The 57,047-nt window shown below is 54.0% G+C and carries 51 protein-coding genes, 1 tRNA gene, 1 other RNA gene and 2 pseudogenes; 16 read left to right on the top strand and 39 right to left on the bottom strand.

Annotation, left to right across the window (positions count from 1 at the left end; genetic code table 11):
* Positions 1 to 47: 47 nt before the first annotated feature.
* The 8 genes from nifJ to ICT70_RS11400 form a co-directional block, all read right to left on the bottom strand.
* The gene (gene nifJ, locus ICT70_RS11435; protein WP_191156739.1) at positions 48 to 3,629 is read right to left on the bottom strand and encodes a pyruvate:ferredoxin (flavodoxin) oxidoreductase; all 3,582 of its coding nucleotides are present in this window, start codon (positions 3,627 to 3,629) and stop codon (positions 48 to 50) included.
* Positions 3,630 to 3,716: 87 nt separating this feature from the next.
* Positions 3,717 to 4,316, bottom strand: coding sequence for a recombination mediator RecR (recR, locus tag ICT70_RS11430; RefSeq protein WP_191156737.1), 600 nt, complete (start codon positions 4,314 to 4,316; stop codon positions 3,717 to 3,719).
* A gap of 160 nt (positions 4,317 to 4,476) precedes the next feature.
* Positions 4,477 to 4,791: a YbaB/EbfC family nucleoid-associated protein gene (locus ICT70_RS11425; RefSeq protein WP_191156718.1), complete on the bottom strand. Its 315-nt coding sequence runs from the start codon at positions 4,789 to 4,791 to the stop codon at positions 4,477 to 4,479.
* Between the two features lie 28 nt (positions 4,792 to 4,819).
* On the bottom strand, positions 4,820 to 6,544 hold the full coding sequence (gene dnaX, locus ICT70_RS11420; protein WP_191156716.1) for a DNA polymerase III subunit gamma/tau: 1,725 nt from the start codon (positions 6,542 to 6,544) through the stop codon (positions 4,820 to 4,822).
* Between the two features lie 47 nt (positions 6,545 to 6,591).
* Positions 6,592 to 6,689, bottom strand: an RNA gene (gene ffs, locus ICT70_RS11415) — signal recognition particle sRNA small type.
* A gap of 90 nt (positions 6,690 to 6,779) precedes the next feature.
* Positions 6,780 to 6,867 (bottom strand) — tRNA-Ser (locus ICT70_RS11410).
* A gap of 49 nt (positions 6,868 to 6,916) precedes the next feature.
* The gene (locus tag ICT70_RS11405; protein WP_191156714.1) at positions 6,917 to 7,204 is read right to left on the bottom strand and encodes an EscU/YscU/HrcU family type III secretion system export apparatus switch protein; all 288 of its coding nucleotides are present in this window, start codon (positions 7,202 to 7,204) and stop codon (positions 6,917 to 6,919) included.
* Entirely contained in the window at positions 7,204 to 9,033 is a 1,830-nt protein-coding gene (locus ICT70_RS11400; RefSeq protein ID WP_191156712.1) for a hypothetical protein, read from the bottom strand. The genes ICT70_RS11405 and ICT70_RS11400 overlap by 1 nt, the downstream gene beginning before the upstream one ends.
* A 390-nt stretch (positions 9,034 to 9,423) precedes the next feature.
* On the opposite strand from ICT70_RS11400, the gene ICT70_RS11395 reads away from it, so the two are divergent.
* From ICT70_RS11395 to ICT70_RS11385, 3 genes are all read left to right on the top strand, one after another.
* Positions 9,424 to 10,443 carry a GGDEF domain-containing protein gene (locus ICT70_RS11395; RefSeq protein WP_191156710.1) on the top strand — a complete coding sequence of 340 codons (1,020 nt, stop codon included), beginning with the start codon at positions 9,424 to 9,426 and terminating at the stop codon, positions 10,441 to 10,443.
* 93 nt (positions 10,444 to 10,536) lie between these two features.
* Positions 10,537 to 10,824, top strand: coding sequence for a nucleotidyltransferase family protein (locus ICT70_RS11390; protein ID WP_191156708.1), 288 nt, complete (start codon positions 10,537 to 10,539; stop codon positions 10,822 to 10,824).
* The gene (locus tag ICT70_RS11385) at positions 10,821 to 11,159 is read left to right on the top strand and encodes a HepT-like ribonuclease domain-containing protein (RefSeq protein ID WP_191156706.1); all 339 of its coding nucleotides are present in this window, start codon (positions 10,821 to 10,823) and stop codon (positions 11,157 to 11,159) included. The genes ICT70_RS11390 and ICT70_RS11385 overlap by 4 nt, the downstream gene beginning before the upstream one ends.
* 49 nt (positions 11,160 to 11,208) lie before the next feature.
* Here ICT70_RS11385 and ICT70_RS11380 read toward each other — a convergent pair whose 3' ends face one another.
* The 5 genes from ICT70_RS11380 to fliD form a co-directional block, all read right to left on the bottom strand.
* Entirely contained in the window at positions 11,209 to 11,865 is a 657-nt protein-coding gene (locus ICT70_RS11380) for a PilZ domain-containing protein (RefSeq protein WP_191156704.1), read from the bottom strand.
* Between the two features lie 9 nt (positions 11,866 to 11,874).
* Positions 11,875 to 12,540: a flagellar brake protein gene (locus ICT70_RS11375; RefSeq protein ID WP_191156702.1), complete on the bottom strand. Its 666-nt coding sequence runs from the start codon at positions 12,538 to 12,540 to the stop codon at positions 11,875 to 11,877.
* Between the two features lie 173 nt (positions 12,541 to 12,713).
* On the bottom strand, positions 12,714 to 13,112 hold the full coding sequence (locus ICT70_RS11370; RefSeq protein WP_191156700.1) for a hypothetical protein: 399 nt from the start codon (positions 13,110 to 13,112) through the stop codon (positions 12,714 to 12,716).
* 51 nt (positions 13,113 to 13,163) lie between these two features.
* Positions 13,164 to 13,625, bottom strand: coding sequence for a flagellar export chaperone FliS (fliS, locus tag ICT70_RS11365; RefSeq protein ID WP_191156698.1), 462 nt, complete (start codon positions 13,623 to 13,625; stop codon positions 13,164 to 13,166).
* Positions 13,622 to 15,091: a flagellar filament capping protein FliD gene (gene fliD / locus ICT70_RS11360; RefSeq protein WP_191156696.1), complete on the bottom strand. Its 1,470-nt coding sequence runs from the start codon at positions 15,089 to 15,091 to the stop codon at positions 13,622 to 13,624. Before fliD ends, fliS begins: the two co-directional genes overlap by 4 nt.
* Positions 15,092 to 15,277: 186 nt before the next feature.
* Here fliD and ICT70_RS15335 point away from each other — a divergent pair, with 186 nt between their 5' ends.
* The gene (locus ICT70_RS15335; protein ID WP_237684535.1) at positions 15,278 to 15,835 is read left to right on the top strand and encodes an apolipoprotein A1/A4/E family protein; all 558 of its coding nucleotides are present in this window, start codon (positions 15,278 to 15,280) and stop codon (positions 15,833 to 15,835) included.
* Between the two features lie 71 nt (positions 15,836 to 15,906).
* Here the strand turns inward: ICT70_RS15335 and ICT70_RS11350 are convergent, their stop codons facing one another.
* Positions 15,907 to 16,197, bottom strand: coding sequence for a type II toxin-antitoxin system RelE/ParE family toxin (locus ICT70_RS11350; protein WP_191156694.1), 291 nt, complete (start codon positions 16,195 to 16,197; stop codon positions 15,907 to 15,909).
* A gap of 2 nt (positions 16,198 to 16,199) precedes the next feature.
* Entirely contained in the window at positions 16,200 to 16,484 is a 285-nt protein-coding gene (locus ICT70_RS11345; protein ID WP_191156692.1) for a CopG family ribbon-helix-helix protein, read from the bottom strand.
* Positions 16,485 to 16,710: 226 nt separating this feature from the next.
* Between ICT70_RS11345 and ICT70_RS11340 the strand changes: the two genes are divergently transcribed.
* Both ICT70_RS11340 and ICT70_RS11335 read left to right on the top strand, forming a co-directional pair.
* Positions 16,711 to 16,914 (top strand): hypothetical protein, encoded by a 204-nt coding sequence (locus tag ICT70_RS11340; protein ID WP_191156690.1) that lies wholly within the window; start codon positions 16,711 to 16,713, stop codon positions 16,912 to 16,914.
* Positions 16,874 to 17,185, top strand: a complete 312-nt coding sequence (locus tag ICT70_RS11335; protein ID WP_224747003.1) for a type II toxin-antitoxin system RelE family toxin — start codon at positions 16,874 to 16,876, stop codon at positions 17,183 to 17,185. The genes ICT70_RS11340 and ICT70_RS11335 overlap by 41 nt, the downstream gene beginning before the upstream one ends.
* A gap of 410 nt (positions 17,186 to 17,595) precedes the next feature.
* Here the strand turns inward: ICT70_RS11335 and ICT70_RS11330 are convergent, their stop codons facing one another.
* The 3 genes and pseudogenes from ICT70_RS11330 to ICT70_RS15275 form a co-directional block, all read right to left on the bottom strand.
* Positions 17,596 to 17,952: a flagellar protein FlaG gene (locus ICT70_RS11330; RefSeq protein WP_191156688.1), complete on the bottom strand. Its 357-nt coding sequence runs from the start codon at positions 17,950 to 17,952 to the stop codon at positions 17,596 to 17,598.
* A gap of 205 nt (positions 17,953 to 18,157) precedes the next feature.
* Positions 18,158 to 19,534 carry a flagellin gene (locus tag ICT70_RS15280; RefSeq protein WP_191156830.1) on the bottom strand — a complete coding sequence of 459 codons (1,377 nt, stop codon included), beginning with the start codon at positions 19,532 to 19,534 and terminating at the stop codon, positions 18,158 to 18,160.
* Positions 19,535 to 21,046: 1,512 nt separating this feature from the next.
* Positions 21,047 to 21,457 (bottom strand): annotated as a pseudogene (locus tag ICT70_RS15275) (flagellin N-terminal helical domain-containing protein); the annotation flags it as partial.
* 3,584 nt (positions 21,458 to 25,041) lie between these two features.
* On the opposite strand from ICT70_RS15275, the gene ICT70_RS11315 reads away from it, so the two are divergent.
* Both ICT70_RS11315 and ICT70_RS11310 read left to right on the top strand, forming a co-directional pair.
* Positions 25,042 to 25,374: a type II toxin-antitoxin system RelE/ParE family toxin gene (locus tag ICT70_RS11315; protein ID WP_191156686.1), complete on the top strand. Its 333-nt coding sequence runs from the start codon at positions 25,042 to 25,044 to the stop codon at positions 25,372 to 25,374.
* A 1-nt stretch (position 25,375) separates the two neighbouring features.
* Entirely contained in the window at positions 25,376 to 25,690 is a 315-nt protein-coding gene (locus ICT70_RS11310; protein ID WP_191156684.1) for a transcriptional regulator, read from the top strand.
* 276 nt (positions 25,691 to 25,966) lie between these two features.
* On the opposite strand, the gene ICT70_RS11305 is transcribed toward ICT70_RS11310, so the two are convergent.
* Together ICT70_RS11305 and ICT70_RS11300 are read right to left on the bottom strand one after the other, a co-directional pair.
* On the bottom strand, positions 25,967 to 26,395 hold the full coding sequence (locus tag ICT70_RS11305) for a hypothetical protein (RefSeq protein ID WP_191156682.1): 429 nt from the start codon (positions 26,393 to 26,395) through the stop codon (positions 25,967 to 25,969).
* Positions 26,385 to 26,963: an ArsR family transcriptional regulator gene (locus tag ICT70_RS11300; protein ID WP_224747002.1), complete on the bottom strand. Its 579-nt coding sequence runs from the start codon at positions 26,961 to 26,963 to the stop codon at positions 26,385 to 26,387. The genes ICT70_RS11305 and ICT70_RS11300 overlap by 11 nt, the downstream gene beginning before the upstream one ends.
* Before the next feature lie 241 nt (positions 26,964 to 27,204).
* Between ICT70_RS11300 and ICT70_RS11295 the strand changes: the two genes are divergently transcribed.
* Entirely contained in the window at positions 27,205 to 27,486 is a 282-nt protein-coding gene (locus ICT70_RS11295; RefSeq protein WP_191156680.1) for a nucleotidyltransferase family protein, read from the top strand.
* Positions 27,487 to 27,587: 101 nt separating this feature from the next.
* Here ICT70_RS11295 and ICT70_RS15270 read toward each other — a convergent pair.
* The 3 genes and pseudogenes from ICT70_RS15270 to ICT70_RS15120 all read right to left on the bottom strand — a co-directional run.
* Positions 27,588 to 27,887, bottom strand: a pseudogene (locus ICT70_RS15270) (HipA N-terminal domain-containing protein); the annotation flags it as partial.
* A 3-nt stretch (positions 27,888 to 27,890) separates the two neighbouring features.
* Positions 27,891 to 28,145: a helix-turn-helix domain-containing protein gene (locus tag ICT70_RS11290; RefSeq protein ID WP_191156678.1), complete on the bottom strand. Its 255-nt coding sequence runs from the start codon at positions 28,143 to 28,145 to the stop codon at positions 27,891 to 27,893.
* A gap of 71 nt (positions 28,146 to 28,216) precedes the next feature.
* Positions 28,217 to 28,342: a hypothetical protein gene (locus ICT70_RS15120; RefSeq protein ID WP_272977241.1), complete on the bottom strand. Its 126-nt coding sequence runs from the start codon at positions 28,340 to 28,342 to the stop codon at positions 28,217 to 28,219.
* 34 nt (positions 28,343 to 28,376) lie between these two features.
* Here ICT70_RS15120 and ICT70_RS11285 point away from each other — a divergent pair, with 34 nt between their 5' ends.
* The 4 genes from ICT70_RS11285 (at position 28,377) to ICT70_RS11270 (ending at position 30,805) form a co-directional block, all read left to right on the top strand.
* The gene (locus ICT70_RS11285; RefSeq protein ID WP_191156672.1) at positions 28,377 to 28,667 is read left to right on the top strand and encodes a nucleotidyltransferase family protein; all 291 of its coding nucleotides are present in this window, start codon (positions 28,377 to 28,379) and stop codon (positions 28,665 to 28,667) included.
* Positions 28,660 to 28,938, top strand: a complete 279-nt coding sequence (locus ICT70_RS11280; RefSeq protein ID WP_191156670.1) for a HepT-like ribonuclease domain-containing protein — start codon at positions 28,660 to 28,662, stop codon at positions 28,936 to 28,938. Before ICT70_RS11285 ends, ICT70_RS11280 begins: the two co-directional genes overlap by 8 nt.
* A 138-nt stretch (positions 28,939 to 29,076) precedes the next feature.
* The gene (locus ICT70_RS11275; protein ID WP_191156669.1) at positions 29,077 to 29,253 is read left to right on the top strand and encodes a hypothetical protein; all 177 of its coding nucleotides are present in this window, start codon (positions 29,077 to 29,079) and stop codon (positions 29,251 to 29,253) included.
* A gap of 1,183 nt (positions 29,254 to 30,436) precedes the next feature.
* Positions 30,437 to 30,805 carry a hypothetical protein gene (locus ICT70_RS11270; protein ID WP_224747001.1) on the top strand — a complete coding sequence of 123 codons (369 nt, stop codon included), beginning with the start codon at positions 30,437 to 30,439 and terminating at the stop codon, positions 30,803 to 30,805.
* A 354-nt stretch (positions 30,806 to 31,159) separates the two neighbouring features.
* Here ICT70_RS11270 and ICT70_RS11265 read toward each other — a convergent pair whose 3' ends face one another.
* From ICT70_RS11265 to ICT70_RS11235, 7 genes are all read right to left on the bottom strand, one after another.
* Positions 31,160 to 31,597: a flagellar assembly protein FliW gene (locus ICT70_RS11265; RefSeq protein WP_191156667.1), complete on the bottom strand. Its 438-nt coding sequence runs from the start codon at positions 31,595 to 31,597 to the stop codon at positions 31,160 to 31,162.
* On the bottom strand, positions 31,594 to 31,836 hold the full coding sequence (gene csrA / locus ICT70_RS11260; RefSeq protein ID WP_191156665.1) for a carbon storage regulator CsrA: 243 nt from the start codon (positions 31,834 to 31,836) through the stop codon (positions 31,594 to 31,596). The genes ICT70_RS11265 and csrA overlap by 4 nt, the downstream gene beginning before the upstream one ends.
* A 177-nt stretch (positions 31,837 to 32,013) precedes the next feature.
* Positions 32,014 to 33,171 (bottom strand): flagellar hook-associated protein FlgL, encoded by a 1,158-nt coding sequence (gene flgL / locus ICT70_RS11255; RefSeq protein WP_191156663.1) that lies wholly within the window; start codon positions 33,169 to 33,171, stop codon positions 32,014 to 32,016.
* A gap of 8 nt (positions 33,172 to 33,179) precedes the next feature.
* The gene (gene flgK / locus ICT70_RS11250; RefSeq protein ID WP_191156661.1) at positions 33,180 to 34,832 is read right to left on the bottom strand and encodes a flagellar hook-associated protein FlgK; all 1,653 of its coding nucleotides are present in this window, start codon (positions 34,830 to 34,832) and stop codon (positions 33,180 to 33,182) included.
* A 3-nt stretch (positions 34,833 to 34,835) separates the two neighbouring features.
* Positions 34,836 to 35,189, bottom strand: coding sequence for a hypothetical protein (locus ICT70_RS11245; protein ID WP_191156659.1), 354 nt, complete (start codon positions 35,187 to 35,189; stop codon positions 34,836 to 34,838).
* 2 nt (positions 35,190 to 35,191) lie between these two features.
* The gene (gene flgM / locus ICT70_RS11240; protein ID WP_191156657.1) at positions 35,192 to 35,482 is read right to left on the bottom strand and encodes a flagellar biosynthesis anti-sigma factor FlgM; all 291 of its coding nucleotides are present in this window, start codon (positions 35,480 to 35,482) and stop codon (positions 35,192 to 35,194) included.
* Positions 35,483 to 35,491: 9 nt separating this feature from the next.
* Positions 35,492 to 36,034 carry a hypothetical protein gene (locus ICT70_RS11235; protein WP_191156655.1) on the bottom strand — a complete coding sequence of 181 codons (543 nt, stop codon included), beginning with the start codon at positions 36,032 to 36,034 and terminating at the stop codon, positions 35,492 to 35,494.
* Positions 36,035 to 36,252: 218 nt separating this feature from the next.
* Here ICT70_RS11235 and ICT70_RS11230 point away from each other — a divergent pair, with 218 nt between their 5' ends.
* Positions 36,253 to 36,723 carry a response regulator gene (locus ICT70_RS11230; protein ID WP_191156653.1) on the top strand — a complete coding sequence of 157 codons (471 nt, stop codon included), beginning with the start codon at positions 36,253 to 36,255 and terminating at the stop codon, positions 36,721 to 36,723.
* A 32-nt stretch (positions 36,724 to 36,755) separates the two neighbouring features.
* On the opposite strand, the gene ppk1 is transcribed toward ICT70_RS11230, so the two are convergent.
* Positions 36,756 to 38,942, bottom strand: a complete 2,187-nt coding sequence (gene ppk1 / locus ICT70_RS11225) for a polyphosphate kinase 1 (protein ID WP_191156650.1) — start codon at positions 38,940 to 38,942, stop codon at positions 36,756 to 36,758.
* Positions 38,943 to 39,156: 214 nt separating this feature from the next.
* Between ppk1 and ICT70_RS11220 the strand changes: the two genes are divergently transcribed.
* Positions 39,157 to 40,719, top strand: a complete 1,563-nt coding sequence (locus tag ICT70_RS11220; RefSeq protein WP_191156648.1) for a Ppx/GppA phosphatase family protein — start codon at positions 39,157 to 39,159, stop codon at positions 40,717 to 40,719.
* A gap of 14 nt (positions 40,720 to 40,733) precedes the next feature.
* On the opposite strand, the gene ICT70_RS11215 is transcribed toward ICT70_RS11220, so the two are convergent.
* From ICT70_RS11215 to ICT70_RS14910, 8 genes are all read right to left on the bottom strand, one after another.
* Positions 40,734 to 41,366, bottom strand: a complete 633-nt coding sequence (locus tag ICT70_RS11215; RefSeq protein ID WP_191156646.1) for a LysE family translocator — start codon at positions 41,364 to 41,366, stop codon at positions 40,734 to 40,736.
* A gap of 145 nt (positions 41,367 to 41,511) precedes the next feature.
* Positions 41,512 to 43,731 (bottom strand): GAF domain-containing sensor histidine kinase, encoded by a 2,220-nt coding sequence (locus tag ICT70_RS11210; RefSeq protein ID WP_191156644.1) that lies wholly within the window; start codon positions 43,729 to 43,731, stop codon positions 41,512 to 41,514.
* Positions 43,728 to 47,495: a chemotaxis protein CheB gene (locus tag ICT70_RS15040; RefSeq protein ID WP_191156642.1), complete on the bottom strand. Its 3,768-nt coding sequence runs from the start codon at positions 47,493 to 47,495 to the stop codon at positions 43,728 to 43,730. Before ICT70_RS15040 ends, ICT70_RS11210 begins: the two co-directional genes overlap by 4 nt.
* Before the next feature lie 545 nt (positions 47,496 to 48,040).
* Positions 48,041 to 51,409, bottom strand: a complete 3,369-nt coding sequence (locus tag ICT70_RS11200; protein ID WP_191156640.1) for an EAL domain-containing protein — start codon at positions 51,407 to 51,409, stop codon at positions 48,041 to 48,043.
* Positions 51,410 to 51,418: 9 nt separating this feature from the next.
* The gene (locus ICT70_RS11195; RefSeq protein ID WP_337906853.1) at positions 51,419 to 51,802 is read right to left on the bottom strand and encodes an ATP-binding protein; all 384 of its coding nucleotides are present in this window, start codon (positions 51,800 to 51,802) and stop codon (positions 51,419 to 51,421) included.
* A gap of 156 nt (positions 51,803 to 51,958) precedes the next feature.
* A complete protein-coding gene (locus ICT70_RS11190; protein ID WP_191156636.1) occupies positions 51,959 to 52,357 on the bottom strand; it encodes a hypothetical protein in 399 nt (132 codons plus the stop codon).
* Between the two features lie 87 nt (positions 52,358 to 52,444).
* Complete coding sequence (locus ICT70_RS11185; protein WP_224747000.1) at positions 52,445 to 54,637, bottom strand: methyl-accepting chemotaxis protein; 2,193 nt, start codon at positions 54,635 to 54,637, stop codon at positions 52,445 to 52,447.
* A 228-nt stretch (positions 54,638 to 54,865) separates the two neighbouring features.
* On the bottom strand, positions 54,866 to 55,741 hold the full coding sequence (locus tag ICT70_RS14910) for a chemotaxis protein CheW (RefSeq protein WP_224746999.1): 876 nt from the start codon (positions 55,739 to 55,741) through the stop codon (positions 54,866 to 54,868).
* A gap of 823 nt (positions 55,742 to 56,564) precedes the next feature.
* Between ICT70_RS14910 and ICT70_RS11175 the strand changes: the two genes are divergently transcribed.
* On the top strand, positions 56,565 to 56,834 hold the full coding sequence (locus tag ICT70_RS11175; protein ID WP_191156633.1) for a type II toxin-antitoxin system TacA family antitoxin: 270 nt from the start codon (positions 56,565 to 56,567) through the stop codon (positions 56,832 to 56,834).
* The last annotated feature ends 213 nt before the right edge of the window (positions 56,835 to 57,047 follow it).

Below are 57,047 nucleotides of genomic sequence, written 5' to 3'. Positions count from 1 at the left end.
ATCAACGACCAGGGGCCTGTTTGTTCATGATCTAACGTCAACCAGGACTATTTTTCTTCATTGCCGCCGTAGCTCATTTCCGCCATCTGCTGGTAAAGGCGATAGCGATTGGAAGTGATCTTGTTGGCATCTTCTATGAGCCCCTGAGCCGCTTCCGGGGCAACTTTCTTGAGTACCCGGTACCGGTTCTGTTTGAGAGCATAGTCCTCGAAAGAGATCGTCGGCTCTTTGCTGTCCAACTGGAGTGGATTTTTGCCCTGATCGGCCAGACGCGGATCAAAACGGAAGAGCGGCCAGTGACCGGAAGCCACTGCTTCCTTGCAGCCTTCGATCGCACTGTCCATGGCAATACCATGAGCAATACAGTGGCTGTATGCAATGATCAGTGAAGGGCCGTCATAGGAATCGGCCTCAAGGAACGCCTTGACCACCTGAGCCGGATTGGAAAGAGCGACCTTGGCGACATAGATATTGCCATAAGACATAGCTATCATCCCCAGATCCTTTTTCGGCTGGCGCTTGCCACCGGCGGCAAACTGAGCCACGGCACCCAGCGGTGTCGATTTAGATGCCTGACCGCCGGTGTTGGAATAAACTTCTGTATCCAGGACCAGAACATTGACATTTTCACCGGAGGCGAGAACGTGATCCAGACCACCGTAACCGATATCATAGGCCCAACCGTCGCCACCGTGAATCCAGACCGACTTGACCACCAGATAATCAATATTCACCAGCAGCGGCTTGGCGGTTTCATGGGTACATTTCTCCAGGATCGCCCGCAATTTGGCAACCCGGTCGCGCTGCAGTTCAATCTCTTCCTGGGTATCCTGGGCACTGTCAAGAATCTTGCGCTTGAGATCAGCCGTTCCCTTACAGGCAGCACAGCCACAGGAGATGTTACTCTCAAGCAGTTCGCGCGCATATTCCGTACTTTTATCAACCGCCAGTCGCATGCCGTAGCCGAACTCGGCGTTATCTTCAAACAGCGAGTTGCTCCATGCTGGTCCAAGGCCATCCTTGCGGGTGGTCCAGGGGGTGGTCGGCAGGTTGCCACCATAGATCGAGGAACATCCTGTGGCATTGGCCACCAACATCCGATCACCAAACAACTGGGAGCAAAGCTTGACAAAGGGGGTCTCGCCGCAACCAGCGCAGGCGCCGGAGAATTCAAACATGGGCGGCAGCAGTTGACTCCCTTTGAGGGTGCTGCGATTGACCAGAGCAGGATCGGTCTCCGGCAACGCCAGGAAAAATTTGAAGTTGGCAGCTTCCGATACCCGCAGTGGAGCCTGGAAGGTCATGTTGATCGCCTTGTGCTTTTCATCTTCCTTACTCTTGACCGGGCAGTTGTAAACACAGGCGCCACAGCCGGTACAATCCTCCGGAGCAACCTGAAGCGTATAGCGCTTGCCTTCCATGTCCTTGCCTTTGGGAGTGACCGACTTGAACGTTGCGGGCGCATCGGCAAGAACACTTTCGTCGTAAATCTTCATACGAATAGCCGCATGGGGACAAATAAAAGAGCAGATGCCACACTGAATACAGAGGCTCTCATCCCAGACCGGAATATTGACGGCAATATTCCGCTTCTCAATAGCGGCGGTACCGGTGGGGAAAGTCCCGTCATCCGGCATAGCTGACAGGGGCAGCTCGTGGCCGACGCCGTCGATAATTGGCCCGAGGGTGGTTTTCACTATGTCAGAGTAGTCGCCCCATTGACCAATGTGCATCTTAATAGAACTTTCAGCAGTAGCCGGCACCTGAACTTCAAAAATATGTTCGAGTGCGGCATCAACGCCGCGTTTGTTCATCGCCACAACTTTTTCACCGGCCTTACCGTAAGTCTTGTCAATAGCAGCCTTGATCTGACTGATCGCCTGATTGACCGGAATGATCTCGGATATCTTGAAGAAGGCGGTTTGCATAATCACGTTGATTCGGGCACCGAGGCCGATCTCTTCACCCAGATGAATGCCGTCGATGACATAAAATTTCAGTTTCTTGTCGATAATCCGCTGTTGTACCAGTTGCGGCAAATTGTTCCAGATTTCATCCTTGCCGAAAGGCGCATTGAGCAGGAAGGTTGCCCCCTGCTTGGCACTCTTGAGCATGTCGTACTTCTCCAGGAAGGAAAAGTTGTGACAAGCAATAAAGTCTGCCTGGGAGATCAGATAAGTGCTCTTGATTTCGTTTTTGCCGAAACGCAAGTGTGAGGTGGTCAGGCTGCCGGCTTTTTTGGAATCGTAAACAAAATAAGCCTGAACCTTATTGTCGGTACATTCACCGATGATTTTGATCGAGTTTTTGTTGGCGCCAACCGTGCCGTCTGATCCCAGACCAAAGAACATGGCCGCATAACCATCAAAAGGTACGAGGAAGTCCTTGTCAAAATCAAGACTGCTGCCAAGCACGTCATCTTTAAAGCCAACGATGAAATGGTTCTTCGGTTTGTCAGCAAGTAAATTGTCAAGAACCGCCTTGCACATACCGGCATTAAATTCAAAAGAACCCAACCCATAACGGCCACCAACAATCGGTGGGTAACCGGAGAAGCTGGTCATCTTTTCTACCATGCCTTCGCCGATGGCCGTCCGAACCGCCTGATACAGCGGCTCGCCAATGGAACCCGGCTCTTTGGTGCGATCAAGTACGGCAATCTTCTTGGTGGTCGCCGGAATCGCTTTACAGAAATCCTCAATCGGGAACGGCAGGAACAGTCGGATCTTGATCAGACCGACCTTTTCCCCTTTAGAGACCAGGTAATTGATGGTTTCTTCCATCGCCTCACAGCCGGAACCCATCATCACCACGATCCGCTCGGCATCGGGCGACCCGACATAATCAACCAGATTGTACTGACGGCCGGTCAAGGCAGCAAACTTATCCATCTGGGCCTTGAGGATGGCGGGAACTTTTTCGTAATAGGGATTGACGGTCTCACGTCCCTGGAAATAAACATCCGGGTTCTGTGCGGTTCCGCGCAATTTCGGATGCTCCGGTGACAGAGCACGCTGACGATGAGCCGTGACAAGATCGTCGTTAATCATGTGGCGCATGTCATTCAGCGTCAGCTCTTCGATTTTTTGTACTTCGTGAGAGGTACGGAAGCCATCAAAGAAATGCAGGAAAGGCACCCGTGACTCAAGGGTCGCTGCCTGGGAGATCAGGGCAAAATCCATGACTTCCTGAGGGTTATTGGAACAGAACTGAACCCAACCAGTGGAACGACAAGCCATCACATCGGAGTGATCGCCAAAAATCGACAACGCCTGGGCGGCAATAGCGCGCGCCGACACGTGAAAGACGGTCGGGGTCAATTCACCGGCAATCTTGAACATGTTGGGAATCATCAACAGCAGTCCCTGGGAGGCAGTAAAGGTCGTCGTCAACGCACCGGCCTGCAACGCACCATGGACAGCACCCGCGGCACCGCCTTCTGACTGCAGCTCAACCACCTTGGGAACGGAGCCCCAGATGTTCTTCTCACCGACCGCACTTTTGGCGTCGGAGATCTCACCCATGACCGATGACGGGGTAATGGGGTAGATGGCAATCACCTCATTGGTCGCATGAGCAACATGCGCCGCTGCGGCATTACCGTCGATATTGACCATTTTCCGAGACATGCATACCTCCTGTGTAAGTTAGGTAAATGGTGTTCTTTTCAATTAAAAGAACAAAGGGACGTCACTGATGACACAAATCAAGCTGGTTCATAATGTGCGACGACCGGAGACCGCATGCTGCACCGTACCGGCATCGATATATTCCAAACCACTGCCCGAAGGAATACCATGGGCCAGACGGCTGGCCGGCACCCCACGTTGCTGACACAGGCGTGCCAGATACAGGGCGGTTGCCTCACCCTCAACACTAAAGTTGGTGGCAATAATCACCTCGTCGAAGGGCTCCACTGCGAGGCGTTGTTCAAGCTGGGGAATCTTCAAATCCTCCGGGTCAATCCCGTCCAGCGGCGACAAGACCCCGTGCAGCACATGATACAGGCCAGGATACGAATGGCTGCGTTCAATCGCCAGCAGATCCTGAGGCTGTTCAACCACACACAGCAGGCGCTGATCACGTTGCTCCGCTGCGCAGATCCCGCACAAACGATCTTCTGCAACATGAAAGCATTTTTCACACAAGCGAACGTTGCGTTTCATCTCCAGCAGAGCATCAGCTAATGCTGCGACTTCAGACTCCGATGTGCGCAACAGATGAAAAGCCAAACGTGTCGCTGTCTTGCCACCGATTCCCGGCAACTTCCCCAGTTCAGCTTCTAAACGAGCGAATGACGGGAGGGAGCCTAGCATAGTTTTATCTCCGAAATCTAACGCTTTGTGCTTTTCATAACGTCGTTTTCAGGGACGCTAAAAAACGACAATGAGACCAAAAAGATTGGTGGCGCATTGGTCTGACCAAAAAGAACTCTACCACGCAAAAAGGGATCAACTCAATCTTTTTTTATTGAGGCTAAAACATCCCGGGGATATTCATCCCTCCGGTAATCTTGCTCATCTCCTCCTGTACCATCTCCTGACTCTTCTTCATCCCCTCATTAACCGCCGCGATCACCAGGTCCTCGAGCATTTCAACATCCTCAGGATCAACCACCGCTTTTTCAATTTTCAGCTCGAGCAACTGCTGCTTGCCATTAACCCGCGCAGTCACCATGCCTCCACCGGCGGTCGCTTCAACCTCTTTGGTGGCCAGCTCTTCCTGCATCCGGGCCATTTTTGCCTGCATCTGCTGAGCCTGCTTCATGATGTTACCAAGTCCCTTAGCCATAACAATCTCCTTATGAATAATGAGTAAATTAGACAAAACCCTTATCGATGGGTGTCACCTTCTCAACCGTGCCGCCAAAGATCTCCAGCGCCGATTTCACCAGTGGATGTTCGAGGGCGTTCTCGCGCAGCTTGCGTTGGCGATCCGTCTCCTGACGCTCACGTTCCTCATGCAGTGATGGGGGCTGGGCTTCTCCATGAGCTCCCTTGATCATCTCGATTGTTACCGGCACAGAAAAATATTCCGCCGCCAACCCCTGCAGATTCTGCTGCATCTCACTATCGGCCAGCCCAAAAAACTTGGCCGGCATGGCGATGCGCAACAGTGGCAATTCCAGGGTCAACAGGCTGGCCTGTTCCAACAACGATGAGATGCGCGGGCGCTGCCGATTTCTAACAAAGGCTACCAGTCCTGCCCAGCTCCCTGCGGATTGCTCCTCAGCCGGCTGAGCATCAGGCTTTTTTTCCTCCGGCTCCTCCGGTAGCGGCGGTGGCTCGGGAGGAAGATCAGCACCGTGGCTCGTGCTCACAGCAGCAGGCGCCGCGCCGTGACCCTCGCTGACCACTGGTGGGGCAACCGCTGCGGGGGCAGAATAATCAACCCGCGCCAGCAATTTTTTCTCCAGACGTTCCAGGCGCTGGATCAAGGTCGCGACATCAATTCCGGTGGGCAGCGTTGCCAGCTTGACCAACGCCACTTCCATGGTCAGCCGGGAGAAAGAGGACGTCGCCAACTCGGCTTCAGTCTTAAGCAAAAACGCCAGTATCCGCTGAAATTCATCGAGGGGGCGGGGCTCGGCCAGGCGCCGCAACTCGGCCAGTTCCCCTTCACTGACATCGAGCAGTTCACCCGGCTGGGCGATCACTTTGAGAATCACCAGACCGCGTACCAGCGCCACCAGCTGGTGACAGAACTGACGGAACGAGTGGCCCAGATCATCGATCTGCGCCACCAGCCTCAACAGTTTGGGGGGATCGCGTTCGACAATGGCGGCCAGGGTATCGAGCAACAGCTGGCTGCTGACCTGGCCGAGAATCTGCTGCACCGGCTCGTCCGCCACCTCATTGCCACAGCAGGCAATCACCTGATCAAAAGCCGACAGGGCATCGCGCATACTGCCGCCACCGTGACGGGCAATAGCGGCCAGACCGATGTCACTAATGGTGATTTCCTCTTCGCCGGCGATGTAGCGCAAGCGTGCCTGTACCGCCGCGATGCCGATTTTCCTGAAATCAAACCGCTGGCAGCGTGACAGAATGGTGACGGGAATTTTATGAGGTTCGGTGGTGGCAAAAATAAACTTGACGTGGGCAGGTGGTTCTTCGAGGGTCTTCAACAAGGCATTAAATGCACTGTTGGAGAGCATATGCACTTCATCGATAATAATAATCTTATAGCGACCCTGGGACGGCAGGTAGCGCACCGCATCGCGCAGCTCGCGGATATCATCGACGCCATTGTGGGAGGCGCCATCGATTTCGAGGACATCAATCCCTTGTCCGGAGGTGATTTCAACACAGGACGAACAGGTGCCGCACGGGGTGGTGGTTACTCCCTGTTGACAATTCAGGGCCTTGGCGAAGATCCGCGCTGCCGAGGTTTTACCAACCCCGCGCGCACCGGTAAAGAGGAAGGCGTGATGCACCCGATCGGTGGTGATGGCGTTTTTCAGGGTTTGGCTGACGTGCTCCTGCCCGACCAGATCGTCGAACAGCTGTGGACGCCACTTGCGCGCCAGAACCAGGTACGACATGAAATACCCTATTTCAGAGGAAGGAGAAAAAAATTGCCGATACAAGAGACAGCCGGGCACCCCCGCGGCACACATTCAAACCGCTACCGCTGCTCCCTTCCGGGCCTGACGGGGTTTACGGCCGCCTGTTGCGCAGGACCCGGCTGTCACTTCTACCGGCAACACATCCAAACTCGTATCGATAATGTCAAACAACAAAACGCAGCAGATGAGGATTTTTCAGCCGTTTGAAATCTGGCGGAGAGGGGGGGATTCGAACCCCCGGTAGCTTTCACTACACCCGCTTTCCAGGCGAGCACCATCGGCCTCTCGGTCACCTCTCCGCGAAACAGGGAAGATACACCAACCAAATTGAGCCTGTAAAGTTATTTTTCAATCCCCCTCTTCGACCCCGAAGCGGCCATTGACCCGGTACAAAAAGGCGAGAATCTCAGCCACCGCCTGAAACAACTCAGGCGGAATATCCTCCCCCACCGGCACCCGGCCCAGCACCTCCAGCAGATCGGGATCTTCAACAATATCGACCCCGGCTGCCCTGGCAGCGGCAACAATGCGTTGGGCAAAGTCCCCCTGCCCGGCCGCCACCACCCTGGGAGCGGCGAGGGGTTTCTGGTCGTACTGCAGGGCAACAGCCCGCAGTGGTTGCGTGTTTCTGGTCATCAGGCCCTCGTATCGAGCAAGGTGGTCTGGTGTGGCAATAGCGCTTGCTGCAGTTGGTTCAGTGGGTGGCGGACATCAGCACTATAGTGAATCTGCCTGAGCTTCATCTGGGTCAGGGCACCGGTGAGTTCTTCTTCGCACCCCTTGAGGTAGTCCATCTTGTGGCGATCCTCACACGCCAGACGCACCACCAACCCCTGGTCGGGCAGCACGGTCAGATCAACCCGCATACTACCAAGGCTGGAGAGACGTAACGACAGAGAAATCTGTACTTCCTTCTGTTGATGTTGGGAAGAATGTTCTTGCTCTTCGGTCTCGCGGCGGCCGGCAACCAGGTACCCATCACTCAAACCCACCAGCGGCAAAGGGAGAAATTGTAATTGCGACTCACTCAAGCGGGCTTTACACAGCTGAAATAACTCAATGCGTTGGAGCGGCTCACGCAGATCCTCACCACTTTTCTGCTGCAGGGTCAACAAGGTCTGCTTGAGGTTCGCCAGCGCCTGTTTTTGTTTGCCCAGCAGCAGCTCGCGCTCAAGGTGCAGACCGAAAAACTGGGACAACAGCCCCAACGCCTCACCCTGGGCCGGAACCGGGGGGGCTGCCGTTAGTTGCTGCAACTGGATCGCCACCAATTGCAGCCCCTGCTGTAACAGGGGCGCAACCCCTTCGCGGGTCAGCAGTTGATGGATCTGGGTAGTCAGTCCGTCAATTTTCCCGAGCAGATCAGGCGTCAGGGGGGCATTCAGCGCCGGGGTCAGGCGTGGGGCATCGCTACCGACCCCCAGCAGGGTTTTGAGTTCCTGCAATAAGGGTTGCAACGCCCGATAAACATCCTGCTGTGGCGGCGGGAGTGACAGGGGCATAGGGGAATTGGGCGCAACCAGCTGGGCAGTGGAGGTTTGGGGAGCAGAGGGCACCAGGGTTGGCGCTACTAGTGTTGTCCCCGTTGGTTGCTTGAGTTGTTCCAGTAGTTTTGTTGCCTGCTCGGCAATCTGTTCGGTTACTCCCGGATGGTGACGGAGCAATTGGAGTGCCTGCGTCCATTCCGGGGTCCGCAGTGCCGGCAGGGAGCGGATGTCAGCATATTGACGCAACTGGACAAAAACCTCGGTGGTGGCTCTCTGCCAATCTTTTGACATCCTCTCGCCGCCCAGCTCGACCAAAGGCACCAATTGTGCCTGCAAGCGCCCCAACAGCTGAACCAGTAGTCGTGACTGTTCTGTGGTGGCCACCAGCGCGGCAGAGTTTGGTGCCGGCAGAGCGACAGGGCCAGGTGGCGCAGCAGCAGATTGTAGCGCTGCAGGACGACCAAAAAATTCACCGTCCTGCCGCAACCCACGCAGTTGCGCGACCAACTGATCGACTCGCTCTTGCAACGGAGCAACAGCTCCCGGTGCGGGGCCGAGCAACTGGCGCAGCTGATGGATCAGGGTCTGTTCTGCCGGCCGTAAGTGCTGGAACGTTGCCGGGTGCTGCAAGCGCGCCAGCAGACCGGACCAGTCAAACGGCTGCGATAAGACCGGCAAGCGCACCGCTAACTGCTCCTGCAGACGATTAGTCACTACCAGCGCCTCCAGCCGCGGTGCGGTCTGGACAATGCGTAAATCCAGCACCTGACCGGGCTGCAACGGGCGGGCACCTACCGGACGGAAGCGCTCCTTGCCAATTTCAAGCAGCACCTCATCCCGCGCCTCGGTCGCAACGACCAGAGCACGCACCAGCTGTTCCGGGCGCAAACCGGCGGCAACACCAGAGGCCGTACTGACGGTTGGCAGCGCAGGAAACAGAAACAGATTAGCTGGAGAAGGGATCGAGGTGATGACCATCCGGTTATTATCGGTCTTTTACCCTCAGCATCAAAGGAAAAATCGCTGTTTAGCCATCAAGGCACAAAGTCCACCGAGAAAAACAATAAAAACTGATCTCAGGCTCGCTCTTCTTGGTGCTCTTTGAGTCTTGGCGGCTAAAGATTGAACAAAGACCCGAATCGACTTGTCAAATCAGTGACATTGACCCTGTCGAGGTGTTCCAACGTCAACAGACCGTCAAAAAAACATCAAGCGCCGACAGAACATCCCGAAATAACAGCATAATAAAAACTGGCATAAGGTTCGCATAAGGATGAAAAAAGCTAAAGACTTTTTCAGCACTACCCGAAAAGCCTGACATACACTGATATTGATATTGTAATGAACGCATCGAATAAAGGCCGCCCTATGAAGAACGCAACTGCCCTGGTCATGGCTCACGACACGAATCAGCAAACGCAAATCGTCAAGCAGCTGACAGCAACCGGCCTGTTCAGCAAGATCACCCCCATTGCTACCATTGCCGATCTGTTTCGGCGCCTGAAAAGCGCGCCGGCCGATATGATCTGCTGGACGGTTAATCGCTTGCACCCGGAAAATAGTTGGATCAACCGGCTGCAGGCCCAAAAAAAGTGGCATGATCTGCCGCTGATTGCCTTCGCTGACGACCAGCAGAGCGTACTTACCGGCTTTGAACTCGGCGCCAGCGACGCCGTGCAACTGCAGATCGATCAGCAGGAACTCAGTGCCCGCATCAAGCGCCACCTGCAGCGCTGGGAACGGCTGCGCGAACTGCACGATGCCCAGGAAGAACTGCAGCGCATGGCTCTGACCGATCCCTTGACCCGGATTGGCAACCGCGCCACCTTTGATTTGAGCATGACCCAGGCCATGGCCCGCAGTCGCCGCACGCAAAGCCCCTATTCGCTGCTGCTCATCGATCTGGATCACTTCAAGCAAGTGAACGACATCCACGGCCATCAGGCCGGCGACCATATCCTCCAGCAGGTCGCAGCTGCGATTAAAAAATCATCGCGCGATGCCGATATCTGCTGTCGCTATGGCGGCGAAGAGTTTGCCGTGATTCTACCCGACACCGCCGCGCGCGAAGCCGAGATCCTCGCCCGACGCATCCATCGTACTATTGCCGGTATGTCACGCCAACTGCCGCAAGAGCACCAGCCGGTGACGGTCAGTATCGGCATCGGCAGCTCGTCCGACATGAATCGCGGCAAGGTTGAGCTGATGATTGAACAGGCCGACCAGGCCCTCTACCGCGCCAAGCGTAACGGGCGCAACCGCACGGAAATCTGGCACGGCACGGAATCACTGCCTGCTGATGTGACAGGGGATTTTTGTTCGCGGTTTAACTCAGGCAATCTGGTGGGAAACGTGACCGGCAACCTGGCAATGGCAGGACGGATTTAGTTTAACGCTGTACTCTGTTGATAGTGGTTGCTATACTTGGCAAACGCTAAGTAACGTATGGGAATCACTCACATCATATTAAGCGGCGCAGCTATGAAAACCAATCCAGAGATGGAACAACAACTCATCAGCATTCTCCGGCAATACGGGGCCACACAAGTGGGGATTTTTGGATCCTACGCCCGGAACGAAGCCACACCTGCCAGCGATCTTGATCTGTTGGTGAATTTTTCAGAAAGAAAAAGCCTGATGACCCTGGCACGCATCCGCCGCGAACTAACAGAAGCTTTGGGTCTTGAGGTGGATTTGCTGACAGAGGCAGCTATCAGCCCCTATCTGATTGACAGCATCAAGTCCCAGCAACGGATTATCTACCAATGAGCCGGGACGATCACGCCTATCTGTTACATATTATTGATGCCATTAACCAGATTGAGACCTACCTGGCTGGCATTGCTTATGATGATTTTCTTACATCACGCATGCATCAGGATGCAGTTATCCGTCAATTAGAAATTTTAGGTGAGGCTACCAAAAATATCTCCATGGACACCCGGGACCGGAACCCAGACATCCCCTGGAAGGATATGGCCGGAATGCGAGACATCCTTATCCATCAATATTTCGGGGTTGATATGGGATCTGTCTGGGACTCAGCAAACACGGACATACCCACCATCAAACCGCTGCTGAAAGAACTGGTACAAACTTACTGACTGGCGCCGGCCAGACGGGCCCAGAACTGTACTCTCTATATTCTGGAAGTTACAAACTATCCAGCACCTGAACTTTGAGGCGCAGTTGGCGACGTTGTTCGGCCAGACAAAAGGCAACAATCTCATCGCGGTCATCATGTTCAATGGCAATAAACTTCAGTGCCAGGGAATGGTCACGGCCAAGGAGATAACTTCCGACCACTTCACCAACACACTCAATCACCGGCTTATCGACATGGAGCAGAATGTTCATTCCGATCCGCTCGCCGCGCTCGACTTTTTCAGCAACCGGAAAACGGACTCCGCCACCACTGATATTAGCCATGCTCTGCACCGTGTTGAGGGCAGCATCCTCATCCTCCACCCGCCACCAGCTGATTACCAGCTCGGCATCGACCCGGAAATACTCACGCTTCTGCAGATAGGAAAAAGACTCCACCAGCTCCAGCACCAGCTTGTCAGCGGCCGGTTGATGATCAATACGGGCCTGGATCGATTTGATGGCACCGGCAACGTCAAAGGCGAGGCGGCATAACACGGTGGGGTCAAGGGCCTGTTCCTTGAGCTGCCCTTTTAAAAAAATGACTTCAAATTGTGGCGCGTTGGTCACCCGCGCCACGGCATCGAGTTGAGCGACAGCACCCCCCTCAATGGGCAGGGTAATTTTTACCACACGGTAATCGTCAAGATGGTCAAGAATCGACATGCGATCGCACTATTCCTGTAAAGGGGGGCCAATCACCTTGACCTTGAGACGCAACTGCTTACGCTGTTCAGCGAGGCAAAAGGAGACAATAGCGTCCTGATCCTCTTCTTCCAACCCGATAAATTTAAAGGCCGCCGTCGGCCCATCTCCGTTGTCGTAATACGCTACGACTTCACCGACACATGCGATCACTGCCGCCGGCTCATCAATGACGATTTCAAAGCCAACGCGCGCCCCCTCGAGCAATTTCTGCGTCACCGGCAGGCGAATACCGCCTCCGCTGATATTCACCGAAGAGGCCACCGAACTGGCCACCGGATTGGCCTCATCGATCACCCAATAGCTCACCGACAGATCGGCATCAATCCGGAAGTACTCACGCTTCTGCTTATGAACAAAGCTCTCAACCTGCTCCAGCAGCAACCGCTCAGGTGTCGGCTGATCAACAATCCGCGCAGTAATCGACTGATGTTCACCGGCGACATCAAGCCTGATCAGACAGGTTGTTTCCTTATCGAGGGCAAGTTGTTCCAGTTGATCGGGCAGAAAAGTGATTTCAAACTGCAGCCCAGAGGTTAACCGGGCGACCCCGTCCCGATGGACATGCTTTCCCCCCTCAAGGGGCAGAGTGGCCTTGACGACGCGGTAATCCCGGAGATGATCGAGTACAGACATGGCGTGGCACTTTTCTCTAAATTCAGAATTTAGAATATATAATATAGAAGTAAGAAAGAATACAGAATTCAGGAGTCAGGAGCCAACAAAAAATCCAGTTAGTTCAATCTCTCAACAAGAATAACTACTGGATTTTCGGTGTTCATCACGCGGCTATCAGGTTTCCGACGACATTACCCGACCCCTCGTGCGGCGACGGGGAGTTTGCTGACAGGCCGATGATAACCGGCAACGGCAGTACGGCCGCTCTTGATTTGCGCCAACTCGCTGGCAATGACCGCCATGATCCCACGAATTCTTGGCAATAGCAAATGATTCAACTCAGCAATCTGCTCCAGCAGTTCGTTGCGCTCGATAAACAGGGGGTGCTGCTGCCAGTATTCACTATCAGCAGCATACAGCTCAAACACGCGCTCATCGTTGACCCCGGCAGCGTCCTGCAACTGCTGCAAGCGCTCAGTATAGGTCTGCAGGTCTTCCGGATCGGCCTTCTGCAACAAGCGTTCAAGATGGCGCGCGTGCGCTATGATCACCCGGTATTGCTCGATGGATTGTTTCAGTATCACTTCCATGTGGACATTCCTGTCATCCCCCAGCAGACGCTTAACCAGTTTAGTGTGCCCCTACATGGATACCACAAAACGTGGGCGGTTTTCATCATTGTCAGCAGGTGGCGGTGGCGTCGCCGCTACCGGATGACTGGCTTTGCGGTTAAGGTCAATGGCCTCGGCCCAGGTTTCGCGCAAATCGCTGAGGAGCACTTCCACGGTTTTCACCCCCCCCGCATCCTTCTCCAGATTCGCCCGCACCAGCTCGCGGTTCATAAAAGCGTACAGGGCATCGAGGTTTTCAGCAATCTCACCGCCGACCTCACGATTCAAGGTGTTGGAGAACTCCGTGACAATCGCCATGGCGCGACTGATTTTATCCGCCTGGGTGCGCAGATCCTTGGCCGCCATGGCCACTTGCGCCTCACGGCAAAAACGGATGGCCCCGTCGTAGAGCATCATCAGGATCTGCTCAGGAGAGGCGTTGAGAATCTGGGCGTTCTTGTAGAGGTTCATCTGATTGGCGTAAGCATTCATCGTCTTCTCCCGGTCATCATATTGTTCATCAGATCCATTTGTTGGGTAATAAAGTTGCTTTGCGAGTTCATACTGCTCACCAGCAGCTCCATGGCGCCAAAGCGCGCCCGTAAACTCTCTTCTTTTTTATCCATCAACATTTCCATGCGCGCAATATCCCCATCGATGCGCCGCACCGTGGTATCGTAACGGCTCTGATTAGCGGCATAAATACCGTCGCGGGCGCCGGTCAATTTAAGCAGGGCAAAGTTAAACTTTTTCATCACCCCGTCAACGTTATTGTCCCCAGCGAGCAAGGCCGTGAAGGCCGAAAAATTATTCTCCAGTTGCTCATCAAGCCTGCTGTTGTTCAAATTCAGGGTGCCATCGCGGTTGGTGGCCATTCCCAGTTGCGACAACGCCTGCAGTGGGCCGCCACTATTCACCGGGCTGCCCAGAAGGGCCTGCAACTGACGCTTGACGGCATTGACCGTCGCGTCCCCCCGCAGCACATCGCTCAAATTTTCCGGTGGCTTCTCATCGCCTTCAGCGCTGGCGCTTTCAGGAGCAGCAAAACGCTCATAGCCCGCCGCGATCCACTTCATCACCCCGTTGTAAGCATCAACAAAATTGGTGATCTTTTCTTTCAAGGCCGAGGTGTCGGCAGTCACCGCCATCACATTGCTCTGAAACTGGGGCGGATCAGCCCACTGATGCGCCGGCACCCCCTCTTCCGGTGTGCCATTGGCAAGCTGGTCACTGACCTGATGAAGATTGATGGTCACGCCGCTGACAACACCGCTCAAGGTATTACTATCGCTCACCACCTTGATGCCGTCCACATAAGCCACCGCCTGCTGAGCAGAGCGCACCTGATCGAGGGAAAAATCGATGGCCTGCCCGTCACCATCCTGCAGAGCAAACACCGGGTCAAAATTAACGCCGGCGTTATCCCCGGTCAGCACCATGCGGTAGGGCGACTCACCACTGCCATCGTTGATGATGCCAGCACGCACGCCGCTATCGCCGGCCTGCTTATTGATGGCATCGACCAGCCCACTTAAAGAATTGTTACTGTCATCGATGGTGATGACCGTATCCCCCAGGGTCAGGGTACCGGTACCGAAGATCTTATCTGTGGTTGAAGCCACCCCGGCGCTGACGCTTTTTTGCACCTGGGCGAGCTGGGCCACCGCGACATCATAACTGCCGGTCTGGGCGCCGTTGCTGGTGGCGGTAAAGGGCGCATTGGCGGGTACCTCGACCTTGCTGGTACGCACATCACTGGTGAGATTGAGATTCGCCACCGCCCCACGCAGCCCATCGAGCAGATCACGCAGCTGGGCGTAGGCCTTCAGCCGTGTGGCCTCGTACTCTTTTTGCGCTTCAAGGCGCTCCAGTGGGCGGCGCTCAAGGCGCATCAACCCGGCAACGATATCCTCGGTGGGTAACCCCGTCGCCAGACCGCCAAAGGATATTTCTGCCATAATGAACTCCTTGGGTTTCCCCGGTAAAAACTTGCTTCAGGATACCTATCGGCCACAGCAAAGGGAAACTTTAGCAAAAGAGGAGGGGGAAGGCGCGATTTTTTCAACCTTGCCCCTGTCTGCCATCGGGGCTATGATGCCCTTCCATACCAACACACAGCGGAGACGTACATGGAGGCGGGAAACATGACCAGCTCAGAAAAAACCTGTCTGGAACAATTGCTGAAAAACCAACTCACTGAATTCGATCAACGGTTTGAAAGACATATCAAGGCCATCAGTGAAAGCTTCGATCTAAAGATCGGCCTGATTGCCGAAGGACAAGAAAATCTGCGCCGGGAAATGAGTGATTTCAAGGTAAATATCCAGCAGGATATCTCGCTGCTCGACTTCAAAATCGAGACGGTCAACCAACATCTAGGCAAAAAAATCGACACCGTTGAAACCAACCTGAACCAGAAAATCGACACCGTTGAAACCAACTTGAGCCAGAGAATCGACACCGTTGAAACCAACTTGAGCCAGAGAATCGACACCGTTGAAACCAACTTGAGCCAGAGAATCGACACCGTTGAAGTCAACCTGAACCAGAGAATCGACACCGTTGAAACCAACCTGAACCAGAAAATCGACGGCGTTGAAGCCAACCTGACCGAGCACATCCAGAGTGTCGCCGTTGATCTCAAAGCCCACCGCACTGATACCGAAGCCCATGGCGGGATCTATCGCGTCAAGGAGGGGTAGTCTCAGGTCGGTTCGTAAACCGCCCCATCTACATAATCAACCGGGCGGTCGCGGACAAATTAGTCCACATATCAAGCATACCCCGCCTCACATTGACTTTTGAGCGCAAGAACAAAAACTGTATCTATTTCAGCGACATAACGATATAGCGCAACATAACCACGGCTACGGCGGCCAATGACAAGTTCGCGCATGTCTGTTGCGGCTGGTCGCCCAATCAGCGGACTGTGCTCCAGCAGGGACATGGCCGCCATAATACTTTGTAACTGTTCGTTGACGGAATGCGCTGCGTGGGAGGTGAGGTGATGAACGATACGGTCCAGATCATCAGCGACCTGGGGCGCCAGTTCAATCTGCGGCACGATCAGCTGCCCAATTTTCGTGGCGCCGGCGTAGCGGTTGCCACACCGGACAGACGCGACTCAAGACAGTCTTTCATCGCCTCCCAAGGGATGGTTTCGCCGTTGGCAACAATCGCAGCATAGCGTTCATCGGCAAGCTGCTCAAAAGCAGCACGCCGCTCTTCTTGTTCAGCCTTTTCTACAACAGCTTTAAGAATCAGGGCATGAGGGGTCGTCCCAGTTCTTTTTGCGGCATTGGTGATGCGCTGTTTGAGGGCTTCCGGCATGCGAATGGTCGTGGTTGGCATCGATTCCTCCTTGCATTTCATGTTTCCATGACAATGTAGCACTTTTGCAGCACAACTACCAAATAAAAATGCCTTTATAAGCCTTACCATCAGACCTTGATAGACCTTCATCGCGGCATAGGCCTTTGAAGACTCAGGGCATGACGAATCACACCCAAGATAGATTTCACGATTGCATCAATAATCTGTTACAATGAAGAAAACTTTCAAAATAGAAAGGGTCGGTATGAGCGACATCGTTATTGATAAGGATGAGCTGCGCCGGATCATCAAGGATACCATTACCTCGGTCTTGGTTGACAACAAAGAGTTTCTGGAGGACACCATCTCCGAAGCCATTCTTGACCTGAATCTGGGGCTGGCCATTGAAGCGGGAGACACTGGAGAACATGTCTCTGAAAGCACTATCTGGGACAAGCTGGACAGCTGACATGCGGCTGATCTTCACAAAAAGCTTCAATAAAGATATCGATAAAATCCGGCATCTGTCGCAGGTTAAGAATGAGCTTAAGACCCTACTCATCACACTGCAAAACGCGACGTCTTTGACAGACGTGGATCATGTGCGCAAATTGCAGGGATACAGTAACTATTACAGGTTACGTTCGGGTGACTATCGCTTGGGAATCAAACTTGCTGAAGATCATATCGAGGTTATCCGTTTTCTGCACCGCAAAGATATCTACCGCCGGTTCCCCTGACCCCTCCCTTGATGACTACTCGGCCAGAGTATCTGTATTATCAATATCCTCAAGATTTTATGGTGTTAAAGCCTTTCCATCAGATTCTGATAGATTTTCATCGCGGCAAGGGCTTTTAAAGACTTTTTAGCCGCTATCACAATCTATGAACATCTATACAAGCAAAACTTTCAAGAATTTTATGGTTGCAAAACCCTACCATCAGATTCTGATAGATTTTCATCGCGGCTCATATTTTTCAAGGTTTTTATCGATCTTACCAAACACCAAAACCCCGACCGAACAGCTGTTCGCGGGGGTTGTTGCGTTTTTTGTGGTGGCTGCATGGCGGGGTAAAACCGGTGCAGGGGCGAAGTGTCAATCAGCGCCGCCCCGGCACCCTGAGATCCTTCTCACCGCAACACATGCGATTATCCTTCGGCATTAACCAGGTTACCGCGTAGATCGTTCATGCGCGTGGTCAGGTTCATTACTTCTTCCGCTGGAATCTGGCGGATCACCTCATCGGTTTGCCGATCAACAATCTTCACCACCATGCTGCCGCTGGGCTTGTCGTTTTCGAACCGCACGCTGTAAATGCCATCTTCGGTCAGGGCGTTGATCTGCTGCAGCAATTCTTCCGGCTGAACCTTCTGCTGCTTGTTGCCGCTGTCCTGGGGGGCATCCTGCTTCTGCTTGCGGGCCTCGTTGATCAGATCCGCGCCTTTGCTCAAGGATGACTGACCTGCTCCCTGGGTACTGGTACTAACTAAACTCTCAGCGTTCATAATGTCCTCCATAAGGCTTCCCGTCGGTAACGGGAAAAGCCGGGAACCGGTTATGAAGCCGATTCCCGGTGTGTGTTTTCCGTAGGGGCGTGATTTATCACGCCCTGTTAATCTTTGCCCCAATGCGGGCGCAATGAATTGCGCCCCTACGTTTGGGGTATTACCCTGGTAAGGGCACGGCGCGCCGTGCCCTTACGTCAGGTTATTAACCGAGCAGGCTCAGGGCCAACTGCGGTGCCTGGTTTGCTTGTGCCAGGATCGACACACCAGCTTGCTGCAGAATGTTCTGCTTGGTCATGTTAGAGGTTTCCATGGCGATGTCGGCATCGAGAATCCGGCTGCGGGCAGCGGAGAGGTTCTCGGAGACGTTCATCAGGTTGGAGATGGTGCTTTCAAAACGGTTCTGAACCGCACCAAGGTCACCACGCAGGCTGTCGATCTGCTGCAGGGCGGCATCAACGGAACCGATGGCCTCAACCGCACCTTCGCGGCTTGAGATATTCACATTGTCGATGGTGGTGGTGCCGTTACCGACTTCGCTCAGGCCGGCGTTTGCAAGGGCACCCACTTCGACTTCTTCAAGAACAATAGCTGAATTGCTGTTCAGAACCACATGACCGTTGAAGGCACTCTCTTCATGATCAACCCCTACCAACCCAGCATTTGCAGCAGCATCCGTTGCGCCATCCAGCTGGATCGTTTCGGTCAAGGAGAACGACGTATGGTCATCTTTAGTAATTTGTACTTGTCCATCGTCGTTGAGGGTTGCAGTGAGTCCTGTAATTTCTGCAGCGTTGATAGCACTAACAACGTCATCAGCTGTTACTGACAGCCCCGTTACAGAAGCGGCAACATCAATCTCGTTGTTATCCAGATTAATGGTATAGGTGCCAAGTGCAGTACCATCGCCGGCACTACTTGACAATGCATAAGCATCATCTTCGATACCAAGTACGGTTTCTTCCGCAGTGCTCAGGGTGAGGTCGCCATTTGCGTAGTTTGCGCTGAGTCCGTCGATTGAACTCAGAGCTGTCGCTAGCTCAGCACCTGTAGTCACCGCAGAGAAATCGATGTCAGAAAAATCGACAGCTACGCCATCAAGGGTGATGCCAAGTTGATCTACCAGGGCAGCTTCTTCATCACTAATGTTGATAGCCAGTGAATTGATAACACCGCCTGCTAAAGTGGCAGTCGTTTCCTGAGCAGCCACAGTTCCGTCCGCTTCTTCAGCCAAAGCAGCAGTTACCAGGGCAGCAGCCTCGGTGTCTCCGTTGAGAGCCGTTATAATATCGTCAAGGGTTGCATCGGCGGCAAAGGTGACTGTAATAGCGTCACCATCCTCATTAACCACCACGCTGGTACCCGCATCAGCGCCGTCAACTACCACTGAGTCCAAGGTAATTTCTGCGCCTTCTGTTGTTGCTGCCAGATCACCCTCGGCAGTGTCTCTGGTAAAGCTAAGTGCGGCACCAGTATTAGACCCAGCTGCCCAGCCAACCAGCTCGCCTTCAAAAGTCCCTTTTGTGTCAAAGGTGTCATAATTGCCATCAGCGAAGGCAGCAGCGACTTCTGCATCGCTCATAGCATCTGTCGCGGTCAGGGTCAAGCCGGCCACGGTCACAGACTCACCCTCTGCCAAGGCAGTAAACTCAAGGCTGGTTTCACCATCAGTCTTACTTGAGGTTACAGCTATTGCTGCACCTGCCGATGAAACCTCTATATCGCCTACGACGTCAACGCCGCGGTCGAAGGTAACGGTATCAGTAGAAGTAGCTGTGACAGTCCAACCCTCAAGACTACCGGTAAAACCAGCGTTAGCGTGTGCCGTTCCAGAAGCAAAGGATGCGGCGACTTCATCAGCAGTCACAGCATCTGTTGCCGTCAGGGTTAAGCCCGCAACCGTGATCGACTCGCCGTTAGCCAAGGCACCAAAGGTGACAACTGGGGCATCATTACTTAAGTGGTCGGCAGTAACGGTTGGTGCCGCACCAACAGAGTTGTACGTCAGGTCGTCGACATCACCAGTTGCGGCGGTGTAGGTAAATGTAGCTCTATCATTAGGAGTATCGCTAGCAGCAACAACCCAGCCTTCGGCCAACACACCGGTAAAACCAGCGTTAGCGTGTGCCGTTCCAGAAACAAAGGATGCGGCGACTTCATCAGCAGTCACAGCATCTGTTGCCGTCAGGGTCAAACCACCAACGGTGACTGACTCACCGGCGACTAATGCGTTAAAGGTGACTTCTAATTCTTCATTAGTATTGGTAGCTGTTGGTGCGGCGGGTGCTACCCCAGTGGAACTGAACTCAAGATCGTCAACATCGCCGATCTCATTAAAGGTAAAGGCTACCTGATTTACGATAGGATCATCATTTTCATCCGTAACGGCTGTGGCTGCCCAACCTGCGGCCAACTCACCGGCAAAACCAGCGTTAGCGTGTGCATCGCCAGAGATAAAGGATGTGGCGACTTCATCAGCAGTAACAGCACCTGTTGCCGTCAGGGTCAAGCCACCAACGGTGACCGAATCGCCCGCTACCATGTTTTGGAAGGTCAGGGTTGTTGATTCATAGATATCCTCAGTAGCGGTGTTAGCCACCAAATTTATTGCGATATCGTTACCGGCGTCACCTACGGCCACTGCGGTAATTTCAAGGGCGTCATTAATGGTAACACTGGCATTTACTTCTGCGCCGGAGACAACTTCGCCAGCTGTTCCCATTTCGGCAGCAGCAGCTTGCAGCTCGACAACGTTGAAATCAAACGCCTGTACGTTTTGCGCGGTAGCAACGTTGACGGTGTTGTCATTAGCAGCGGTTTGTGCGGCGGCGTTGATGACAGCGGCGACATCAGCTGCGCTGGCGGAAGCAGATTCGCCGACCAGCGTGCCATTGACACTGAAGGAACCGGCTTCGATAGCGCCCTGAATGTTGAGGCCTTCGGCGGTGCTACCGGCGGTGATATTGCGCCCGACGACACTTAAGTCTTCAGCCTTGGCGCCCTTGATATCAAAGCTGATGGTCTGGTCAGTACCTGCGTTGGCACCCACCTGGAAGGTAGCGATATTAGCTTCGCCTGCCATGCTGCCATCGAGCAGGTTCTTGCCGTTGAACTGGGTGGTGACGGCAATCCGGTCGAGCTCCTGAATCAGCTGGGAAACCTCAGCTTGCAGGGACTGACGGTCGGAGGCGGTGTTGGTATCGTTGGCGGACTGTACGGCCAGCTCGCGCATACGCTGGAGAATGTTGGTGCTCTCTTGCAGGGCGCCTTCAGCGGTTTGCGCCAGGGAGATACCGTCGTTGGCGTTACGGGCTGCCTGGTTGAGGCCGCGAATCTGGGCGGTCATGCGGTCGGAAATGGCGAGACCGGCGGCGTCGTCCTTGGCGGAGTTAATCCGCAGACCTGATGACAGGCGCTGCATCGAGTTGTTGAGGTTGGCTTGGGATGCACCGAGGTTACGCTGGGCATTGAGGGACGCTACGTTGGTGTTAATTGTTAAGGCCATGATATTCCTCCATGAGTGTGGTTTGGGCTTCCGTGCCCAAAGGGTGTTGGCGTTGCAGCAACATGCTGCTTGGCCGGTCTACTGTGCTGCGGTGTTGCAATGGACTCGCGCGGGGTGTTTCCGACATGGCCCGATATGGACCTGTTACCTTGCTGTTACCTTGCTTAGCTCACCTGCCTTTCTGCGGATGATTTCCCCGTGGTTGGCTCTTCGACCGGGCCTTAGAAAAACTTTAGGGAAAAAGTGAAATAATGTTGCTTTGGCTATTATGGGGGGAGCAACCGGGGCGAGGCATGCCTCGCCCCTACGGTGAAACCTTTAGAACCGGCGGTTCGCGCACCGCCGAGCGCCTTACTTTTTACAGCATCAAAAAGTAAGCAAAAACTGCTCCACTGGCGTGGGGCAACGTGAGGTAGGCGGTATGGCGCAGGGATCCGGCAGGCAGCGGCTGAACGGTGATGTTCAGCGAATTCATATTTTCAACCTGGTCGCCCTGAGCGCAAGCGCTGAGGGGCCAATGACGGCTGGCCGCTGCGACGATTTGGCTGAAAGTGGGTCACGCGCCTGCGTCATTCCCGCCGGTGCGGGAAAAGCAATGCAGTAACAATAACCGTCATCTTCCCCCGTTCCGAGCCCTTACCAGCGAACGTCCGCGCTGCACCCCCTGGCGAGCGCAGCGAGAGGGGGCGCCTGTTGCAGTTCGTGAAAAGCGGCAGCGCCCACCCATTTTCATCTGCCGTCATCAAATGCACCGCCTCCCGCACACCACAAGTCGCCCCACGCCAGTGGAAAGCTCTTTTTGCTGACTTTTTGGAGCGCTTGCCAAAAAGTCAGGCGGAGTGCGGGGCCGCGACCCCGCGACCTTGATGTTGGTGTTGACGTGGGATGATCGGGCGGGCCCCCTTCGGCAGGCTCAGGATAAAGGGCACAGCGCGCCGTGCCCCTACGGGAAAACCTCTATAACCGGCGGTTCGCGCACCGCCGAGCGCCTTACTTTTTACAGCATCAAAAAGTAAGCAAAAACTGCTCCACTGGCGTGGGGCAACGTGAGATAGACGGTTATGGCGCAGGGATCCGGCAGGCAGCGGCTGTACGGTGATGTTCAGCGAATTTATATTTTCAACCTGGTCGCCCTGCGCGCAAGCGCTGAGGGGCCAATGACGGCTGGCCGCTGCGGCTATTTGGCTGATAGTGGGTCACGAGTGTTCTGGATTCCCGCCGGCGCGGGAATAGCAATGCAGTAACAATAACCGTCATAACTACCGTTCCGAGCCCTTACCAGCGAACGTCCGCGCTGCACCCCCTGGCGAGCGCAGCGAGAGGGGGCGCCTGTTGCAGTTCGTGAAAAGCGGCAGCACCCACCCGCTTACGACTACCGACGAACATGGCTCCGCCCCCCGCACACCACAAGTCGCCCCACGCCAGTGGAAAGCTCTTTTGCATCCTTTTGGAGCGCTTGCCAAAAGGATGGCGGAGTGCGGGGCCGCGACCCCGCGACCTTGGTGTTGGTGTTGGTGTTGACGTGGGATGATCGGGCGGGCACCCTTCGGCAGGCTCAGGATAAAGGGCACAGCGCGCCGTTCCCCTACGGGAAAACCTCTATAACCGGCGGTTCGCGCACCGCCGAGCGCCTTACTTTTTACAGCATCAAAAAGTAAGCAAAAACTGCTCCACTGGCGTGGGGCAACGTGAGATAGACGGTTATGGCGCAGGGATCCGGCAGGCAGCGGCTGTACGGTGATGTTCAGCGAATTTATATTTTCAACCTGGTCGCCCTGCGCGCAAGCGCTGAGGGGCCAATGACGGCTGGCCGCTGCGGCTATTTGGCTGATAGTGGGTCACGAGTGTTCTGGATTCCCGCCGGCGCGGGAATAGCAATGCAGTAACAATAACCGTCATAACTACCGTTCCGAGCCCTTACCAGCGAACGTCCGCGCTGCACCCCCTGGCGAGCGCAGCGAGAGGGGGCGCCTGTTGCAGTTCGTGAAAAGCGGCAGCACCCACCCGCTTACGACTACCGACGAACATGGCTCCGCCCCCCGCACACCACAAGTCGCCCCACGCCAGTGGAAAGCTTTTTTGCATCCTTTTGGAGCGCTTGCCAAAAGGATGGCGGCGGGCGGGGCCGCGACCCCGCGGTGTTGGTGGTGGTGTTGACGTTGAATGATCGGGCGGTTCATGAATCGCCCCTACAAAAAACCTTCACAACCGGCGGTTCGCGCACCGCCGAGCGCCATCCTTTTGATAGGCGTCAAAAGGATGCAAAAACGCCTCCACTGGCGTGGGGCAACTTGAGATAGACGGTTATGGCGCGTTGATCTGGCAGGAAGGTGCAGTACGGTGATAGTCATCTGACCAACATGTTTAACCTGGCCGCCCTTCGCGCAAGCGCTGAGGGGCCTATGACGGCTGGCCGCTGCGGCGATTTTTCTGATGGTGGGTAACGACCCTTCTGGATTCCCGCCGGCGCGGGAATGACGCCGAAGTAAAAGTAACCGTCATCTTCCCCGGTTTAAGCATTTACCAGCGAACGTCCGCGCTGCACCCCCTGGCGAGCGCAGCGAGAGGGGGCGCTTTTTGCCTTCCGTGAAAAACGGCAGCACCCACCCGCTGTCATCTGCCGTCATCAAATGCCCCGCCCCCCGCACACCACAAGTCGCCCCACGCCAGTGGAAAGCTCTTTTTGCTGACTTTTTGGAGCGCTTGCCAAAAAGTCAGGCGGCGGGCGGGGCCGCGACCCCGCGACCTTGATGTTGGTGTTGACGTGGGATGATCGGGCGGGCACCCTTCGGCAAGCTCAGGATAAAGGGCACAGCGCGCCGTGCCCCTACGGGAAAACCTCTACAACCGGCGGTTCGCGCACCGCCGAGCGCCTTACTTTTTACAGCATCAAAAAGTAAGCAAAAACTGCTCCACTGGCGTGGGGCAACGTGAGGTAGGCGGTATGGCGCAGGGATCCGGCAGGCAGCGGCTGAACGGTGATGTTCAGCGAATTCATATTTTCAACCTGGTCGCCCTTCGCGCAAGCGCTGAGGGGCCAATGACGGATGGCCGCTGCGACGATTTGGCTGATAGTGGGTCACGAGTGTTCTGGATTCCCGCCGGCGCGGGAATAGCAATGCAGTAACAATAACCGTCATGACTACCGGACCGAGCCCTTACCAGCGAACGTACACGCTGCACCCCCTGGCGAGCGAAGCGAGAGGGGGCGCCTGTTGCCTTCCGTGAAAAACGGCAGCACCCACCCGCTGTCATCTGCCGTCATCAAATGCCCCGCCCCCCGCACACCACAAGTCGCCCCACGCCAGTGGAAAGCTCTTTTTGCTGACTTTTTGGAGCGCTTGCCAAAAAGTCAGGCGGAGTGCGGGGCCGCGACCCCGCGACCTTGATGTTGGTGTTGAATGATCGGGCGGGCCCCCTTCGGCAGGCTCAGGATAAAGGGCACAGCGCGCCGTGCCCCTACGGGGAACCGGGATGAGACACCGCCCCTTGTCGTCATATCCAAAAATTACTATTCCAGACAACATCGACATATTTATATTTGGTAACTTATATGTTACTATTAGTTATGATTAGGAGGGGGAATGAACATCCACGAGTATGTAACCAACGAAGGGATAAGCCCCTTCAAGGGCTGGTTTTCAGCACTCGATGCCAGAGCAGCGGCTAAAATAACCGTTGCCCTGACAAGGCTTGCGCGGGGCAACACGTCAAACGTGAAGTCCGTGAGTTCCGGAGTTTACGAGTACAAAATCGATTTTGGTCCTGGGTATCGCATCTACTTTGCTTATGATGGACCCCATTTGGTTATTCTTCTGGCTGGAGGCACAAAAAAACGCCAGCAGCAGGATGTCTCTACCGCCAAGGAACGCTGGAATGATTTTAAACAACGCAAAAAAGCGCAAAAAGGAGGGTAACATGCCCCTTTCTAGAGAATTCAAAGAAACCGTCATGGAACGAGCCAAGCAGGATAAAGCCTTTCGCGAAGAGCTTATTATCGAAGCCACCAATGCCCTGTTGGAAGGGGATATTGATACGGGAAAAAGCCTGATCAAAGATTATCTCAATGCGACCGGTTCTTTTCCCGTTGTTGCAGATCAATTACACAAGGACGAGAAGAGCATTCGCCGGATGCTCGGCTCTGGCGGCAACCCAACACTGCAAAACTTTGTTGGTATCCTCAAAGTGTGCAGTACAAGCGAGCAAATGCAGCTAAAAATCTGCCCCCATTAACTCCGCGGATGAGTCCACAATTGTTTCACGCCCTGCGACCGCCCTTCCGCAGGGCACGGTAAAGGGCACGGCCCGCCGTGCCCCTACGGGGGGAACCTTTATCACCGGCGGTTCGGGCATTGACCAGCGAAGGTACGCGCGGCATCCCCTGGCCCATCCCCTTTAGGGTGTAGCATGCCTCGCCCGATTTTCCTGTGCGGAAGGAGCCAATCCTCCTACGAACCCCTCCAGTTTCTTTTTATGACAGGCGACAAATTTTGATTGAGCACAACCACATTAAATGCTTTTTCTGCTGAGCCAGGACATTAACAACGATTGAAGTTCTGAAACAACGGCAATCAGTTCGTTTAATTCGCTCTCACTCGGAGTAAACGAACCATCGTAGAGCCCTGCGGCGCGCTGTTTGCGAAATTCTTCCAATAACCGAAGTTTTTCCCGTGGATAACCGATCGTCAATGGCAGAGTTTGTAACGCAATGACATGGTGGCCTCCGCGGGAATTTGGCCGCAGATGATGACTCCTGAGAGCAACCAGACCAATCTGTAACAACGCCTCATAGGCGATATCGAATCGTGTTTCAAGGCTGACTGTTTGATTCCGGGAGTCCGTCAATTTAGTTGCAATCTTTTCAAGCAACCGTTGTATTTCCGGTTTTCTTGAGGGTTCGTGCTCAAGCCCCCTGCCGATCAGATTTTCAAGTGTCATTGATTCCCCCCATCAGGATTTCCAGTGGTCCCGCGAGCACCGCTTGAAGAAAATTCTGCTCCTCGTGACGGAACTGCCGAAAATGTTCTGGACTATAGACGCGGACATTGATTTCCCTATCAAACTGAGACTCCAGATGACTGACTGCATCAAGAATCTGCGAGAGGCTGACCTGACCAACAATCAGAAGATCAACATCGCTGCGGGAATGGTCTCTATGTTTTGCAGTTGATCCGTAAATGGCTGCAAATTCGATATGATCTGCCAATGGCTCAAGAGCGCCTTTAATCTGCCTGGAAAGCCCACAGGTTTTGCGCACCAGGTTGAGCAGATCCGGGTAGATGGGGTGCGTGGTATTGGCTCGATAGGTTACGCGATTACCGTCCTGTTCACGGAGAATCAGATCCGCTGCTAGCAACTGTTTTAGTTCGTGCTGTAGAGCTCCGGGACTGATTCCTGTGTGGCGAGAAAGTTCTCGCACATAGAGGCTGGATACCGGCAAGTCAAATAACCGTGACAGTATGGCCTGACGGGTCTTGCCAAATAAAAGATTAGTTGCATTCACCATAGTGTACTAAATTAAAGAACGACTGTCCTGAAATCAAGTACAAAATGATCGATGTCGCCTCTACGGGCAAATCTATCCATTCTGGGGTGTTTTGCGGTAGGGGCGGGATTCATCACGCCCGCTTGTAATAGCAACATCTGGGCGCAATGAATTGCGCCCCTACATCATCACAACATTACCGTGGCCCGAAGAATCCTTCAGGGTCATGATAATATTCCATTAACACCAAGGAGAGTGGGCTATGAGAACCGAAGAAATTACCGAATTTTTGGCAACCCATAAAGATGAAATGGCGCAACGTTTCGGGGTGGTTAAAATCGGCCTGTTCGGCAGCTATGCCCGTGGTGAAGCCGATGACCACAGCGACATAGACATTGCCATCGAAATGGCCGCCGATCAAAAGAATTTGCACAACTTTCTAGCGCTTAAACGCCATCTGGAAGAAACCTTCGGCAAAAAAATAGACATTGGCGCCCCGGCAAGGGACAGGCGCACGCCGGACTCCCCCGCCAGTAACGGCTGAGGTGGATCCGCAGTGACAATTTGATAAAGTTCTTTTTCACTGAGCTGTTGGTAGTGGCCGCTGTCTGATGTTTCACGGTCAGGCGGCAGTAACCGAACGGCACCTGCGCATTCGCCGCCGAGATCAGCGAGCAAGCCGAAGACGTCACCCGTGCTCCGACCCAGACGACGGGCAACAGCAGAAAGAACATCGCCTTCCGGCAGAAGGTTCCCAAACCAGATCCGCGTTTGCTGATCGCTAAAGGAGCTTTCACGCAAGGGCAGGGAGAGAGACAGTGGATGACCTTGGGGATGGCCAAGCCATTTGCGGTCATAAGCAAAGCTCAGTTCTGCGCTTACTCGTCTTAGTGTTCCGACCAACCGGTCATTCAGATAGACCTGAAGATACTCCGGATTTGCCATGGGTTATTCCCGCACATCGTTGATTGAGCGGGGATGAACGGCAACAGTCAACCCTAAACCGCTTAACAACTGAAACACCTTACCGACTTCCGCAGTGGCTTTTCCCCGCTCAATTTCCCCGATTAACCTTGGTCCAACCCCGACAAGGGCGGAGAGTTCCTCCTGGGTAAGTCCCTGTTCCTTGCGTACCTGCCGGATCAGTTTGCCAAGCTGTGCAACGTCAGGAATCTTCCCGTACAGTGTGGCTGTGCTGTTCATGCGACCATACCCCCTTAAATTCTTCCTTTTCGGTAAGAATAGTCTGTCAGTACATGGAAAGCAAGGTTTTCTTACCGTTCAGGAATGGGACTGCTAGCGACCGTCCGTGCGACCCCGCGACCTTGATGTTGGTGTTGACGTTGAATGATCGGGCGGGATTCATCAATGCCATTGCCCGGATAATCCTTCAGGGTCATGATAATATTCCATTAACACCAAGGAGAGTGGGCTATGAGAACCGAAGAAATTACCGAATTTTTGGCAACCCATAAAGATGAAATGGCGCAACGTTTCGGGGTGGTTAAAATCGGCCTGTTCGGCAGCTATGCCCGTGGTGACGCCGATGACCACAGCGACATCGACATCGCTATTGAAATGGACACCCAACATATCGCCGATAGTTATTTTGGCGCGTTGCATTTCCTGGAAGATCATCTACAAAAAAAAATCGACCTCGGGCTCCTGTCTAATCTCCGTCCGGAGCTGAAAGAACGAATAACAAAGGAGATTATCTATGTCTGATCGAGACAGTCTCCTATATCTGAAGGATATTCTCGATTCAATTGAAGCGATTCAATCCTTTGTCAAGGACATCAGCTTTGAACGCTTTATTAACGACCGCAAAACACTCTCGGCGTCAATCCGCGAACTGGAAATTATCGGGGAGGCCGCCGGTCGTGTTTCTCCCCAAATTCAGCAACAATTTTCAGACATCCCCTGGCGCACCATGAAAGACTTTCGCAATGTCCTCGCCCATCACTATTTCGGCATCAATGCCAATCTAGCACGGTAAAGGGCACGGCGCGCCGTGCCCCTACGGGAAAACCTCTATAACCGGCGGTTCGCGCACCGCCGAGCGCCTTACTTTTTACAGCATCAAAAAGTAAGCAAAAACTGCTCCACTGGCGTGGGGCAACGTGAAATAGACGTTATGGCGCAGGGATCTGGCTGGCAGCTGCTGAATGGTGATGTTCAGCGAATTTCTATTTTCAACCTGGTCGCCCTGCGCGCAAGCGCTGAGGGGCCGATGACGGCTAGCCGCTGCGGCGATTTGGCTGATAGTGGGTCACGAGTCTTCTGGTTTCCCGCCGGTGCGGGAAAGCAGTAACAATAACCGTCATGACTACCGGACCGAGCCCTTACCAGCGAACGTACACGCTGCACCCCCTGGCGAGCGCAGCGAGAGGGGGCGCTTTTTGCCTTCCGTGAAAAACGGCAGCACCCACCCGCTGTCATCTGCCGTCATCAAATGCACCGCCTCCCGCACACCACAAGTCGCCCCACGCCAGTGGAAAGCTCTTTTTGCATCCTTTTGGAGCGCTTGCCAAAAGGATGGCGGAGTGCGGGGCCGCGACCCCGCGACCTTGATGTTGGTGTTGGTGTTGACGTGGGATGATCGGGCGGGCACCCTTCGGCAGGCTCAGGATAAAGGGCACAGCGCGCCGTGCCCCTACGGGAAAACCTCTATAACCGGCGGTTCGCGCACCGCCGAGCGCCTTACTTTTTACAGCATCAAAAAGTAAGCAAAAACTGCTCCACTGGCGTGGGGCAACTTGAGATAGACGGTTATGGCGCGTTGATCTGGCAGGAAGGTGCAGTACGGTGATAGTCATCTGACCAACATGTTTAACCTGGCCGCCCTTCGCGCAAGCGCTGAGGGGCCTATGACGGCTGGCCGCTGCGGCGATTTTTCTGATGGTGGGTAACGACCCTTCTGGATTCCCGCCGGCGCGGGAATGACGCCGAAGTAAAAGTAACCGTCATCTTCCCCGGTTTAAGCATTTACCAGCGAACGTACACGCGGCACCCCCTGGCGAGCGAAGCGAGAGGGGGCGCTTTTTGCCTTTCGTGAAAAAAGGTAGCGGCCACCCGCTTAAAACGGTCGGCGAAAATTAATCCGCTTCCCGCACACCACAAGTCGCCCCACGCCAGTGGCAAGCTCTTTTGCATCCTTTTGGAGCGCTTGCCAAAAGGATGGCGGAGTGCGGGGCCGCGACCCCGCGACCTTGATGTTGGTGTTGACGTGGGATGATCGGGCGGGCACCCTTCGGCAGGCCCAGAGACCACCCTTCGGCAGGGCACGGCGCGCCGTGCCCCTGATATGGGAACATCAATCAATGTTGGTGTGCTTTGCGGTAGGGGCGGGATTCATCACGCCCGCTTGTAATGGTGTCATTAAACCACCGAGGCGCAATGAATCCCGCCCCTACATCATCAAAAAAACACCATTGCCCCGATCAATCATCATCGCTATCATAGCAAGTCATTTCAACCAACACCGGAGGGAACCCATGACCAATGAAGACAAGGATCATCTTGATCAGTTGCTGAAAAACCAGACCATTGAACTCACCAGACATGTCACAGCGATCAGTGAAAACTTCGACCTGAAAATCGGCCTGATTGCCGATGGGCAGGTCATTTTGCGCAGGGAAATGCACGAAATCAGAGATGAGCTCAAACAAGACATAACCCACCTCGACTTCAAGATCGACACCGTCAATAACCATCTGAGCGGGAGAATCGATCAGCTTGACAGCAAAATCGACAGCGTCGAAGACAGCTTAAGCCAAAAAATTGACGCCATTGCTATTGACATCAAAGCCCACCGCGCCGATACCGAAGCCCACGGCGGGATCTATCGGGTCAAAGAATCATAATCAGTAACCGGCGCTTCTCACTGCATCCCCTGGCGAGCGCAGCGAGAGGGGGCGCTTTTTGCCTTCCGTGAAAAGTGGCAGCGGCCAACCGCTTAAAACGGTCGGCGAAAATTAATCCGCCTCCCGCACACCACAAGTCGCCCCACGCCAGTGGCAAGCTCTTTTGCATCCTTTTGGAGCGCTTGCCAAAAGGATAGCGGAGTGCGGGCGATGCCCTGAGCCTGTCGAAGAGGGCCGCGACCTAAGCGGTATGGATGTTGATTCAGATATTAAATAATCGGGCGGGTCCTACAAAAAAATCCGCTGCAACCATTGGCTGCAGCGGATTTTTTCTTTATCAATCATTGGTTCGCTCTACTCTTTTGCCGGCGCAACCTCGGGCAATGGTGTTCGCGGACTGAACTGCGTCCCTTCCAGAATCACCTGCAGGGCTTTGTTGGTTGCAGGAGCAAAGAGCACCGGTGCCGCCAGATTCATAGTAATCTTGCGTTCAGCCGACACGGAAACAATGCTGCACACCAGACAGGGTTCACCATTTGTAATGCCAAGTTTCCGGCGTTCACGATTATCCGGAATCACCTTATAATCATAAAAAAAGTCGGCCGGATCCGTGAGGATAAAGGCAGCATGAGGGTCTTCCACGCTCTGGATCCAGAACAGAGGGCCTTCTTTTTCATTAGGCATCACCACAAAATCACGCAAATTTTCAAAACCGATGAGACCTTCAGGAAAATGAAGAATGTTCGTTGGATCGTACTCAATTTCACCAAAACGGGATTGAATTTTTTTCATGGTTGTTTCCTCCCGGACTTCAGCATGCTGCTCAACTCGTTCAGATCCGTGATGTGCCATTGTGTTGCCTCCTGGTTCTCCTGTTTGATTTTGTCGTAGACTTCCTGACGATGAACCTTCATGTCGCGGGGAGCATCAATGCCGATGCGGATACCGCCGCCTTTTACTTCGATGATGGTGATTTTGACATCATCACCGATGATGATGCCTTCGCCTGCCTTGCGTGTCAGTACCAACATAGTGTGCCTCCTGGCGGGTTTGTCCGTACCGCCTCCGCGTACGGGTTAGAAGAAAATCCAGCCACCAAGACACGAAGGGCTCCAAGAGAGGCCTTTTCATATTCAAGACTTCAAGAAATTCTATTTTTTTTTAAAAACAGATTGTCTTGGTGTTCTTGGGGCCTTGGTGGCTATTTTTTAAATGTAATCCAGTATCGACAGGCTCGACACCCTACCCGTCACACTCAAGGCCGCCTGGAAGCTCTGCTCCTGTTGCTGCAATTGGGTGATGGTTTCAATGATATCGGCATCTTCAAACCGGGAGCGAAAGGCCTCCATATCAATCTTGATTTTTTCCATCTGTGAACCCGCAACTTCAAGACGTTTGCCGATATTTCCTTTTAAGCTGCGCTCGCCGCGGATCTGGTTGGCGGCATCCTCCAGCGGATCGATCAGTCCCTGAACAGCCGTCTGATCTTTTGACTCCAGCGCCTCTATCAGATTCGTAACGATGCTAAATATGTCGTTAGGCTCCATCATCAATGACTGGCCGGTCAGATTGACGGTAATCAGCTCATTAGGGGCAATCTCAAACTGCACATCGCTCTGATCACCATTGTAAAGGACCGGCGAAGGCGGGGAGTAGTCAATGGTAACAGCATCAGCAATATCACCGGTTGGTGTATAGCTAATAGATGCATTTCCAACAAAGCCCGGCACAGGGGTAAAGGTCAGGGCATATTCTGCTGGATTTGTTGTATCCAGAGTCCATGTGCCTTGGTTCGGTACCACAAGAGAGGTCACCGGGGTGTCGCCATCCAACAGCACTGCCGGACCGGATAAAGGCGGTGCTACAGCAACAGATTGAGCCACGCCTGCTGCGGGATAATCGGGATTGCCGGGGTAATCCGGATTCAAGGAAAAGGGTTCTGTCTTTTCACTAAATCCGGCAAACAGGTACTTGCCATCAACCTGGGCGTTAGCGTCGGCAATGAGGCTCTGGCGCAACTGTTTGACCTCTTCCGCATAGGTCTGCAAATCCTGATCACTGACGGCCCCGTTAACTGCCGCGATAGCAATCTCTTTCAAACGAATCATGGTGTTGCCGATGCCGTCGAGATAACCGTCCATGTTGTTGATCCGGTCAAGGCCGGTGGCAATGGTTTCGATGTAACGATCAGAAGCCTGAATCTGGGTCCGCGCACTTAAGACCGGGCTGATCGCTGTCGGATCGTCAGACGGGCGATTGAGCTTCTTGCCGGTTGCCGCCTGCAGCTGCAGGGTGGACAACCGGTCGCTGGTGCGATCAAGAAAGTTCTGCAAACTACGATAGGTTGTTACTTGGGTTGCTTTCATGGCATCACCTAGCGCTTCAGGGTCATCAGAGTAGCCATCATTTCATCAACCGTCGACAAAAAGCGCGCCGAGGCTTCAAAACCACGCTGATATTTGAGCAGGTTGATCATTTCTTCCTCCAGCGATACGCCGTCAACACCGTCACGCATGTTTTCCAACTGCACCAGGCTGTCCTTAAACCCCTGGGCGGCCTGACGGTTACGGGCGGCCTCGACCCCGACGGCGGAAGCGATCTTGCCGTAAAAGGAGACGAAGGTATCATTGCCCAAGGTCTGCTTTTGCTCCAGCAGCAGAATCGCCAGGGCGTTGGTGTTATCGCCGGGAGCGGAACCAGTTCCTGCAGCAATCTGTTTGGTTTCGCTGATGGCGAGTTTCAGATTGGAAGAATAGTCTTGTGAACTGAAGGTTGGTGGAGCGTAAGTACCACCTGCAAGACCCGAGGCATCGATTTTGACGTTGGCACCTGACACCGAACGAATAACCAGCTGATTGTTCGAATTGATCTCAGCAGTAATCCCGGCAATGCCGTCATCAGGATCATTGATGGCCCCGATAATATCTTCCAGTGAATTTAAACCAGTGATGATTGTTGGTTCACCATTGCCTACGGTAAGGACTATTTGACCATTCCCAAAATTGCCGATGGCAGGATAACTTTGACTGACGTGACTGCTCGGTGGTTCGAAAAAACTAAGGTTGCTAGTCGGGTTGGGTTCCAACCCACTTCCGCTGACATGCATGGCATTGACTTCGGTGGCAAAGGAATAGGCCAGCTGATCCAGACGGTTGACGACATCAGGGATCATGACATCGCGAACTTCGTAAAGACCACGGAATTCACCACCTAAAGCGTTTCGGTCAAGGGGCAGAGTCGATGCGCCAAAACTCAGCTCAAGGTTGACATCGGTTCCGGAAAAGACGGCATTGATCTGATTGGCCTTCCCCATTTCCACCAGGGGCATACCGTTGGGCAGCTGCACCGAAGCGGCACCGGTGGAGGTTTCAAAGGTGGTGGCACCGATACTGGTAGCGAGGCTCTTGAGCAGGACATCGCGCCGGTCACGGTCAGAGTTGGCATCCTGACCGGACATCTCCAGCGCCGAAATCCGGGTATTGAGCTGGGCGACTTCTTCCAGGGCCAGGTTCACGCCATCAACCTTGGAGGTGATGGTGCTGTTGACATTTTTCACCGATTGCTGAATTTCGCGATAGATATTGGAGAAGGCGCGGCCGATCAACTCGCCACGCTGCAGGACCGCCTGCCGCTCGACTTCACCGCCGGGATTGGTGGAGAGCTGCCGCCAGGCATCAAAAAACTGGTCAAACTCATCCGACAGGCTGCCTTCGCCGATACCGATGACGCGCTCCAGTTCGGCCAAGGGGTTAAGCATGCTGTTCTCGAGGCCGAATTCCATCGACTTGTCTTTGATCTGACCGGCAAGAAAAACATCATGAGAACGCTGAACCGATCCGACGGTGACACCGGTACCAATAAAAAAATCACCAAAAGCCAAGGCCGGATAGGGGGTCAGATGGGGGGTCTGGCGCGAGTAGCCTTCGGTATTGACGTTGGCGACATTCAGACCGGTGATCTCGATCGCTTTTTGGTTGGTCTGTAATGAGGTGCGGCCGGAATTCAGCGCAGCGTTGAGTCCACCCATGATCTACACCTTTCCTGACAGCAGTCGCCCACCCTGATGCAGCGTGCGGGACTGACCCGAACCGCCATAAACTTGCGGCATGGCGGCTTTACCGAAAAACCCCATCAGATCACGTACCCAGTTCAGTCCGGTCCACAGCAAAAAAGCGTTGCGGCGATTTTCGTGGTCGATCTGCTTGAGCAGATCCTCTAATCCATCAACCTGCTCGGGAGCAATAACCAGCCCTTTGAGCAAGGCTTCCTTGTCGGCAACGATCGCCTGCAGCCCTTCCATGTCGAGGTGTTGGGCCGCTTCGCGTTCCTGGCCGAGCAACTCAAGCAGACGCTCCAGGGCTTGTCTGACCTGGGGATCGGCCATGATCAGCTCTCCCGCATCAAAAAGGGGAGCAGACTGGCAGCGACCTTGTTCAGGTCAGGCTTGTAGCTGCCGTCCTGAATCTGGCTTTTGAGTGCTGCGATCTTGTCCATACGGGCAGTCTCCTGAGCGGATGTAGCGGCGCCAACTTTTTCAGCATCTTTTAAGGCACTGGAAAAATCGACCCGATCGGTTTGTTTGCCGCCGTCATTTTTCTTGACGTTGGCCGCCTTGTCAGTTCGCCCCATCTGCCCGACAGGTCCGTATCCTCTATGTCCAACGATTCGATCGACCATAACCAACTCCTATTGTTCCTGGTCAAAACCGGCAGCAAAGGTGTCCAGTTTTTCCATAATGGCTGCGTACGTGTTCTGTGATATTTCCGGCAAGGCCCCGCCAAAAGCCTGTTGTGCTTCGTTAAAGCCCTTGTCGATGGCATCTTTCATCTGCTGTAATTTACCGGGGTCGCTACCAAAGGCATTGATAGCAAAATCAACGATCCGGTCCGAGGTCTGCTCCACCCCGAAATAACCGTCATCAGCCACCAGGGCCTGGGCTTGTTCGGGGGTCAGGGTAGCCAGATCGATGATCTCACGGCCGGTATCCACTTGGCCGGCGGCGCCCTGATCCAGCAGGGTTTTTACCACCAGTTGCCTTAGTAGTTCATAGGGTTCTGCCACGTTCAGACCCGGTCCGTAGGTTGCTTGCGCCTTGTTATTTTCTCCCAGGGAAACCCGGTCTGAGCCACCGGTCGGCGGCTGGTGCGCCGGCTTGTGCTGGGCTTTCTCTCCCTGTAGCGGAGCATTCAATGGCTTGGAGCCACCGGTCGGATCGATCTGCTGGGCCATGGCGAACCTCCCTGTTGTCCATGTATAGGTTTTGCTCTATGGGACTGTTATCGACAGCATTGATGGTCTTCTTTAGTTTTTTCTGGAACGTGTCATAGTCTTTTTTAGGAACGCCGACAGCATACAGGGTTGACTTTCATCTTGTTAGCTACTACAAATGATATTCTATAAATAGTTCTTGCTGGAACGCTGCCTTGACCACAGGATATGTCGCAATCATGACCGACCAGAACAAACCTCAACTACCCCAGCACTGGGCTCAGGGGTGGGCTCACTGTGCTTTTACCCCAGAGGCTCCCATCGCCTACGGAGAGGGGGAGACCGTGCTGCTGGCAGAAAAAGACCCAACCCTGCTCAAGCTGGGCAAAACATTGCTCGAGAACCTCAACTACCGGGTCCTGACTGCCGGCAGTGGCGCCCGGATTCTGGCACAATGTCAACTTGAACAGATTGATATTATCGTTTTTGATGTGGAAATAGATTATCAGGTGGCGGAGGCAGAGAAAACTCTCGCCAAGATCAGGCAGCTCCATCCCGCCACCAGGATACTACTTTCAACCGCCCATGATATGGCCCTGGGGTTACGTTGTTGCCCGAAGGTAGAAGGCCTGCCGGTACTGACCAAACCCTTTACGGTACGATCCTTCAGTCAGTCCATTCGTCAAGGTCTGGGGACAAATGGGGAGTAGGGAGTAGGGAGTAGGGAGTGGGGAGTGGGGATCTAGGCCTGCCGCGCCTTGCGCTTACGCAGACGTTGCACCTGGTGCACGCGCTTTTCCGCCAGCTTGATCTGCTGTTCCTGGCTTCCCGCTACCCCTTTGCACGGACGTGGTTCATGCAGGCGATAACTGCCGTCGGGTTGCATCTGCCAGCCATTGACCCGATCGTCTAACTGACGTTCCATCATTTCCAGCAGTTGCTGCCGCAAATCGGGGGAACTGACCGGGATTAATGCTTCCACCCGGAATTCAAGGTTGCGCTTCATCGCATCAGCCGAGCCGATCAGCAACTCCTGTTCGCCACCATGGTGAAAATAGTACATACGGGCGTGTTCAAGAAAACGTCCGACGATTGACACCACCCGGATGTTCTCCGACAGACCGACAATCCCCGGTCGAACGCGACAACTGTCGCGCACCAGCAGATCGACCCTGACTCCAGCCTGTGAGGCGCGATAGAGGGCGCGGACAATCTGCACATCCTCCAGGGCATTCATCTTGAAAACAATCCGTGCCGGTCGGTTGTCGACATGGCAGGCGATTTCCCGATCGATTTTGTCGAGCAGGGCTTTTTTCAGGATTTTTGGGGCCGGCAGCAGGCGGGTATAGTTGCGCTTGGGGGTAAAGCCGGTGGTCAGGTAATTGAACAGCTCGGTGGCATCGCGACCCACATCCCTATCGTAGATCAACAGCCCCAGATCACTGTACAGCCGAGCAGTAACCGGATGATAGTTGCCGGTGCCGATATGCACATAGCGGCGCAACCCTTTGTAATCTTCACGAATGACCAGAATCATCTTGGCGTGGGTTTTCAATCCGACGACACCATAGGTCACATGAATGCCCGCCTCTTCCATACGGGTAGCAAGCTTGATGTTGGCCTGTTCATCAAAGCTGGCCTTGAGTTCCACCACCACCGCCACCTGCTTGCCGTTGCGCGCAGCGCGAATCAGATAGTTGATGATACCGCTATTGGGGTGGGTACGATACAAGGTCATTTTGATGCCACGTACCTTGGGGTCGCCGGCGGCCTCGTGCAGAAAGCGTTCAACCGATGAAGAAAAGGACTCATAGGGATGTTGCAGCAGGATCTCACGCTGATCACGGATACAATGAAAGATGCTGCGCTCCCTGGTCAGCAACGGATGATCAATGGGGTGATGGGGCGGATCTTTAAGGGCAGGAAACTCCAGGTGATGTAACTCCCACAGATCGCGCAAGCCGAGCATTCCTTCAGAAACAAAAACGTCCCGTTCTTCGTTAAGACCCAGCTCAGCCGCCAAACGCCCACGATACTCAGCAGACGCATCAGGTGTCACCTGCAAACGCACTATAGGGGCTACCCGACGGTGTTGCAGGGTGGACTCAATCAATTCAAGCAGATCATCGGCGTGCTCTTCATCCTTGCTGGTATTGGCGTTGCGAGTAACACGAAATAGTTCACAACTGAGAATCTCCATCCCCGGAAAGAGCAGATCCAGGTTTTGCTCCATCATCTCTTCGAGCAGGACATAGCGGTGCCCCTGCTGTCCAACCTGCTGAAAACGATTAGCACCGGCACCCACCGGCACCTTGACCCGTGCCAGGGAAATCTCCTTGTCACCGGGATAGCGCAGCTTGACAAACAGATTGAGGGACAAATTGGAAATAAAGGGAAAGGGGTGGGTCGGGTCAACCGATTGTGGAGTAATCAGCGGAAACAGGTTATCGTAAAAATAACTGCGCAAGGCCTTCTGTTCGCCAGGTTCCAGCTCATGATAGGCAAGGATCTCAATACCTGCCTTCGCCAGCGCTCTAAGCAACTCTTTTAACGTCTGTTCACGCCGAACGCTCTGGTCAATCAAGGTTTGATAACAGGCTTCGATCTGCTGACGCGGGGTACGGCCGTCGACGGTGGTATCCTGAATACCGGCGGCAACCTGTTGTTTGAGGCCACCGATGCGTTTCATGAAAAACTCATCCATGTTCGAGCCGTAGATCGCTAGAAACTTGACCCGTTCCAGCAGGGGCAGCCGTTGATCCGCGGCCTGACTCAACACCCGGTTATTAAACTCCATCCAGCTCAGTTCCCGGTTGAGATAGAGGGAGGGGTCGCCTAGATCAAACTCTTTTTTTTCGGCCGGCACCGGACTCTCCTGTCTGGACAATGATGAAGAAACGGGCGGTAGCAACGCAGGCGGATGAGACATCTGACTCTCCTGATGATATTATGGGGAAATTCCGCGCCACCCTAGCCCGTCTATGTGAGAATTGTGTGAGAAAGCTGTTTTTTCCCCAACTTTCGACCCAAATCATGGCAATAGGTCAGACTGATAGGTTAAGATGAAAAACAACAATCTGACCCATTGATGACTGTACAAACATTCTACTACGATTTGTACCCGGCGCCATGAGGAAAAGACCATGACCGATCATTACGCCGCCCTGCCGGCAACCACGCGCCTGGCTGCCATCGATATCGGCACCAACTCGATCCGCTGCATTGTGGTAGAAGCCGATACCCAGGGCACCTTTCGTGTTCTCGATGATGAAAAAGCGCAGGCCCGCCTGGGTGAAGGATTGAGTGAAACCGGGATTATCTGTGATGCCGCGACCCGGCGTGCTATCGATGCGTTAACGCGGATGAAGCGCATCTGCGCCGGGCTTGGGGCCGAGATCGCCGCGGTAGTTGCCACCAGCGCGGTACGCAAGGCAGGTAATCAGACGAGCTTTCTCACTCAGGTCAAAGCCGCAACCGGTCTGACCATCGATGTGATCAGCGGCGAGCAGGAAGCCGAACTCGCCGCACTAAGCGTTCTCCATAATTTTACCATGGATCAACAGCGCTTTGCCATGGCCGATATTGGCGGCGGCAGTGTGGAAATTATCGTCGCGGTTGGAGATCACACCGAGCATCTGATCTCGCTGGATCTGGGGGCGGTCTTTCTGACTGAAACCTGTTTTACCCACGACCCGGTCACCAGTAGTGAACTCGACAAGGTACGCAAGCTGGTACGCAAGGAGCTCAAAACCCATGGCATCGGCAAAGGACTGGCGGTCTCCTGCCTGATCGGCTCCGGGGGGACCATGACCAACATCGCCGGCATGATTATGGCGATGCGCGGGGAACAGTACGAATCGGTGCATCGCTATGAGGTGCTCCACTCTGAAGTCGTACATATGCTGGCGATGATTGCCCGCAAAAGCCAGAAGGAGCGACTGCTGATTCCCGGACTTAATCCCGAGCGTGCCGATATTATCCTTGCCGGCATGGTGGTGGTTGATGAGCTGATGCGGCGACTGCGCACCAATCTGCTGCGAATCAACGGTCAGGGCATCCGCGAGGGACTGATTCTTCACAGCTTGCAGCAACGTCAACTGCTGCCGTTACGCGCACCCTCACGGGATTGGCGTGAAGCGCTGATCGAGTTCGGCCGGTCCTGTCGCTTTGACGAACAGCACGCCAAACAGGTTTGCCATCTGGCAGAAACCATCTTTACCGCCGTTGCTGCCGGCTATGAACTCAATGAACGCCACCACGACCTGCTGATCGCCGCCAGCCTGCTTCATGATATCGGCTACTTCATCAGTTATGATCGCCACCACCGCCATACCTATCACCTGATCCGCCATGCGGATCTATTCGGCTTTTCCCCGCGCGAACGAGAACTGATCGCCAACATTGCCCGCTATCACCGCAAAGCCAAACCGAAGATCAGCCATGAAAGTTTTGCCGCCTTATGTCCGGATGATCAGCAACTGGTGCGCCGCCTCGGTGGCATCGTGCGGTTGGCGGACGGCCTTGATCGGCGGCGTAATCGCCAGGTAAAGCAACTGGAGTGCCGATTGACCGATAAAAACCTTGAAATGACCCTCAAGAGCCCGCGGGAAATGTCGGTAGAACTCTATGGCGCTCGCAGCAAATCTGATTTGTTTGAACAGGCCTTTGATCGGCCTCTGCTCATTTCTGCCAAGAGCAGCGACTAATTTTTTGACCAAGATCAAACCTCCGTGGTCACCTGCAAACCGAGACCGATCATCACAGTTCCCGTGAAACCATCAAAGAGCTGACGGACCCTTGGCCGCTGCAACCAGGCCTTGAACTGTTTGACCATCAACGCCAATAAACACTGCCAGATCATGGCGATAATGAAATGCAGTCCGGCAAGAAACAGCGACTGCATCAGTGCTGAGCCGATGGGATCAATGAACTGCGGTAAGAACGCCATATAAAAGATGGCCGTCTTGGGATTGAGCACATTGGAGAGAAAGCCCTCCTGCAAAGACCGGATGACGCGAAAAGCTCCTCTCACCGGGGCACCGTTATCGAGTTGGAAGGAATCATGTCTAAGAACCTTTCGCCAACTGATGAACCCCAGCCAGATCAGGTACCCGCCCCCTGCCAGCTTCAGAGCGCTAAACGCCCAGGCCGCCTGTAGTACGATGATTGAGATGCCAACCGCAGATATTACTGCATGAATAAAGAGGCCGGAACAGATGCCAAGACTGGTGGCTGCACCGTCGCACCAGCCGCCGCGGGCTGTGTTGCGGATGACCAGCATGGTGTCGACTCCCGGCGTAATAGTCAGCAGGGTGATGGCGATCAGGTACGTGGTAAGAGAGGCGATTTCCATATGCTTGACCAAATAGTAAAGTTACATTCAATCCAACTCAATTCCTGTCAGGCCGGCATCACCAGGGAATTCCGTCCTGATCGCCAAGCACATAAGTGCCACAAGAGCAGACTCATCCTCTGAAGACACTATGGTTTTTTGCACCTCATGTTGTTGTCTCGGTATGGATTGTTGCTTCCGGCAGGGTGAAATTAAAACAGCTTCCTTGCCCCTCCCCTGCTGATTCTACCCAGATGCGACCCTGATAGATAGAGACGATCTTTTTCACCAGGGCCAGCCCCAACCCACTGCCGTCGCTCCCCGGATTGAGCTGGGAAAACAGATTGAAGATGCGCTCACTGTGCTCGGGCGCAATCCCCATCCCGTTGTCGCGGACATAAAAAACAACATCTTGCCCTTCTTGGGTTGCCCCGATCTCGATGTGAGGCCGGAGTTGGTTGCCCCGATACTTAACAGCATTTTCAATCAGGTTCTGCCAGATCTGCCCGAAATGCATGGGATCCCCGTGTAACAGGCAGGACAGCTTGCCGGTAGATACCTGAATCTGATGCTGCTGTATGATGCCTGCTAAAGCGCCTAGACAGTCTTGAACCTGTTGATCAGCTGACAGGCACTGTGCCGGTGAATCCCCGGTGCCGATGCGCGAATATTGCAGCAGAGCATCGAGAAGACGCTGCATCTTGTCGGCACCCCTTTCGATATAGTTCAGGTCGTCGTTAATTTGCTGCTGATCACCACCTAGCAGGTCCTGCTGCAGCATCCCGGCAAAGGTCTTTACGGTCACCAGGGGGCTTTTAAGATCATGGGAAACACTGTAAACAAATTGTTCCATCTCCTGATTTTTTTGGTCCAGAGCTAACCGGGCCTGTTTGTTCTCGGTGATATCCCTGAATTCAACTATACAAACCATCTTGCCATGGTAGGGAATCCTTCTGGCTTCAAGTTGCAGGGGGTATTCCTCTCCATTCTTGCGCAACCCGAAGGCCTCATATGGTTTCTCATAGCCGGAACGGATATAGTTCATCACGGCATCGCGCGACTGTTCGGCAATCAGCAGAAGCCCATCCATGCCCATAAGTTCATCAAGACCAAACCCGGAAATATCCGACAACCCCTGGTTGCAGTCGAGGATTAGGCCCTGGTCGTGAATGGCGATACCACCGAATGAGGCATTATGAAGAGCCTTAAAACGTTCCTCACTCTCACGCAGTGCCCCTTCCGCCTGTTTGCGCATCAGGGCTGATCCAATATGGGCGGCGATATCTTCCAGCATTTCGATAATTTCAAGGGTGAAACGGTCTTGGCGTTTGTCATTCAGCTGAATGAGCCCCACGATGCGTTCTTTCGTCCGAACCGGTATCAAGGCCACAGAGGCATAGCCCTGATGGATGCAGTTGTTCCGCGGATGCATCCGCGGGTCCTGATCGGATGTCAGGTCAAGTAAGCTGAAAGAGTTGTTGCTCCAACAGCTTCCCCCTTTAGTAAAGAGCGGGTTGGAAGCATCGGTCTTGCCGGAAATCACCAGCCCGCAGGTGCATTCCAGGCAGACATTGCCATCCTTGTCCCGGCACACGCCGCCATCTTTGCTGTGTTCGAGCAAGATATTTTCCGTCTGCAAAAAATCCGCAGGGAACCCGTCCTGGGCGAAATAAGGGAAATCCTCCCCCTCCAACAGGCGCAGGCCCACGGCATCTACCTTTGTCCGGATTTTTAAGGTCGTGAGGACGCGCTGGATGGACTCCTTCAGGTCGATGGGCTCGTTAAGAATCTGCAGAATCTCCCGCCCGATATCGCGATAAAGTTCCGTCTGCTTGCGCTCACTGATGTCGCTCACGATGATCATGAGTTCATTGTTATCGTTTTTAGTGCCCTCACTGATGGTGCGTTTGGCGGTAATGTGTGCGTAGAAGGGTTTGGTCTGATGACGCTTGATCTGTAACTCGATGTGCTTGTCGGCAGGGTTGTGAAACAAGGAGCGAAAGCGCGACAGGAAGACCCGAGCGTCACTTTCCATCAGGGTTTCGGCGAAGGGGATCCCGCGAAAATCATCGTCGGGCCGTTTCAGCATGGTACGCCAGGTCGCGTTGGTATGACGGATAATCCCGGTCGCATCTAACAGGACATATCCGACCGGAGCATATTCGTAAAGCTCGACATAGCGATCGCGCACTTTCTGCAGTGACAATTGGGTATGGCGCAACTCCTCATTCTGCAGTTCAAGTTCGGCCTGGTGGATCGCAAGTTCCTGATGTAACTTGCTAATATCATCAATATCCGCCGGCAGAGAATGTTCACTGGCCTGGGCAAGTAGATCCTCTGCCCGCCTGCGCAGCTGTTCGGTCATACTGATCGGTTCCGGGCTCATGGTTGGATCTCCTGCAGTGACCCGTAAAGGTGAGAGTCCGTACCGGCGTCGTCGACCTGTGTCTTGACGCTGGCCATATACGGTCTGGTCGTGCCATCGCTGCGCAGGACGCTGAGCTTGAACTGGTGAGAGGCTCCGTTTTCTCTGGCATCCGCTAGCGCCTGTTGGAGTTGTTCCAGCGATTCGGCCGTAAAGAGGGTGCCATCGTCGAAAAAGTTTGGCACGCCTTGTTTCGGATCGCGTTGCAGCAGTCGATAGAGGTTGTTGGACCAGGTCATGCTGTCGGCCTTCAGATCCCATGACCAACTGCCCATGTGTGCAGCTTTTTCAGCCGCATCCAACAGTTCGCGCTGACGGCGCTGTTGAGCCTGGTTGCGCTTGAATTGCTTCTCATAATCGATCCGTGCGGTGATATCTTCTTTGACGGCGAGAAAGTGGGTTATTTTTCCGGTTGTGTCCCGAATTGGTGAGATGGTGGCGTATTCCCAGTAAGTTGACCCGTCTTTGCGTTGGTTGTGGAATTCACCGCGCCACTCTTTTCCCGACAAAATCATTTCCCAGAGTTCTTGATACTCCTGGGGTTTTGTGTGGTCGGATTTCAACATGCGGGGGTTCTGTCCGAGAGCCTCTTCAACGCTATATCCGGTTGTTTTTTCAAACTGCGGATTGGCATACTCAATGTTCCCGTCCATATCGGTAATAACAATGGTGGAGACGCTTTGCTCAACCGCACGCAGCAATTTGGTGAGCATTTCTTCGGTCTGCTTGCGCTCGGTAATATCCTGGGCAGCGCCCCAGATTCCCACCGCTTTGCCTGCCGTATCTACTTCGGCCTCGCCCTGCACCCACATCCATCCGTTCGTTCCATCTTTTTTTACGGTTTCCAGTTCAAGGGTGTAGGGTATCCCGGTCTGACTGGTATGGGCCAGGGCCGTGGACAGCCTCTCCCAGCTTTCAGGGGTAAACAGCTTCATGTGTTCGGTATAGGGTGGCACCGGAAGCGACGGATCGAAGCCATACATTTTGTAGAGCTCTTCGGTCCAGCTTACCTCATTGGTTGCTACGTCCAGGCGCCAACTACCAACATGAGCAATACGCTGTGATTCTTTTAAGTCATGTTCTTTGCTTTGCAGTGCTTCTAACGCCAGCTTTTGTTTGGTTATTTCAACCAGGGTGATCACCACGCCTGCCACCATCTGATTGCCGATGTGATAGGGCATCGCCCGTACCAGATACCAACGGCCATCTTTATTGCGGGCCTCACGCTCGATCGTACACTCCTGCTGCTGCGACTTGCGGGCCATCTCCACCGCGTCCAGGTCGCATAGACTGTGCGACAAGTGCTGCAACGGCCGACCAATATCGCTTTCAACCAGATTAAACACCTCGGCTGTTTGTGGTGAATAGTGGCGAATCTGCATGTCCTCGTCGAGGATCAGGGTGCCGATCTGCGAGCTTGAGAGCAGATTCTCGACATCGTTACGGGCTTCGGTCAGCTCGATGATCTTGCTCTGGTACTCCGAGTTGACGGTATAAAGTTCCTCGTTGGTACTTTGCAGCTCCTCATTGGTGCTCTGCAGTTCTTCATTACTGGAGATCAGCTCTTCGTTGGTGGCCTGCAGTTCTTCGTTTGAGGTTTCAAGTTCTTCGATAGTCGCCTGAAGGTTCTCGCGCGTGAACTGGAGGTCCTGCTCTAAATCCTGCAGGCGCTGCAGCGTTTCGGCATCCAAATCGTATTCATCCGGCATGTCACCTTCATCGCTACGATGCTCTTGAATGTCCTCAAAGAACACGACCACCAGATCCTCGTCATTTTTACTGCCGGTCAGGGGGCGCATGCGCAGGCGCATCTTGCGCGCGGTGTCGCCCTCGTGCAATCGGACATTGGAGTAGATCAATTCCTCACCCGAGCGCAGCACTTTCTGAATCCCAGTGGCCAGAGGAATAGCCAGTTCCCGTTCGACCATTTTCGAGATGTCGTAAACAACGCGACCGGCCGGAACCCTGAAAACGCCGCTGGGATTGCCTAAGGTATGGAGCATTTCGAGATTTTCATCGACGATGACCGCCAGCGGAACATACAACTCGGACAGTGAATCAAGCAGGCGCTCAAGCAGGCGCTCATGCCCACGCGCGGCTGAGCGACTACCTCTGCTAAAGCTGGGGGTTGCCGGTGCCCGTGTGTGCTCCCTGGGCGCTAGTAGCTGCAAATCTGCCGGTGAGGAGCGGACCTGAGCCTTACCGAGGGATTGAAAGATACAGGCCTTGCGGTCGATCGCTTGAAAGTAGGTGTCCATCTCGCCCACGGTCTCGCTGGTTCCCTGCAACAAGATGCCTCCGGATCGCAGGGAAAACGCGAACATTTCGAGGGCACGGCGCTGCAGGTTGGTTTGCAGATAGATCAGCAGATTGCGACAGCTGACCATATCAATCCGCGGAAAAGGCGGATCCTTGACCAGATTGTGCTGGGCGAAGACCACCATCTCGCGCAGGCTTCGGGTGACCTGATAGTCGTCGCCACGCCGGTGAAAATATTTGGTCAGCAGCGTCGGGGTCAAGTCAGCAGTAATACTCTCTGGATACAGGCCGATGCCCGCTTTGGTAATGGCATCCCGATCAATATCGGTCGCAAAGATCTTGATGTCGCGTGCCAGCCCGGTGGCCTCAAGGACTTCACGGCAAATAATCGCCAGGGTATAGGCCTCCTCTCCGGTTGAACACCCTGCCACCCAAAAGCGCATTTCACTTTTGTTGCTGTCCGTAAAGAGCTTCGGCAGGATCTGCTCACGCAGGAGGGCCCAAACGGTTGGGTCCCGAAAGAAATTAGTCACACCGATGAGTAACTCGCGGTAGAGCGCGGAGACCTCGGCCGGCGTCTGCCCGGCATAGCGGACATAGGCATCGAGGTCATCAGACTGGGTGACGGCGATACGGCGTTCAACCCGCCGGACAATGGTACTGGGCTTGTAGTAGGTAAAGTCGACCTTGGTTTTGGCGCGCAGCAATGAGAACAATCGCGTCATCCCGGTTTCTTCCGCGAGAGCCTCACGTTGGCGGTCCTGGCGCGCCGCATAAGGATGACGCAGGCAGGCCAGCAATTGCGACGGCATCTTGTGTGGGGGCAGGATGAAATCGGCCAGGCCGGTCGAAGCGGCGGCACGAGGCATTCCGTCAAATTTGGCGCTGTCTTCGTCCTGGATCATCACCAGTCCGCCGCTTTCCTTGACCGCGCGCACCCCACGTGTGCCGTCGCTACCCGTTCCTGACAGGATTACCGCGACCGCGCGCTCACCCTGATCATCGGCCAGGGAACGCAGGAAAATATCGACGGGCAGACTGTTGCTTTCACGCGGTTTTTTATCCTCAAGCAAGAGCCGTTGGTGAAAGACGGTCAAGGTTTTTTTGGGAGGGATCAGATAAATATTATTTGCTTCCACCCGCATCCCATCTTCGGCACGCTGAACGGGGATAGCGGTCTTGCGCGAGAGCAGTTCAACCATCAGGCTCTTGTAATCGGGCGACAGATGTTGCACAACGACAAAGGCGATGCCGCTATCCACCGGCATCGCCTCAAAAAAAGCCTCGATCGCCTCCAGCCCACCGGCCGAAGCCCCGATGCCCACAATAGAAAAACCCTCTGCGCACTTACTGGGCTCAGGTTGCTCAGCAATGGCGGTGTTGGGTAGATCCGGGATCATGTCGATCTTGGCGTTAGGAGGCAACTTCACGGCGGCGTTCTTCCCAGGTTCACTATCTGGTGTCATTTATCTGGTCCTTCACTGCGGGGGATTGGGTCAACGCCACGCCGGTACTGATGTTCTCCGCCAGGCAATTGATTGCGCTCACTCTCTTTAGCAAGTCAGCCCCCTCAGCTTAGTGTCCGTGGTAAAACCAACGCTCTACTACGGCACGGTATCGATACTATGAAGGGCTTACGTAACACAGACCGGTTCTGTTTGAAATGGCTAAAAATAGTGTCTGGAGTAATCCCTGAATCTCTCGCAGGAATTTTTTTGGATCGCCCATGCGGTGTCTTAACTCCTGGTCGCGAATCAGGGCAATCGCCTTGATAAGAGTCCGTGTCGCATCGCGCAGCAACACTCTTTTGCACCGAAAACAACAGGAAGTTCTGGACGAAGTTCAGTTTGAAATGCGATATTTTTCATAGGTCGCCTTTTTTCTCGTGTGGCAACAAGATTATAAGGTGTCTGTGTCCACTAAAGGAGGCAAAAATGCCTCCTTTAGTGGATTATTTTATCCTGCTATCGCAGATAGACAGTACGTTTGCGCTAATTGGGACAGGCTCTAGTTACAAAAAAACATGATTTTTTTCTGCGGAGCCTCCGGCTACCTGGTCATGTAAACAGGTGCCCTGCTGTAACAGTCGGGCCATGTCATCTGCCGGCACAGGTTTACTGAACAGATACCCCTGCATGGCATCGCACTTGTTGGTGATCAGAAACGCCAGTTGTTCTGCCGTCTCGACCCCTTCGGCGATGGCTGTGAGCTGCAGGTTGTGAGCAATATCAATAATGCTGGACACAACCGCGGTGCGGGCAGCAGATGTGCCGATATCGCGAATAAAGCTCTGATCAATTTTCAAATGGTCTACCGGAAAGCGACTTAAATAGTTCAGACTCGAATAGCCGGTACCAAAGTCGTCCAGACTTAATGAGACCCCCAGTTTTTTCAGCGCAAGCAGGGCGGTTTGGGCTCCCTGGGGATCATCCATGATCATGCTTTCGGTTAATTCCAGCTCAAGCAAGCTCGGGTCGAGCCCTGATTGACTTAGAAGGGTGTTGACGGTGGCCGCCAGATCCCCCTGGCGGAACTGGCGCGCAGAGAGGTTGACGGCAATCTGGATCGGCGGCAATCCGGCGGCTTGCCAGGCCAGGCTCTGACGACAGGCTTGTTCCAGTACCCAGGTGCCGATGGGGACAATCAGGCCGGTCTCTTCGGCCAGGGGGATAAACTGCCCCGGGGAAACCATCCCCAACTCGGGATGCTGCCAACGCAACAGCGCTTCACAGCCCCTGATGGTGCCGGTTGTCAGGTCAACCTTGGGCTGGTAATGCAGGCAAAACTCCTGACGCTGCAGAGCACCATGGAGATCATGCTCCAGATTCAGGGTATCCAGAGCAAATGAATCCATCTCGTCGTTGTAAAACGAAAAGGCACTGCCGGATTTTTTCGACTGGTACATGGCGATATCAGCATAACGGATCAAGGTCTCGGGGTCCGGGCTGTTCTGCGGGTAGGAACTGATCCCAATGCTCGCCGACAGCATCAACTGGCGTTGTTCCATCTCAAAAGGTTGGGTAAAAATCTGCACTATTTTTTCCATGACCAGGCTCAGATCCTGGGCAGCAGCGACCTCCGTCAACAACACCATGAACTCATCACCGCCAAAGCGCGCCACTGTATCGGTTTCACGCACAGCGCTTTGAAGCCGGTCGGCAATCTGGCAGAGCAGTGTGTCACCCGTGGCATGACCGAGGGTATCATTGATCACCTTGAAACGATCAAGGTCAAGCAGGGCGACGGCGACAATGCGCTTGGAACGCTGGGCGTAATAGATGGCCTGGGTCAGGCGATCTTTTAAGAGCGCGCGGTTCGCCAGACCGGTCAGGGTATCGTGGGTGGCCTGATATTCGAGCTCTTTTTCATAGGTCTTCTGCGTGGTGATATCTTCCTTGACGCCGACATAATGGGTGATCTGTCCCTGATCATCACGCAAGGGCGAGATCATCGCGCGCTCCCAGAATAGCCGCCCGGACTTGTGTTTATTGAGAAATTCTCCCTGCCATTGCTCACCCGCCTTCAGATGCGCCCAGAGCTGATGGTAGTCAACAATATCGGCAACGCCGGAGCTGAGGATACGGGGGTTTTGCCCGAGCACTTCGGCTCTGTCATAGCCGCTCACTTCGGTAAAGCGGGCATTGACATATTCAATCTCTCTATCAACGTTGGTGATCACCACCGATGCCGGACTCTGCTCAATGGCCAGCCCAAGTTTGCGCAGTTCACGTTCTGCCATTTTGCTGTTGGTGATATCGCGCGCGACATGGATAAAATATGGCTCTGCTTCAGATGTCGACAGGGGCGATGTGGTCACATGAAAATACATCGTATCGGCGGCATAGCTGATGATACTGGAATGGTGTTGTCCATCGCTGATGGTTTGTGCCAACGGACAATCCTGACAGATTCCCACCTGATTCCACAGCGCCTCACAACATAGCTTGCCGATGAGCTCCTCTGCGCTGCCACCAACAAAGTCACGAGCCGCTTTGTTGGAGCGCACGATCCGCATCTGCCGGTCATGGATGGTGACCATATCGGTCATGGCATCAAAGGTTGCTTCCCATTCCTTGCGGGCCTGTAACACGTCGTCTTCGGTGCGCTTGCGAACAATCAGATCCCATGCCAGATCAGCCAGTTTCTGGATAATCTCCAGGTCTGCTGTCAGATAGTTGTTCGGTTTGTTCCCGACGCCAACCATCGCCACAATCTTGGCATCACGAAAAACCGGCACAACCAGTTCCCGAATGACCGGAGCGTGCCCTGCGGGCAGCCCTTTTTTATTCGCTAGCCGGGTATAATCGTTGTGGATGATCGCCTTTTTTTCGCGGGCACAATCGGCCCAGACCCCGGCCTGAGGCAGGGGATAATGGCGTTGTTCCGGCACCGTTTTGCACATCTCTGTCGTGGTACGGCGTGACCAGGCTTGCAGGTGCAATGACTGCTGATCTTCCCCGATAAAATGAAAGAAGCCGATCTGGCTGTTTGTGAGCTTCTCAGCTTCGTCTAGAAAGGATTGAATCAATTCTTCGGTGGTGTGATTGAGGGAGTATTGGCTCAAACGCAACTGGGCCGCCAGGATCGTTTCGTGGCGTTTGCGTTCACTGATATCCATATCAATACAGTAAATTTCCAGTGGCTGACCCGGCAGGCAGTTGACGGTATGACTGGAGTAAACAAAAACGTCCGTTCCATCCTTGTGCCGCAGGGCCAATTCGGCCGGAGGGATGGGTTGACGGGTGTGTACCATCGTCGTCATTGCCGCATGAACATCCTGCTGCATGGATTCCGGAATGATCAGGTCACACAGGTGCTGCCCAAACGCCTCTGCCGCGGAATATCCGTACAATTCTTGCGAGGCATTATTCCAGTAAAAAACGGTCCCATCGGCGCGGTATCCCTGGACGGCAACAGAGCTGACATCCTCCAACAGGGAGCGAAAACGCAGTTCACTCTCTTGCAGCGCAAGCAGCGCGTTGTGGTGGTCCTGTTTGTTTCGCCACTCACGCAGGGAGCGCTCGATGATCCGCGGGATCGCGGCAAAGGATTCAGGGCTTTTAACGATATAATCGAGCACCCCGGATTTCAGCGCATCGACGGCGAGGGCTTCGCTGCCCTGAGAGGTCATGATCAGTACCGGGTAAGGACGCTGATCCTGGTTTTTTTTAAGGTAATCAATCGCGCTACCGTCCGGCAGATTCAGATCCAGCAGGAGCAGATCAGGACAACAGGCCTCAATTTCTTTGGCGCATTGCTGCAAGCTGTGCGCAAGAACGACCTCCGCCGCGGCACTGTAGGCCAGCAGACCGCGCTTGATCACCTCGGCATGGGATTGTTCGTCCTCAACGATCAGGATGCGAGTCGTAGTTTGATCCATAAGTCCTCTTTAGGCTGCAAAAAGCAGCCGTTCTTTGCCGGTAGCCGATGGGTCACAGCGCGCAGCCCCCGGCAAGGTAAACCTGAAACAACTGCCCTGACCCGGACCGCCGGACTCCACCCAGATTCGTCCCTGATAGCTTTCAACGACTTTTTTAACCAAGGCCAACCCCAGACCGATCCCTTCGCTGCGCGCATCAAGCTGGGAAAAAATGCCGAAAATTCTCTCCATCTGTTCGGGATCGATAAGCAGCATGACGACGCCACGGTGCTGAAACAAATCCGCACTGCAAACACCTGTGTTTGCGGACTGCACCAGGCCCGGCCACAGCAGCAGGATGAGCAGGAAAAAGGCCCAACAGCGGGTCGGTTTGAGGAAAAGCAGCTTCTGCACGATTGTTACTCCAACGGGGTAGCACAATAAACGCAACCAACGAGTTACCCCTCTTCGGTGACACGAGGCACATGATGATGCCGGGTTAACTGTCATCTTGCATTACGGCACGCGTGGGAATCGGCTGGAAATCCTCCAAGCCCCGCAAGTCGTAGTTTAGACGAGAGCGTCCTTACTGTTCAGGCGTGCCTGGGCCATCAGGCCGCTGATAATAACTTTGGTTTCACTCGCGGAAAGAATGGAACCCAGGTTGTCTTCGAATTCTTCCTGGTTTTTACAACGGTACTCGTTGGTTCCCTGCTCATCGTAGAGATTAGCAGGATAAAGCTTGATGTCATGCATCAGGCGTAATATTCGCTGTTTGTATTGCATGGCCGGCAGCGAGATAAACACGTCGTAATTAAAGACGGTGTTACTTTGCTTGCGCTCGACCTTCAACTCCAGGGTTCCCTTGGTCATCTCCGACAGAACCTGCCCCTGCTCTTCAATGATCTCGTGCGGGGTCCGTAGATCGGTCATGTCGTTGATATCCCCCCACATGTTTTTTACTGCCATGATGTCTTCCTTTACCTTGTGAAACTGTCCCCGCTGCACGTTATGCAGCGGGGAGAAGGGGATTGTCAAACAGACCAGACGTCTTTGTTAGTACTTGCCGAACTCATCATCATCCAGGGCGATGGGTTGTTTGGCGGCAATCTTCTTTTGTGGTTGTGCCGGTGCCGATTCACCCCAGCCGCTTTTCTTTGCTGCGGCATTCTTCTGCGGCACGGCCCGAACGTTGGAGTGGGCGCTGCTGCCATGCTTTAAGGTAAAGCGCATCAGCATCTCACGCATCTGCGCAGCCTGACCGGACAGCTCTTCCGAGGCGGCAGCACTTTCTTCGGCACTGGCGGTGTTCTGCTGGGTGACCTGGTCGATCTGGGTAATGCCCTGATTGATCTGGCTGACCCCTTGGGCCTGCTCGGAACTGGCGGCGGCGATCTCGGCGACCAGGTCGGTGACCTTGCCGATCCCGCTGACGATGGATTGCAACGCTTCGGCGGTCTGACCTGCGATTGCTGTACCGTTGGCGGTTTTCTGGACTGAGCCTTCGATCAGTTCGCTGGTCTCTGCCGCCGCCTTAGCGCTACGGGCGGCGAGGTTGCGTACTTCTTCGGCGACCACGGCAAAGCCTTTGCCGTGCTGACCGGCGCGGGCGGCTTCAACGGCGGCGTTCAGGGCGAGCAGGTTGGTCTGGAAGGCGATCTCGTCGATGACCTTGATGATCTTGGAGATACTCTGCCCGGCGTCGTTGATCTCGGTCATGGCCGCGACCATTTCCTGCATCTTCTGACTGCCCTGTTCGGCGGCGTTGCGGGCTTCCGTGGAGAGCTGATTGGCGGTGTTGGCGTTTTCGGCGTTGGTGCCGGTTTGCGATGAGAGTTGATTCAGCGATGCGGAGATTTCTTCCAGTGAACTGGCGGATTCGGTGGCCCCTTGCGACAGGGCCTGACTGGAATCGGCGACCTGACCGGAACCGGAAGCGATCTGCTCCCCGGCGACCTGGATCTGCCCTAAAATATCGTTGAGGTTCAGCACCATGCCCTGCAGGGCCAACCCAAGCTGATCTTTTTCCGAGGCCAGTTGCACCTCGACATTGAGGTTGCCATCGGCGATCTGCTCGGCGACATCGGCGTTGCGTGAGAGATTTTCGGCCATGCCGTCAAGGGCGTTGGCGAGGATACCGATTTCATCCTGGCGATCCATGTTCAGGCGCATGCTGAAATCACCCTTGGCGATCTCCTGGGTCAGATTCACCCCGCGCAGGATCGGGACGGTGATGGAGCGGGTAATGAACCAGGCGATAACGGCACCGATAAGCAGGGCGATAGCGATACCAATAAGCATGATCCGTTCGGCCTGGGATAAGTCAGCGGCGTTGGCGTTGGCCACTTCCATTGTCGTGTCGATCCCCCGCTCAATAGAATTTTGTGCTGCGATGGTGACCGCGGTTCCAGTCTCGATTAACGGGGCCATAAGGGCTTCATTCTGCAGCCAGTTATCCAGCATATTATTCGTGGCGGTCTGGTAATTGGCGGCTGCTTGACGGACGCCGGTCAGTTGCTCACGATTGTGCTGTTGTGTTGTGTCGGCCAACAGGGGGTCGATAAGTCCGAGGAGCTTCGTGAAGTCGCTCTGCAGGTCACGTACCATCTGTGGGTTGCGTTGGGCCTGGGCTTGCCAGGCCACTCGCCGGATCTCATTGCCGAGGTCAATGATCTCATTGCCATCGTTGATGCGCTTAATGCGCCGCAACAGGACCTGAGCGTTATCGTTGTTTTTTACCTGGCGGTCGAGATCCTGATTTTGAGCTGCAATATACTTCTCAATATTTTCGATAAAGGCGCTGGCGGCCGAGAGCATCTGCTGCTGATTGGCATTGATGCGCTGTTGCAATCCCTCCGCCTGATCAACCATTCGAGCATAATCAGCGACAAGCTTCTGCGCGCTGACGGCATCTTGCTTCAGTGCTGCCAGATCCGTTGATTTGTCGGCCAGGGTCACTGCCCGCTCCAATTCACTACGTACCCTGGCAATATTGCTGCGCCCGGCATCGAGAAAACGCTGTTCCCCGGTAAATACATAACCGCGAATCTGATACATGGTTTGCAAGGCGGCGCGCTCAACTTCATTGGCAACTTCCACTCCAGGGACATGTTCATTGGCCAGCAGGCTTGACTCTTCTTCCACATCAGCCATCTGGTAATAAGCAACCAGCCCCAGAGCCAGGGTAATGGCCAGTACCGCTGCAAAGCCCAAACCGATTTTTGCTCCTAACTTTAACTTGTTCAACATGGTAATTTTCCTTTCCTCATAACCTCAAGATAGATGTAGTAATGACTGTTTTTCCTTGCGGTTTTCGCAAATTGACAGTCACTGACGAGAGATTCCTCGTCGATCAAATAAGAAGGTAGATGATGAGCAACGTCGTATGCGCCAATATCAACACACCGAACGCATCCTTTTCTGCCACCACCCCTGAATAATCTTTCATATGGTTTCCTCCTCCAGGGTTAGCTGCGTTTAAGCTGCTGCCACCTCGTCCAGCTCTTCATCTTCGAGCAGGGCTTCAATATCCAGCAAAATCTTGACCTGCTGGCCGATCTTGCCCATGCCGGCGATATACCGTTTTCCATTGCGATTCGTGCCAGGGGGGGGCTCGATTTCGTTGGCGGGAATAGTGATGACCTCACTGACCTTGTCCACCACCAGGCCGACGGAATTTTCATTGACATTGACGACAACGATACAGGTGCGATCATCATGATCGCGATGGGGCAAACCAAAGCGGCGGCGCACATCGATGATCGGAATTACCTTGCCGCGCAGATTCAGCACGCCGATGACGTGATCAGGCAGATCAGGCACTGCGGTAATCGGTTGAATGCCGATAATCTCGATGACATGGCGGATTTCCAGGCCATAACCTTCGCTGGCCAGATCGAAGGTTAAGTACATCCCTTCCATCGAGTCTTCATTGATCGAAGACAGGTCTCGGTTGACTTCTTCCGGGGCGGTCATAATCGTTTCTCCTTGGGTTGAATGGGTGGTTGACGATAAGCAGTCATTGATACAGGTAAGCAGATCCTCGGGGTGGCAGATGATGCCATTTTGATCGAACAGGTCAGTTAGAGGGCTATTTCCTCGCTGCAAAAAAACGACTGGCAGGGACACGTCCCCCAGAACCAGCAGCAGTTGTTGCTCGGGCGTGCTCCGGCTAAATGAGCAGATCAGGAACAGGTCAAAGGTGCTGAGCTGCAACCGGTGGGCGGACAGCCAGTTGATGGCCTCGTCGACCGTTCGCGCATGGATGCAGCTGATATCTGCCAGATGAAGCAGAAAGACCAGACGCGGCATCTGTTCACAATGCGGTTCATAAATAAGAATGGTTTTTTTCATCGTCGCCCTGTTGCTGTGATTCATGGTGAGCCGTACTGAGCTACGTCGGCCCATGCTGATATAGTTAGCAAGGTTGGTGCCAAACCTGGAAAGTGTCTATCTACCTGTAATTATTGATTTCATAAATTGAATCTGTTAAGGGAAATTTCAACTAAAGTTGAAACAAATTCAGAAAAATCGACATAAGAACACGAAATCATTAAGCAATATGCGTATATCAACTAAAGTTAAAATATCAGCTTTAGTTGATATACGCGTTGCGAGAAAATCAGGTGAGGGGGGGGCAGTCGGTAGCGCTTCAGTTGTTGTCTTGTGTGTTTGAGACGTTTGTGCAGTGGCGGGGAGCTGATGCCGAGCATTCGGGCCGTGCCGGATGGATTTCCATCTTCCCACCGGCGCAAGGCTTCGGTGATCAGGGATTGATAATAAAGACTCAGGTCCACGCTACGCGGTTTAGTAGAAGGAGGTCGTGTTCTTATAGATCATCTTGCCTTATTTTGAGGGTTGAAATTTACCTGAATGGGTATTTCTCACCAACCCTGTATCATCAGAAATCCCAGCCTGGATCGCCGGGCGGGAACTTTCTGTTCTTATGGTCTTCCATTGAGATGAATGGATTGGCCGGTCAGAGAACAGATTAATCCATTGCTAGTCGTGTGCATTGTCGTGACAATTGGCAACCAATCAAAACGTCAAGGCCAGGATCTATGCGAGCGCGTATGCACTGAAGAACTGGTGGTTCCAAAATGAACCATAGTGTTGCCAATATGGCACCACCATGTTAACGTTACAGTTGATCAACCCATACATGGAGGTAGACATCATGGCTGTAAAAGTCGAAACACGCATTTCAGCACGAGTGCCCGAGCACGTTTACGAGACCCTCACCCGCGCTGCCGAGTTGTGCGGTGCGACGATTAATCAATTTCTAGTTCAGTCGGCACTCGATCGAGCGCGGACAGTGATCGAGGAGGAAAACTTTATTCGATTGGATATGGAGGCAGCGAAGCGGTTTTTCGACGAGATTGAGAACCCACCGGCGCCGAACGAGAAATTGCTCACGGCCTTCCGCACTCATAAGGAGCGGCTATAAATGCTTTGCATCGAACTCCTTTCGCGGGGACACGATCGCGAAGGTTTTAGCTGCGGCGAGCAGGACCTGGACGACTATCTCACAAGGTGAGAGTAAACACGGTAATTGAGGGATGACTGACCACGCTAATTGACGGAGCTTGACCAAGATAAATGATGGAACAGCCAATCAGCAGCGTTGTGTGCTGCTGATTGGCTGTTCGTTGTTTAGGTG

It is taken from the genome of Pelovirga terrestris (assembly GCF_014773365.1).
Taxonomy (GTDB): Bacteria; Desulfobacterota; Desulfuromonadia; order Desulfuromonadales; family Geopsychrobacteraceae; genus Pelovirga; species Pelovirga terrestris.
This window is presented reverse-complemented; position numbering and strand designations above follow the sequence as displayed.

Excerpts from the sequence above, each read along its gene's own strand:
- ICT70_RS11210 (WP_191156644.1), bottom strand. The coding sequence starts at position 43,731 with ATGAGCCCGGAACCGATCAGTATGACCGAACAGCTGCGCAGGCGGGCA.
- ICT70_RS11370 (WP_191156700.1), bottom strand. The coding sequence starts at position 13,112 with ATGGAAGTGATACTGAAACAATCCATCGAGCAATACCGGGTGATCATA.
- ICT70_RS15335 (WP_237684535.1), top strand. The coding sequence starts at position 15,278 with ATGACCAGCTCAGAAAAAACCTGTCTGGAACAATTGCTGAAAAACCAA.
- ICT70_RS11380 (WP_191156704.1), bottom strand. The coding sequence starts at position 11,865 with ATGTCGATTCTTGACCATCTTGACGATTACCGTGTGGTAAAAATTACC.
- ICT70_RS15280 (WP_191156830.1), bottom strand. The coding sequence starts at position 19,534 with ATGAGCGATGCAGAAGTCGCTGCTGCCTTCGCTGATGGCAATTATGAC.
- ICT70_RS11185 (WP_224747000.1), bottom strand. The coding sequence starts at position 54,637 with ATGTTGAACAAGTTAAAGTTAGGAGCAAAAATCGGTTTGGGCTTTGCA.
- ICT70_RS11245 (WP_191156659.1), bottom strand. The coding sequence starts at position 35,189 with ATGGCCGATCCCCAGGTCAGACAAGCCCTGGAGCGTCTGCTTGAGTTG.
- ICT70_RS11230 (WP_191156653.1), top strand. The coding sequence starts at position 36,253 with ATGACCGACCAGAACAAACCTCAACTACCCCAGCACTGGGCTCAGGGG.
- ICT70_RS11315 (WP_191156686.1), top strand. The coding sequence starts at position 25,042 with ATGAACATCCACGAGTATGTAACCAACGAAGGGATAAGCCCCTTCAAG.
- fliS (WP_191156698.1), bottom strand. The coding sequence starts at position 13,625 with ATGAATGCTTACGCCAATCAGATGAACCTCTACAAGAACGCCCAGATT.
- ppk1 (WP_191156650.1), bottom strand. The coding sequence starts at position 38,942 with ATGTCTCATCCGCCTGCGTTGCTACCGCCCGTTTCTTCATCATTGTCC.
- ICT70_RS11175 (WP_191156633.1), top strand. The coding sequence starts at position 56,565 with ATGGCTGTAAAAGTCGAAACACGCATTTCAGCACGAGTGCCCGAGCAC.
- flgM (WP_191156657.1), bottom strand. The coding sequence starts at position 35,482 with ATGGTCGATCGAATCGTTGGACATAGAGGATACGGACCTGTCGGGCAG.
- ICT70_RS14910 (WP_224746999.1), bottom strand. The coding sequence starts at position 55,741 with ATGAAAAAAACCATTCTTATTTATGAACCGCATTGTGAACAGATGCCG.
- ICT70_RS11300 (WP_224747002.1), bottom strand. The coding sequence starts at position 26,963 with ATGGTGAATGCAACTAATCTTTTATTTGGCAAGACCCGTCAGGCCATA.
- ICT70_RS11280 (WP_191156670.1), top strand. The coding sequence starts at position 28,660 with ATGTCTGATCGAGACAGTCTCCTATATCTGAAGGATATTCTCGATTCA.
- ICT70_RS11190 (WP_191156636.1), bottom strand. The coding sequence starts at position 52,357 with ATGGCAGTAAAAAACATGTGGGGGGATATCAACGACATGACCGATCTA.
- ICT70_RS11390 (WP_191156708.1), top strand. The coding sequence starts at position 10,537 with ATGAAAACCAATCCAGAGATGGAACAACAACTCATCAGCATTCTCCGG.
- flgL (WP_191156663.1), bottom strand. The coding sequence starts at position 33,171 with ATGAAAGCAACCCAAGTAACAACCTATCGTAGTTTGCAGAACTTTCTT.
- ICT70_RS11340 (WP_191156690.1), top strand. The coding sequence starts at position 16,711 with ATGAGCGACATCGTTATTGATAAGGATGAGCTGCGCCGGATCATCAAG.
- ICT70_RS11310 (WP_191156684.1), top strand. The coding sequence starts at position 25,376 with ATGCCCCTTTCTAGAGAATTCAAAGAAACCGTCATGGAACGAGCCAAG.
- ICT70_RS11335 (WP_224747003.1), top strand. The coding sequence starts at position 16,874 with ATGTCTCTGAAAGCACTATCTGGGACAAGCTGGACAGCTGACATGCGG.
- ICT70_RS15040 (WP_191156642.1), bottom strand. The coding sequence starts at position 47,495 with ATGACACCAGATAGTGAACCTGGGAAGAACGCCGCCGTGAAGTTGCCT.
- ICT70_RS11270 (WP_224747001.1), top strand. The coding sequence starts at position 30,437 with ATGACCAATGAAGACAAGGATCATCTTGATCAGTTGCTGAAAAACCAG.
- ICT70_RS11265 (WP_191156667.1), bottom strand. The coding sequence starts at position 31,597 with ATGAAAAAAATTCAATCCCGTTTTGGTGAAATTGAGTACGATCCAACG.
- ICT70_RS11215 (WP_191156646.1), bottom strand. The coding sequence starts at position 41,366 with ATGGAAATCGCCTCTCTTACCACGTACCTGATCGCCATCACCCTGCTG.
- ICT70_RS11305 (WP_191156682.1), bottom strand. The coding sequence starts at position 26,395 with ATGACACTTGAAAATCTGATCGGCAGGGGGCTTGAGCACGAACCCTCA.
- ICT70_RS11220 (WP_191156648.1), top strand. The coding sequence starts at position 39,157 with ATGACCGATCATTACGCCGCCCTGCCGGCAACCACGCGCCTGGCTGCC.
- ICT70_RS11285 (WP_191156672.1), top strand. The coding sequence starts at position 28,377 with ATGAGAACCGAAGAAATTACCGAATTTTTGGCAACCCATAAAGATGAA.
- ICT70_RS15120 (WP_272977241.1), bottom strand. The coding sequence starts at position 28,342 with ATGACCCTGAAGGATTATCCGGGCAATGGCATTGATGAATCCCGCCCG.
- fliD (WP_191156696.1), bottom strand. The coding sequence starts at position 15,091 with ATGGCAGAAATATCCTTTGGCGGTCTGGCGACGGGGTTACCCACCGAG.
- ICT70_RS11395 (WP_191156710.1), top strand. The coding sequence starts at position 9,424 with ATGAAGAACGCAACTGCCCTGGTCATGGCTCACGACACGAATCAGCAA.
- ICT70_RS11330 (WP_191156688.1), bottom strand. The coding sequence starts at position 17,952 with ATGAACGCTGAGAGTTTAGTTAGTACCAGTACCCAGGGAGCAGGTCAG.
- ICT70_RS11405 (WP_191156714.1), bottom strand. The coding sequence starts at position 7,204 with ATGACCAGAAACACGCAACCACTGCGGGCTGTTGCCCTGCAGTACGAC.
- ICT70_RS11375 (WP_191156702.1), bottom strand. The coding sequence starts at position 12,540 with ATGTCTGTACTCGATCATCTCCGGGATTACCGCGTCGTCAAGGCCACT.
- ICT70_RS11295 (WP_191156680.1), top strand. The coding sequence starts at position 27,205 with ATGAGAACCGAAGAAATTACCGAATTTTTGGCAACCCATAAAGATGAA.
- ICT70_RS11385 (WP_191156706.1), top strand. The coding sequence starts at position 10,821 with ATGAGCCGGGACGATCACGCCTATCTGTTACATATTATTGATGCCATT.
- nifJ (WP_191156739.1), bottom strand. The coding sequence starts at position 3,629 with ATGTCTCGGAAAATGGTCAATATCGACGGTAATGCCGCAGCGGCGCAT.
- ICT70_RS11345 (WP_191156692.1), bottom strand. The coding sequence starts at position 16,484 with ATGCCAACCACGACCATTCGCATGCCGGAAGCCCTCAAACAGCGCATC.
- dnaX (WP_191156716.1), bottom strand. The coding sequence starts at position 6,544 with ATGTCGTACCTGGTTCTGGCGCGCAAGTGGCGTCCACAGCTGTTCGAC.
- ICT70_RS11275 (WP_191156669.1), top strand. The coding sequence starts at position 29,077 with ATGGCGCAGGGATCTGGCTGGCAGCTGCTGAATGGTGATGTTCAGCGA.
- ICT70_RS11290 (WP_191156678.1), bottom strand. The coding sequence starts at position 28,145 with ATGAACAGCACAGCCACACTGTACGGGAAGATTCCTGACGTTGCACAG.
- recR (WP_191156737.1), bottom strand. The coding sequence starts at position 4,316 with ATGCTAGGCTCCCTCCCGTCATTCGCTCGTTTAGAAGCTGAACTGGGG.
- flgK (WP_191156661.1), bottom strand. The coding sequence starts at position 34,832 with ATGGGTGGACTCAACGCTGCGCTGAATTCCGGCCGCACCTCATTACAG.
- ICT70_RS11235 (WP_191156655.1), bottom strand. The coding sequence starts at position 36,034 with ATGGCCCAGCAGATCGATCCGACCGGTGGCTCCAAGCCATTGAATGCT.
- csrA (WP_191156665.1), bottom strand. The coding sequence starts at position 31,836 with ATGTTGGTACTGACACGCAAGGCAGGCGAAGGCATCATCATCGGTGAT.
- ICT70_RS11425 (WP_191156718.1), bottom strand. The coding sequence starts at position 4,791 with ATGGCTAAGGGACTTGGTAACATCATGAAGCAGGCTCAGCAGATGCAG.
- ICT70_RS11200 (WP_191156640.1), bottom strand. The coding sequence starts at position 51,409 with ATGGATCAAACTACGACTCGCATCCTGATCGTTGAGGACGAACAATCC.
- ICT70_RS11400 (WP_191156712.1), bottom strand. The coding sequence starts at position 9,033 with ATGGTCATCACCTCGATCCCTTCTCCAGCTAATCTGTTTCTGTTTCCT.